Annotated in this window: 48 protein-coding genes, 2 tRNA genes and 2 pseudogenes (1 of these 52 cut by a window edge); 20 read left to right on the top strand and 32 right to left on the bottom strand. The window is 39.6% G+C overall.

The features are described 5' to 3' along the window. Nucleotides 1-158: 158 nt before the first annotated feature. A complete protein-coding gene (locus G574_RS0102330; protein ID WP_029690796.1) occupies nt 159-2684 on the bottom strand; it encodes an SEC10/PgrA surface exclusion domain-containing protein in 2526 nt (841 codons plus the stop codon). Nucleotides 2685-2843: 159 nt separating this feature from the next. Here G574_RS0102330 and G574_RS0102325 point away from each other — a divergent pair, with 159 nt between their 5' ends. Then, complete coding sequence (locus tag G574_RS0102325; protein WP_029690795.1) at nt 2844-3179, top strand: helix-turn-helix domain-containing protein; 336 nt, start codon at nt 2844-2846, stop codon at nt 3177-3179. 42 nt (nt 3180-3221) lie between these two features. After that, the gene (locus tag G574_RS0102320) at nt 3222-3995 is read left to right on the top strand and encodes a site-specific integrase (RefSeq protein ID WP_051130520.1); all 774 of its coding nucleotides are present in this window, start codon (nt 3222-3224) and stop codon (nt 3993-3995) included. Between the two features lie 75 nt (nt 3996-4070). Here G574_RS0102320 and G574_RS0102315 read toward each other — a convergent pair. The 11 genes from G574_RS0102315 to G574_RS0102265 form a co-directional block, all read right to left on the bottom strand. Continuing rightward, nucleotides 4071-4143 (bottom strand) — tRNA-Thr (locus tag G574_RS0102315). Between the two features lie 310 nt (nt 4144-4453). Next, the gene (locus G574_RS0102310) at nt 4454-5335 is read right to left on the bottom strand and encodes a class II fructose-bisphosphate aldolase (protein WP_029690793.1); all 882 of its coding nucleotides are present in this window, start codon (nt 5333-5335) and stop codon (nt 4454-4456) included. Nucleotides 5336-5551: 216 nt separating this feature from the next. Continuing rightward, nucleotides 5552-5637, bottom strand: a tRNA-Leu gene (locus G574_RS0102305). A gap of 57 nt (nt 5638-5694) precedes the next feature. Next, nucleotides 5695-6612 carry an alpha/beta hydrolase gene (locus G574_RS0102300; protein WP_029690792.1) on the bottom strand — a complete coding sequence of 306 codons (918 nt, stop codon included), beginning with the start codon at nt 6610-6612 and terminating at the stop codon, nt 5695-5697. Nucleotides 6613-6668: 56 nt separating this feature from the next. Continuing rightward, nucleotides 6669-7376, bottom strand: coding sequence for an antiholin-like protein LrgB (gene lrgB / locus G574_RS0102295; protein ID WP_029690791.1), 708 nt, complete (start codon nt 7374-7376; stop codon nt 6669-6671). An 18-nt stretch (nt 7377-7394) separates the two neighbouring features. Beyond that, nucleotides 7395-7844 carry an antiholin-like murein hydrolase modulator LrgA gene (lrgA, locus tag G574_RS0102290; RefSeq protein ID WP_029690790.1) on the bottom strand — a complete coding sequence of 150 codons (450 nt, stop codon included), beginning with the start codon at nt 7842-7844 and terminating at the stop codon, nt 7395-7397. Between the two features lie 137 nt (nt 7845-7981). Continuing rightward, a complete protein-coding gene (locus G574_RS0102285) occupies nt 7982-8710 on the bottom strand; it encodes a LytR/AlgR family response regulator transcription factor (protein ID WP_029690789.1) in 729 nt (242 codons plus the stop codon). Further along, nucleotides 8707-10467, bottom strand: coding sequence for a sensor histidine kinase (locus G574_RS0102280; protein WP_029690788.1), 1761 nt, complete (start codon nt 10465-10467; stop codon nt 8707-8709). Before G574_RS0102280 ends, G574_RS0102285 begins: the two co-directional genes overlap by 4 nt. A gap of 158 nt (nt 10468-10625) precedes the next feature. Then, nucleotides 10626-12236, bottom strand: coding sequence for a CTP synthase (locus G574_RS0102275; RefSeq protein ID WP_029690787.1), 1611 nt, complete (start codon nt 12234-12236; stop codon nt 10626-10628). Between the two features lie 214 nt (nt 12237-12450). Beyond that, on the bottom strand, nt 12451-13029 hold the full coding sequence (gene rpoE, locus G574_RS0102270) for a DNA-directed RNA polymerase subunit delta (protein ID WP_029690786.1): 579 nt from the start codon (nt 13027-13029) through the stop codon (nt 12451-12453). Nucleotides 13030-13129: 100 nt separating this feature from the next. Next, complete coding sequence (locus tag G574_RS0102265) at nt 13130-14221, bottom strand: iron-containing alcohol dehydrogenase family protein (RefSeq protein WP_029690785.1); 1092 nt, start codon at nt 14219-14221, stop codon at nt 13130-13132. A gap of 198 nt (nt 14222-14419) precedes the next feature. Between G574_RS0102265 and G574_RS0102260 the strand changes: the two genes are divergently transcribed. Further along, a complete protein-coding gene (locus G574_RS0102260; RefSeq protein WP_029690784.1) occupies nt 14420-15682 on the top strand; it encodes a threonine/serine exporter family protein in 1263 nt (420 codons plus the stop codon). Between the two features lie 324 nt (nt 15683-16006). Beyond that, nucleotides 16007-16267, top strand: a pseudogene (locus tag G574_RS11220) (tyrosine-type recombinase/integrase); the annotation flags it as partial. A 348-nt stretch (nt 16268-16615) separates the two neighbouring features. On the opposite strand, the gene G574_RS11685 reads toward G574_RS11220, so the two are convergent. Further along, nucleotides 16616-17011 (bottom strand): HNH endonuclease, encoded by a 396-nt coding sequence (locus tag G574_RS11685; RefSeq protein WP_245540389.1) that lies wholly within the window; start codon nt 17009-17011, stop codon nt 16616-16618. A gap of 61 nt (nt 17012-17072) precedes the next feature. Between G574_RS11685 and G574_RS0102250 the strand changes: the two genes are divergently transcribed. From G574_RS0102250 to G574_RS0102235, 4 genes and pseudogenes are all read left to right on the top strand, one after another. Beyond that, the gene (locus G574_RS0102250; protein WP_029690782.1) at nt 17073-17753 is read left to right on the top strand and encodes an IS6-like element IS1216 family transposase; all 681 of its coding nucleotides are present in this window, start codon (nt 17073-17075) and stop codon (nt 17751-17753) included. A gap of 55 nt (nt 17754-17808) precedes the next feature. Beyond that, nucleotides 17809-18936, top strand: a pseudogene (locus tag G574_RS0102245) (tyrosine-type recombinase/integrase); the annotation flags it as partial. A 389-nt stretch (nt 18937-19325) separates the two neighbouring features. Further along, nucleotides 19326-19613: a type II toxin-antitoxin system RelB/ParD family antitoxin gene (relB, locus tag G574_RS0102240; RefSeq protein WP_029690780.1), complete on the top strand. Its 288-nt coding sequence runs from the start codon at nt 19326-19328 to the stop codon at nt 19611-19613. Next, a complete protein-coding gene (locus tag G574_RS0102235) occupies nt 19603-19938 on the top strand; it encodes a type II toxin-antitoxin system RelE/ParE family toxin (RefSeq protein WP_029690779.1) in 336 nt (111 codons plus the stop codon). The genes relB and G574_RS0102235 overlap by 11 nt, the downstream gene beginning before the upstream one ends. 298 nt (nt 19939-20236) lie before the next feature. Here G574_RS0102235 and G574_RS0102230 read toward each other — a convergent pair whose 3' ends face one another. The 7 genes from G574_RS0102230 to G574_RS0102200 form a co-directional block, all read right to left on the bottom strand. Beyond that, on the bottom strand, nt 20237-20710 hold the full coding sequence (locus tag G574_RS0102230; RefSeq protein WP_029690778.1) for a hypothetical protein: 474 nt from the start codon (nt 20708-20710) through the stop codon (nt 20237-20239). A 172-nt stretch (nt 20711-20882) separates the two neighbouring features. After that, nucleotides 20883-22139 carry a MobV family relaxase gene (mobV, locus tag G574_RS0102225; protein ID WP_029690777.1) on the bottom strand — a complete coding sequence of 419 codons (1257 nt, stop codon included), beginning with the start codon at nt 22137-22139 and terminating at the stop codon, nt 20883-20885. A gap of 316 nt (nt 22140-22455) precedes the next feature. Then, entirely contained in the window at nt 22456-22890 is a 435-nt protein-coding gene (locus G574_RS0102220) for a hypothetical protein (RefSeq protein WP_029690776.1), read from the bottom strand. 35 nt (nt 22891-22925) lie between these two features. After that, on the bottom strand, nt 22926-23801 hold the full coding sequence (locus G574_RS0102215; RefSeq protein ID WP_029690775.1) for a replication initiation protein: 876 nt from the start codon (nt 23799-23801) through the stop codon (nt 22926-22928). A gap of 310 nt (nt 23802-24111) precedes the next feature. Further along, complete coding sequence (locus G574_RS0102210) at nt 24112-24765, bottom strand: hypothetical protein (RefSeq protein ID WP_029690774.1); 654 nt, start codon at nt 24763-24765, stop codon at nt 24112-24114. Between the two features lie 2 nt (nt 24766-24767). Next, nucleotides 24768-25097 (bottom strand): replication initiator protein A, encoded by a 330-nt coding sequence (locus tag G574_RS0102205; RefSeq protein ID WP_029690773.1) that lies wholly within the window; start codon nt 25095-25097, stop codon nt 24768-24770. A gap of 5 nt (nt 25098-25102) precedes the next feature. After that, entirely contained in the window at nt 25103-25381 is a 279-nt protein-coding gene (locus tag G574_RS0102200) for a hypothetical protein (RefSeq protein WP_029690772.1), read from the bottom strand. A gap of 172 nt (nt 25382-25553) precedes the next feature. Here G574_RS0102200 and G574_RS0102195 point away from each other — a divergent pair, with 172 nt between their 5' ends. Together G574_RS0102195 and G574_RS0102190 are read left to right on the top strand one after the other, a co-directional pair. Beyond that, the gene (locus G574_RS0102195; protein WP_037590578.1) at nt 25554-26117 is read left to right on the top strand and encodes a helix-turn-helix domain-containing protein; all 564 of its coding nucleotides are present in this window, start codon (nt 25554-25556) and stop codon (nt 26115-26117) included. A gap of 69 nt (nt 26118-26186) precedes the next feature. Continuing rightward, nucleotides 26187-27341, top strand: a complete 1155-nt coding sequence (locus tag G574_RS0102190; RefSeq protein WP_029690770.1) for a tyrosine-type recombinase/integrase — start codon at nt 26187-26189, stop codon at nt 27339-27341. Nucleotides 27342-27468: 127 nt separating this feature from the next. Here G574_RS0102190 and rpsI read toward each other — a convergent pair whose 3' ends face one another. The 8 genes from rpsI to G574_RS0102150 form a co-directional block, all read right to left on the bottom strand. Continuing rightward, nucleotides 27469-27861 carry a 30S ribosomal protein S9 gene (gene rpsI / locus G574_RS0102185; protein ID WP_017769585.1) on the bottom strand — a complete coding sequence of 131 codons (393 nt, stop codon included), beginning with the start codon at nt 27859-27861 and terminating at the stop codon, nt 27469-27471. Between the two features lie 26 nt (nt 27862-27887). Continuing rightward, entirely contained in the window at nt 27888-28334 is a 447-nt protein-coding gene (gene rplM / locus G574_RS0102180; RefSeq protein ID WP_017769586.1) for a 50S ribosomal protein L13, read from the bottom strand. 171 nt (nt 28335-28505) lie between these two features. Further along, on the bottom strand, nt 28506-29366 hold the full coding sequence (locus G574_RS0102175) for a DegV family protein (protein WP_029690769.1): 861 nt from the start codon (nt 29364-29366) through the stop codon (nt 28506-28508). Nucleotides 29367-29440: 74 nt separating this feature from the next. Then, a complete protein-coding gene (locus G574_RS0102170; protein WP_029690768.1) occupies nt 29441-29959 on the bottom strand; it encodes an NYN domain-containing protein in 519 nt (172 codons plus the stop codon). Between the two features lie 19 nt (nt 29960-29978). Continuing rightward, complete coding sequence (gene rlmB / locus G574_RS0102165; protein ID WP_029690767.1) at nt 29979-30728, bottom strand: 23S rRNA (guanosine(2251)-2'-O)-methyltransferase RlmB; 750 nt, start codon at nt 30726-30728, stop codon at nt 29979-29981. Nucleotides 30729-30791: 63 nt separating this feature from the next. Next, nucleotides 30792-32153, bottom strand: a complete 1362-nt coding sequence (radA, locus tag G574_RS0102160) for a DNA repair protein RadA (RefSeq protein ID WP_029690766.1) — start codon at nt 32151-32153, stop codon at nt 30792-30794. Between the two features lie 15 nt (nt 32154-32168). Beyond that, entirely contained in the window at nt 32169-32618 is a 450-nt protein-coding gene (locus tag G574_RS0102155) for a dUTP diphosphatase (protein WP_029690765.1), read from the bottom strand. A gap of 165 nt (nt 32619-32783) precedes the next feature. Then, nucleotides 32784-33143 (bottom strand): YbaN family protein, encoded by a 360-nt coding sequence (locus tag G574_RS0102150; protein WP_029690764.1) that lies wholly within the window; start codon nt 33141-33143, stop codon nt 32784-32786. A gap of 180 nt (nt 33144-33323) precedes the next feature. Between G574_RS0102150 and G574_RS0102145 the strand changes: the two genes are divergently transcribed. The 7 genes from G574_RS0102145 (at nt 33324) to G574_RS0102115 (ending at nt 40791) form a co-directional block, all read left to right on the top strand. Continuing rightward, complete coding sequence (locus G574_RS0102145) at nt 33324-33929, top strand: NADPH-dependent FMN reductase (protein ID WP_029690763.1); 606 nt, start codon at nt 33324-33326, stop codon at nt 33927-33929. A 16-nt stretch (nt 33930-33945) separates the two neighbouring features. After that, nucleotides 33946-35193, top strand: a complete 1248-nt coding sequence (locus G574_RS0102140) for an NAD(P)H-dependent oxidoreductase (protein WP_029690762.1) — start codon at nt 33946-33948, stop codon at nt 35191-35193. An 80-nt stretch (nt 35194-35273) separates the two neighbouring features. Next, complete coding sequence (locus G574_RS0102135; protein WP_029690761.1) at nt 35274-36062, top strand: formate/nitrite transporter family protein; 789 nt, start codon at nt 35274-35276, stop codon at nt 36060-36062. A gap of 78 nt (nt 36063-36140) precedes the next feature. After that, nucleotides 36141-37055 carry a ribonuclease HIII gene (gene rnhC / locus G574_RS0102130; protein ID WP_029690760.1) on the top strand — a complete coding sequence of 305 codons (915 nt, stop codon included), beginning with the start codon at nt 36141-36143 and terminating at the stop codon, nt 37053-37055. 13 nt (nt 37056-37068) lie between these two features. Continuing rightward, the gene (lepB, locus tag G574_RS0102125; RefSeq protein WP_029690759.1) at nt 37069-37662 is read left to right on the top strand and encodes a signal peptidase I; all 594 of its coding nucleotides are present in this window, start codon (nt 37069-37071) and stop codon (nt 37660-37662) included. Nucleotides 37663-37744: 82 nt separating this feature from the next. After that, nucleotides 37745-40243, top strand: a complete 2499-nt coding sequence (gene recD2 / locus G574_RS0102120) for an SF1B family DNA helicase RecD2 (protein ID WP_029690758.1) — start codon at nt 37745-37747, stop codon at nt 40241-40243. Next, nucleotides 40240-40791: a cysteine hydrolase family protein gene (locus G574_RS0102115; protein ID WP_029690757.1), complete on the top strand. Its 552-nt coding sequence runs from the start codon at nt 40240-40242 to the stop codon at nt 40789-40791. The genes recD2 and G574_RS0102115 overlap by 4 nt, the downstream gene beginning before the upstream one ends. 97 nt (nt 40792-40888) lie before the next feature. On the opposite strand, the gene dinB is transcribed toward G574_RS0102115, so the two are convergent. Beyond that, nucleotides 40889-41983, bottom strand: a complete 1095-nt coding sequence (dinB, locus tag G574_RS0102110) for a DNA polymerase IV (RefSeq protein WP_029690756.1) — start codon at nt 41981-41983, stop codon at nt 40889-40891. Nucleotides 41984-42223: 240 nt separating this feature from the next. Between dinB and pflB the strand changes: the two genes are divergently transcribed. Beyond that, nucleotides 42224-44536 carry a formate C-acetyltransferase gene (gene pflB, locus G574_RS0102105; RefSeq protein WP_029690755.1) on the top strand — a complete coding sequence of 771 codons (2313 nt, stop codon included), beginning with the start codon at nt 42224-42226 and terminating at the stop codon, nt 44534-44536. Between the two features lie 187 nt (nt 44537-44723). Here the strand turns inward: pflB and G574_RS0102100 are convergent, their stop codons facing one another. Both G574_RS0102100 and G574_RS0102095 read right to left on the bottom strand, forming a co-directional pair. Further along, complete coding sequence (locus tag G574_RS0102100; protein WP_029690754.1) at nt 44724-45659, bottom strand: serine hydrolase domain-containing protein; 936 nt, start codon at nt 45657-45659, stop codon at nt 44724-44726. A gap of 5 nt (nt 45660-45664) precedes the next feature. Further along, nucleotides 45665-46414 (bottom strand): CppA family protein, encoded by a 750-nt coding sequence (locus G574_RS0102095; RefSeq protein ID WP_029690753.1) that lies wholly within the window; start codon nt 46412-46414, stop codon nt 45665-45667. 124 nt (nt 46415-46538) lie between these two features. Between G574_RS0102095 and G574_RS0102090 the strand changes: the two genes are divergently transcribed. Continuing rightward, nucleotides 46539-47432 (top strand): sodium:solute symporter, encoded by an 894-nt coding sequence (locus tag G574_RS0102090; protein WP_029690752.1) that lies wholly within the window; start codon nt 46539-46541, stop codon nt 47430-47432. 89 nt (nt 47433-47521) lie between these two features. On the opposite strand, the gene gla is transcribed toward G574_RS0102090, so the two are convergent. Beyond that, nucleotides 47522-48373, bottom strand: coding sequence for an aquaglyceroporin Gla (gene gla / locus G574_RS0102085; RefSeq protein ID WP_029690751.1), 852 nt, complete (start codon nt 48371-48373; stop codon nt 47522-47524). Between the two features lie 117 nt (nt 48374-48490). On the opposite strand from gla, the gene G574_RS0102080 reads away from it, so the two are divergent. Beyond that, nucleotides 48491-48634, top strand: partial view of a Xaa-Pro dipeptidyl-peptidase gene (locus G574_RS0102080; RefSeq protein ID WP_029690750.1) — the beginning only. It continues 2139 nt past the right edge of the window; the window shows 144 of its 2283 coding nt (coding positions 1-144); the start codon lies at nt 48491-48493; the stop codon falls past the right edge of the window.

Here is a 48634-nt window from a genome sequence, read left to right as displayed (position 1 = left end):
CTGGTTTCACTTGATTTTGTAGATGAGTGATTTTCTATTGTGGTCGCTACTGGTTCAGCACCACTATTTAGAATATAATAGCCAACTATCATTACACTAAGTATAACAATAACACCAGCTAGTACGCTAAGTAGCCAAAGGAACCCTTTTTTCATAAATTAAACCTTTCTTCGCTTACCAACAAAACCAAGTCCTAATAATAAACTAACTCCCATAATTCCAAACAGTGAACTCTCATCTCCTGTTTCTGGTAGACTAGCTTGATAGCTTGTTTTACCTGCCTGATGGCGACTAACAATATTTTGGGTTATTTTCGCTGTAATAGCTTTGTTGTGTACGGATTGGTTCGTTTGAGAAGAAACGTTTTTAATATTAGCGACCTCATCCTCCGCCTTATCTTGTTCAGCCTTCAAGCCTAACAAGCTGAGATACTCAACATTCTTAGCATTGGCGTCAGCTTTCAAGGTTTCAAGAAGCTCCTTAGCCGTCTCAAGTTCTGCACGAAGTGTCTCAGACTTATAAGTGGCTTCAGCAAGCTGACTATTCAACTCAGCCAAGATACTATCCTTATTAGCAAGCTTAGTAGCAAGATCACTAGCCTTAGCACTAGCCGTATCGAAAGTAGCCTGAGCAACTTCCTGCTTATCTTCAGCATCAGATAAAGCAAGCTCAGCAACCTCTACCGCCTTACGAAGAACTTCCAAGGTCTCAGTTTCCTGAGTTAATACCCCCTGAGCCGACTCGTTAGCCTTAATAGCCTCAGAAAGCTCAGCCTTAGCAACTTCCAAAGCCTTAGCCTTATCTACTGCACTAGCCTTAGCAAGAGTAAGGGTTTCCTTAGCAGTCTGAAGTGACGCTTGGTCTATCGCAAGTTGCGTTTCAGCATCTTTTACCGCCTGCTCAAGAGCTGGAATATCCGCTGTACCAGACTGCAAGTTAGACAACGCTTTTTGAGCCTCAGCGAGCTTAGTTTGAGCCGTTTCGTAAGACGTTTGAGTTGAAGCTACCTTAGCTTTAGCGTCTTTATTGGCTTGGACTGCCAAGTTATAGGCACTCAGAGCTTTATCAAGAGCGTCACTAGAACCTAAATCAGTTTTGTCAAAAGAAGATAACCCTTCGGTATTTTTGACTTCGACTGTATTATAGTGGGTTTTTAGCATCCCAACTGGTGAAAGATGATTCCCAACACCAAAGTACTCTTCCTGACCACCATACAAATTTGTTATGTGTAGAGTATGACCCCAATGAGAGTCAGAATCTCGATAAAGCATAACAACCAATTCTTTAAAAATATTATCTTTTAAAAGATACATACTAGGGGTAGAACTACCATAAGAATACCCCCCCGACTCATTAACTTTTGAAACACCAAACTCTTTCGCAACCTGAGCAAGAGCATCTAAATCATGACCTATAGTAGTTATCTTGTCAAGTTTAGCGTTCCTACGTGCCACCTCAACAGAAGTAGACGACACACGCAACAACGGAGTTCCTAGCTGTCTGCGAACGTCATTAATAAGATTCTGAGCAAACAAACTCAACTCTAAAGATTCCTCGTAACTAAGGTTATTCACATCAACAATACGGTCATAATCTTTAGTATCCCCCTCATAACGATACCCTTCTCTACCTGCAAAGATAGTGTCTTCAAGAAAATAAGTCGAATCTGCCCAATCAGAAATCTTCTTCTCTAGCTCAGCAATCTTAGCCTGATTAGCTGTCACATCAACACCACTGAAAACGTTTCCGTAAGCCTTGGTTAGTTGGCGAATAGTATCATTATACCAAGAGGGAACAAAAATACTGCTTCCAGAATTCGTTTGAAGAGTATCGAGTGCAGTCTTAGCAGAATCCTCAACAGCCTGAGTAGCCTGCTGAGCAACAATAGCGTCAGAATAAGCCTTAGCCGTACTGTCGACATTACCCTCGGCACTAGCAACGACAGCTTTCTGGTCTTCAATAGCCTGAGGTCTGTTAGTCTCAGCCAACTTAGCTGCCTCTAAAGCACTCTTAGCATTCTCTACATTAGTAGTATCAGTCTCAACCTTAGCACTTAAATCGCTAACACTCTGCTCTAACTCAGCCGTATCAGCAGTAGTCGAAAGACCCTCAACCTTAGCCTCAGCATCAGCAACCGCACTAGCCGTCTTATCAGCCTCAGCCTGAGCACTAGCAACTACCCCTTCTTGCGTTTCTACTTTATTAGTAGCATCCGCAAGACTAGCTTCAGCACTAGTTACAGCTTCATTAGCAGTTGCCAAGTTTTGTTCAGCAGTATCAGCCTCAGCCTCAGCACTAGCAACTACCTCAGGAGTAACCGCACTAACTTCCTGAATCTGATTATTCAAATCAGTAATACTAGCATCATTAGCAGTTACAGCCTGCTCAGCACTAGCAACAACCCCCTCTTGAGCCGTTACCGCCTGATTAGCCTCAGTAGCCACAACCTTAGCTGTAGCAACCTGCTCAGCCGTCACCGTCTCAACTACAGGCTCAGCAACTACAGGCTCAGATACCCCATCAGTAGAAGGAGCCTCAGCTACCGAAGTAACCTCACTAGCGCCAACCTCATCAGCGCTAACAACACCACTAACTCCCGCTACACCTAAAGCCAATACCGATACAACCGCACCCGTACGCAACTTCTTAATAGTACCATGACCCCTAACTTCACTCTTTAACATAATAATTTTCTCCTTTTGATTGACTATCTTAAAAGACTGTTTCATCGGTATTTTATCACATTTTTCAGTCTTTTGCACACTGTTTTTTTAAAAAATTCAGTCTTTTATAGGTGGTAACACTCATGGAATAACCTTGTATGATAGTAGAGAGGTATTGCCATGACTAACAATAATAGCTTAAAAGAGTTTGTCGCTAAGCAAATCAGACATTTAAGACTGGAAAAAGGACTAACACAAGAATATCTAGCAGAAAAAGCCAATCTTGGATTTAACTATATATATCGCTTAGAGAGCAAACAGTTAAATGTTAAGATAGATACTATAGAGAAGATCATACAGGCATTAGAAGTGGACGCCAATACCTTTTTCAATGTCGAAACTCAAAATCGAGAAAATGAGTTTAATCATCTCATTCAAGATATTGAAAATCTTCCAAAAGAAAAAAGAGAGCCTACAATTAAAGCCCTCAGAGATATATTAAAACAGATAGAGTAAGCCAAGTTAAAATGACTTGGCTTTTTATTTTTCTAAATTTCCTTGGCACATAAAATAGAATTTATACGTCGTTTCAATTCAGAAGTAAGAAAAGTTATTCAATTTGCTCAACGGGATAAGATTGATATAACCGATTTCACTGAAGGTGCAATTATTTCAGGGAAAAAGAAAGGGAAATTAGATTCTGAAAAGCACATTGATAATATTGCAGATGTCAAAAAAATATTAGCTTATTTTGAATCTGAATTTGATTATCAAAAGTCCGTCATTCCTTACTATTTATATTTGTCATTTCAAACTGGTATGCGTTTTGGTGAACTACTTGGTATAACGTGGGACTGTATCGACTGGAAAAACAGTGTTATTCATACCTATAGGCGATATGATTCTACAAGTTATCAGTGGAGACCACCAAAGACAGCAACATCAGTACGAGCCATTCCAGTTAATGACAAAGTAATGCAAGTACTGAAGAGAATCAAGCAAGAGCAAAAACTTGTAGATGAAAAATATCACATTAAGAAATCTGATGATTTTGTTTTTTATGATAAGCTCTATGGTGTTCCAACTAATAATGCGGTCAACAAATATCTAAGGAACAGTTTAGTAAAAAATAACATTCAGCCAACAAATCTATCAGTTACAGGTATTCGACATACTTATGCCAGCTTCTTATTAGCTCATAATGTAGATATTTGGGTTGTCGCTAATGTTATGGGACATAAAGATATAAAACAAGTAACTGAGACGTATGGGCATCTTTTGAAAGAAAAGAAAGAGAAAGGACATGAACTCATCAGGGACTTGTTAAAATAAGTTGCTATTCTTTGAACAAATTTTGAACAAAAACAAAAAAAGCCTTATAAAACAAGGCTTATCGGGCATGAAAGATGCCGATTGCAGGGTTCGAACCTGTGACCTACGCGTTACGAGTGCGTTGCTCTACCAACTGAGCTAAATCGGCTGAACACCCTATATTTTAGCACTTGCTTGATGTTTGTCAAGAGTCATATGAATCCTAGTTATCGGAGTATTACTTAGCTGCTATTAGTTGTATTAGAAAGTTCTGCCTTCTCCATCTTTTTCTTTAAAAAATAAAAATAGAAACAAGCTAGACAACTATCTTTTAAGTATTACCAAAACCTTTTTGCTATGTTCCAACGATTAACTAGAAAGGAATCAATTTCAGAAATAGGTGGCACTTATAACCGAACCTTCCAAAAGAAAACAAAAAACAGGATTTCCTAGGAAACCCTGTTCAAAATGTTATACTATTACGCTTTGTTTGCTGAACCGAAGACATCGATACGTTCTTCAACAGCACCTTGAACAGCTTTCATACCGTCTGCCAAGAATTTACGTGGGTCGAAGAGTTTTTTAGCATCGTAGCCTGCTTCGTCTGCATCATAAGCACGAGCAAATGCACGTGTTGCATTAGAGAAGGCGATTTGGCTTTCAGTGTTAACGTTAACTTTAGCAACACCAAGTTTGATTGCCTCTTGAATTTGCTCATCAGGAATACCTGAACCACCGTGAAGTACGATTGGGAATCCTGGAACAGCTTCAGTCAATTTCTTCAAGTGGTCAAGATCAAGACCAGTCCAGTTTTCTGGGTAAGGACCGTGGATGTTACCGATACCAGCAGCCAAGAAGTCAATACCAGTTTCAACCATAGCTTTAGCATCTTCAACTGGTGCAAGTTCACCAGTACCAACGATACCGTCTTCTTCACCACCGATTGTACCAACTTCAGCTTCTACAGAAACACCTTTTGCATGTGCTAAAGCAACAACTTCTTTAGCTTTTTCAAGGTTTTCTTCGATTGGAAGGTGTGAACCGTCAAACATGATTGAAGTGTAACCAACTTCGATACATTCAAGTGCATCTTCGTAATGACCGTGGTCAAGGTGAATAGCAACTGGTACAGTGATACCCATTGACTCTACAAGGTTAGCAATAAGAGCTTGACATACTTTGTAACCACCCATGTATTTAGCAGCACCCATTGATGTTTGGATAAGAACTGGAGCTTGTTTAGCTTCTGCTGCGCGCAAGATAGCTTGTGTCCACTCAAGGTTGTTTGTGTTAAATCCACCTACAGCATAGCCGTTGTCACGAGCTGCTTGGACGAATTTTTCTGCTGAAACGATTGCCATTATAAAGGCCTCCTCTATATTTTTGGGGAAATTCCCCTTACGCTCCCTATTCTAGCACACTTGTGTCTAAAAAACCAGTTTTCTTCTAAGTTAAGCGTTTTCTTTAGAGAGGATTGAGAAAAAAATCACCTTTTTCAAATTATATAACAAACTACTAGAGTGCCTTGCTTTCTAGAAAATGAATGAAAAAAACCAAGTCAAAGACCTGGTTTGGGATGCGGAAAGGGGGACTTGAACCCCCACGACCTAAAGCGGTCACAGGATCCTTAGTCCTGCGCGTCTGCCAATTCCGCCATTTCCGCTGTTCTTAACAACATGAATTATTATATCAGCTGTTTTAATTGGTGTCAACACTATTTTTAATATTTTTTCAAAAACGCTTCAATTTTTTGACGATATGCTTGGGGATCTTTCGCAAAGGACTGGGCATGTTTTGCTCCCCTCACCACATAAAGTTCCTTAGGTCCTCGGCTAGCATCAAAGTTTTCATAAACCATTGATAAAGGCACAAAATCATCCTGATCACCGTGGATAAATAGAGTCGGTAAATGATTTTTCGCTAACTGATTAACGGCACTAGCCTCACCATAGGAAAATCCAGCTGTGAGTTTCGAAAGTGCTGATACCCCATATAAGATAGGAAATTCTGGTAATTGATACATACTCTTTGCCTGATAAGACACTTCGTCCCACACACTAGTATAACCACAATCTTCGATGATATTGACCACCTGTTCAGGAAGATTTTCACCACTAGCCATCATGACAGTAGCCGCTCCCATAGAGACACCAAAAAGTGTAATTTCTTGATCGGAGTCTTCAGCGACTAAGCTTTCTGTCCATTTTATCACATTTTCCTTATCCTTCCAGCCATAGCCAATGATTTTCCCTTGACTTTGACCGTGAGCAACATTATCAGGCATAAGGACATTATAACCCATATCATGAAACAACTTAGCATAAGGCTTCATGTCCGATTTATCATTGGTAAATCCATGCACTAAAATAGCCGTTTTTGAGGACTTCTGAGAGGCCGGTAAGTACCAGGCAACTTGTTTTAATCCCTGATTGGTGATGTGGCGTGTTTCTTTCGGTAGGTCATCAAAAGCTTGCTTCAAGGAATAAAGAGGACTTTTAGAACTCAACCCCTGGTTATTGATAAACTCTTTTTCAGAACGCACTTGAGCTACATAGAAAAAGTAGGCGCTAGCTCCTAACCAGGCCAAGAAAAGTACTGAGGTCATTAGCACTGCTAATCGTAAAAAAATGCCTTTCATGGCTTTATTGTATCTTAAAAACAGTAAAAAAGAAAGGTTAACCTTTCTTTTCACATTTATAAGAGAATGCTACCCATAATTGGGACAACGACTGTTACGATGACCCCAACTAGAACCAAAGCGATTGAACCCATTGATGCTTCAACATCCCCCATTTCTTGAGCGGCGGATACGCCAAGAGAATGTCCTGCAGTCCCTAGAGCAATCCCTCTAGAAATAGGATCCTTGATTCCGAAATGTTTAACGAGTGGTTTAGCCAAAGCATAGACAATGACAGCGTTTAAAATACAAGCCAAGGAAGTGAGCTCGCCTGACCCTCCCATCGCAATGGATGTTGGCATAGCGATTGCTGTTGTAGCCGCTTGTGGAAGCATAGATGCCGTTACCATATCACCTAAGCCAAACACACTAGACACAATATAAATACCATAGACGGCTAAAATACTACCTAAAGTGATGCCACCTAGAATTTGACGCCAATAGGTTTTAAGAACCTCGCGTTTCTTATAAAGTGGAATAGCGAAACAGATGGTTGCAGGCTCTAAGAAAAAGCTGATGATTTGACCGCCTTTATTATAATCGTCAAAGGAAATACCTGTTAATAAAAGAAAGGCAATCCCTAAAATCATTGATACAAATAAAGGTGCAAATAGGAAGAATCCTTTTGATTTCTTAAAGAGCACTTGACCAATATAGAATGCTCCGATTGAGAGCAGTACACCAAATACGGGAGAATCTTTTAAGAGTTGAAGTAAAGCATCCATGAGAACGACCTCTCTTCCTTATTTATAGTCTTGTTGACTAGTCATATAACTTTTTTCAGAGCTGTATTTCTTACTAGCAACATATTGTTTTACAGAAGCCCATACTTTTTGAGGGTGGAAAGCGATAAGAAGTTGGGTCATCCATCCTGTCGCTGCCAATAGGAATAAGGTTGAAATAAAGATCAATAGAATATCAAGAACAAAGTGGGCACGTAAGATGCCTAAAGAATTAATAACAGAAATACCAGCTGGGACAAAGAATAATCCGATATTATCAACCAAAGCATCTCCTACCTTTTCAACTTGTTCTAACTTGATAAGGTTGAAGCTTAAGGCTAAAAACAAGAGAACCAATCCAATGACCGAAGACGGCATGGTGAAAGGAAAGATACTTTCAATCCCTTTTGATACCAATACAATAATGGCAATGACAATACTTTGATAGATGATTGGATAATCTTTTTTCATTAGCTTTTCTCCTTTTTATAAATTGTTTTGGCTTTTGATGCTTTCATTATAGCTAAAAAAGAGCCCTATAGACTCTTTTTGGTGTAAAACGCTTTCTTTTTGGTATGAAATGCATTTTTTTCTTCTTGAAATGCTTTTTATAAACCTAATTGTGCTTTAAAGTCTTTTAAGTAGGAACGACTAACAGGAACTTTACCTCCATTTGACATGGTCACTTGGTAAGTTTGGTTGAACCAAGGTTGAATTTCTTTAATTTCCTTCTGATTAATCAAGTAACTACGATGTACTTTCATAAAGCGACTAGAGGTCAACACTTTTTCAAGAGAAGATAAGCTGGTATGTGTCGTATGCATGCCCTGCTTGGTATAAACTGTCGTCTCTTTCCCTTGAACCTCACAATAAATAATATCATCAAAAGAAATCAAATAAATCCGCTCATCTGTTTCTAAGGTCAAGCGACTGCTTTCTCTCACATCATCATGACTTGCTGGAACAGAAGAATTTGCTTGTAAAGCCTGCTTGGCTTTGGTAACAGCTTTTTGGATACGCTCCTGCTCAAAAGGCTTTAAAATGTAGTCTAGAGCATTGACTTCAAAAGCCTCAACAGCATGATTGTCATAGGCTGTCGCAAAAATGATCAGGGGCGCATTTGGCACTTTTTGCAAGCGTTTGGCAAGATCTAAACCACTTTCATCCGTCAGATGAATATCCAAAAAGAGCAAATCTGGCTGATCCGTTAAGATCAATTGGAAAGCATCTTCAATGGACTCTCCTTCTATAATATCGGAGACCTCATGTGTTTGTTTCAAGAGGTAACTCAACTCCATACGTGCTAAAGGTTCGTCATCAATAACGGCCACTTTCATTTTTGATCCTCCTTAAGGGATTGATTGGGGATGATGACACTGAATGAACTGCCTTTGGGACTAGATACAATGTTTAGTTGTGCCTCTGCCCCATAAAGGTTAATTAAGCGTCTATTGAGATTTTCAAGGGCAGAGCCAGTGCCCTTTTCAGATGGAACCACCTCTTTACCCAACTTTTCTATCAAATGTTCTGAAATACCTTGACCATTGTCTTTTACTTCCAAAGCTAACTGACCCTGATCGGTTAGATTCAAATTGACGTGTACGCGATTATGACTCTTGCGCCCTGGAAAGGCATGTTTAAGCGCATTTTCAACCAGCACTTGAATAATAAACGGCGGAACACTCGACTGGTACAAGTCTTGTGGAACATCTAGTAAGACGTGAAAACGATCTGGAAAACGAGCCTGCTCAATAGCAAGATAAGCTTGTAAGTGTTCCAACTCCTCTTCAACGGTAATCACATTATGTCGTGTACTTTTAATATTAAATCGGAAAAATTGTCCCAACTGTAGCAGTAGGTGACGTGCTTTCTCACTATCAATACGCATCAAGGCCGATATCGTATTGATCGCATTAAATAGGAAATGAGGATTTACTTGTGCTTGTAGCGATTTGATTTCAGCATCCTTTAAAAGTCCCTGTTCTAGCTCCATCTGACCTAGTTCCAACTGAGACGAAAAAATATTGCCCAGACCGGCAGCCAGTTGCTCTTCAACGTAAGTTAATTTTTCGGCATTGGTAAAATAGAGCTTAAAAGTTCCAACAACCTGCCCTTTAACAAATAATGGAACAACAATAGCCCCTTCCAAGGGACAATCTGGATAAGGGCAACCTATCTGTTCTTTATGGTGAACAACGTGAATCTCTCCCGTTTCAACAACTTCTTTCGACAAATCCGTCGCTATTTTCTTTTTAGGAATGTGATGATCACTAGCAGCACCCACGTGAGCCAAGATCGAATGCTTATTAGTCACACTAACTGCTGAAACGCGCATAAATCGTTTGATCTCTTCAGCGACATTTCGTGCGGACTCCGAAGTCAGACCTTGTCTAAAATAAGGTAGGGTTCGATTGGCCAATTCCAAAACATCGTGTGTTTGGATGGCCTTCATACTCTCTTCTTGGCGTAAAGTTCCAATAATGATCGACAAAAAGATGCCTGTTCCCAAAGCATTGACAAGCACCATAGGCAAAGCAATGGTTCTAATCAAACTCAATGCCTGTTGCTTATCCGGCAAGAAAAGCAAAATACAGGACATCTGTACCACTTCCATCAAGGCACCGCATAGACTACCTTGCCAAACGGCAGGGTAGGTGTTTTTTCGCAAACTTACTCTACCGAAAAACCCCGATAAAAGACCGATTAAAATCGATGAGATAAAGTAAGTATAAGGAACAGTTCCACCTTGCATCCAACGAACAGCACCAGAAATCAAACCAACCACAAAGCCAACCAAAGGACCACCAATCAGACCGGACATCCCAATGGTCAATGTTCTCGTATTAGCAATCGAGGAGTGAGGGGTCAGCGAAACCGCATTGCCACCTTCTATGGTCATTGGAGATGATACCAAGACACCTGTGAAATTGGAAATAATAGCAAATAAACTAAAAGTAACGATCAAGATCCACCGTACTTTTAAGGATTTCCGGTGGGACATCATTTTTTTATAAAAAGGGCTAATCATTAATAGATTAGCCAACAGTATAATAAGCCCCACACGTTCCAACAAAGGAAGTATCAACGAAACCATAACTAACCTCTTTTCAAGATAGTACTCACCTCAATCAAGAGAAAGAAGCTTTCTGTTTACAAGCCACAAACTAGCCTAGGCTTTTTGTTTCCACTCCTTCTAATGAAAGCGGTTTTCTTTAAGTCTTATTATAGCACTAATGTTTTGTCACATTCAACTCACTTTTGAGCGTGATTTTCAACAGCCGCTGTCACAAAGGCAGTGTAAAGTTCTTCTGCATGATTTGGACGACTCTGTAATTCTGGGTGATATTGGGCTGCCACAAAAAATTTGTTTTCTGGGATTTCAACGATTTCCATGAGACGGTTGTCTGGTGAAACACCTGAGAAAACAAAGCCAGCTTTTTCAAAGTCTTCACGGAATTTGGTATTGAATTCGTAGCGGTGACGATGGCGACGTTGTACCACTTCTTGATTATTATAAGCTGCTGCTGCTTTTGAACCTGGTTTCAACTTACATGGGTAAAGACCGAGACGAAGCGTTCCCCCCATATCCTCAATATCAATTTGATCCCGCATAATGTCAATGATCGGATAAGGTGTTTTAGGATCAAGTTCAGCCGAGTTGGCACCTTCTAGATGAAGAACATGGCGAGCAAACTCCACACAGGTTAACTGCATGCCGAGGCAGACACCTAACATAGGAACATCATTTTCACGCGCATAGCGGATAGCTTGGATTTTACCTTCTGTTCCACGTTGTCCGAACCCACCAGGAACAATGATACCATCCGCATCACCAAGTAAGTCTGCAACATTTTCAGCTGTCACATCATTAGCATTCACCCAGTTGAGATCAATAGCTGAGTCATTGACATAGCCTGAATGTTTGAGTGCCTCAACAACTGACAAGTAGGCATCTGGTAATTCAACGTATTTCCCAACCAAAGCAATCTTAGTTGTTTTCTTGAGGTTAAGCACCTTATCAACCATAGTTGACCATTCCGTCATATCTGCTTGCGGTGCATCTATTTTCAAATGGTCACAGACGATTTGATCCATCCCTTGTGCTTGCATGTTAAGCGGTACTTGATAAATGTGTTCAACATCCATTGATTCGATCACCGCTTCAGGTGCAACATCACAGAATTGCGCCAATTTATTTTTGACACCTTGCTCAACGGGATGCTCTGTACGAATGACTAACATATTAGGCTGAATACCCAGACCGCGAAGTTCCTTAACGGAATGCTGCGTTGGTTTAGTCTTCATCTCGCCAGCTGCTTTAAGATAAGGAAGAAGCGTTGTGTGAATGTACATAACATTGTCCGACCCCACATCAGCCTTCATCTGACGGAGCGCCTCAAGGAAAGGAAGGCTTTCGATATCACCTACAGTACCACCGACTTCAGTGATAATCACATCTGAATCTGTCGTCGTTGCAGCACGCTTGATTTTCTCTTTCAAGGCATCCGTAATATGCGGAATGACCTGAACAGTCGCCCCCAAATACTCCCCTTTACGTTCTTTGCGGAGAACTTCACTATAGATTTTACCTGTGGTCACGTTTGAGTATTTGTTGAGATTAATATCAATGAAACGCTCATAATGACCAAGATCTAGATCCGTCTCAGCCCCGTCATCTGTCACATATACTTCTCCATGCTGATAAGGACTCATGGTCCCAGGATCGATATTGATATACGGGTCAAACTTTTGAATCGTTACTTTAAGACCACGATTTTTAAGCAGGCGGCCAAGGCTAGCTGCTACAATACCTTTACCAATAGACGATACCACACCACCTGTTACAAAAATATATTTTGTCATCGAAAACTCCTCTATTTTTAAACATCATCACCAGCGACCATGTCGCCAGCTTCTTGAATATCGGGAAAGTCTTACTCTTTTAAAAGGATCATTAAAAAACAAAAATAGCCCCCTAGTCAAAAACTAGGGAGCTTTTTTATCATTCGACCTCTAAAGAGGTGCCCATGAAGTAATATAAACCAAATTCGACATTTTGTCAACTGGATATGGTTACTTACTCTTCTACCTCATCATCATCCGCAAAATCATCATCTTCTTCATTGAGTTCAACGTCTTCATCCACGTCATCATCAGCGATAATTTCATTCAACTCAGAATCGTATGATTCCACCTCAGATTTTTCATCGTCTGGGTTTTCTTCATCGTACTCAATGTCTGATGCTTCATCTGTGTAATCTTCATCTTCTGGATCATCATCATTGTAATCAATGGCATCCTCATCACCGTCCATGAAGGCATTAACGCGTTTTTTCTTGCGTTTTGGTGCATCTTCTCCCTCTTCTTCGAAGGTTAAGATTTCCTCATCAATCTCATCGATAGCATACCATGAGCGAAGGCCCCAACGGTTATCACCAAGGGGGATAAAACTACCATCAATATTTAAATCTGAGTAAAAATAGGGAAGTGACTCACGAATTTCGGCATCAGTCTTTCCAAGATAGACTTGGATTTCATTGACCATGTCGCTGAAATACATCTCATTGTCACGACCACGTTCTTCTAAAATTGCACGAGCAACTTCAATCATTGAAAGTTCGCTCTTTTCCTGACCAGCAAATACGTCTAATTCCAAGGTCTATTCTCCTTATGTTATCATTCCTTTCTATTTTACGCTAAAAACGCACTTTCGTCAAAACTTTTATTGTTATTTTCAGATCCTTTTTAAAATTTCATTACGCCAGAGACTGACCAAGTTGATCTGCCCTCAGTATTGCTGCTGTAAACTGTTCTGGATCAAATGGTGTATGCTTGTATTCATTAGTTGTCAAGGCTAGCTTCAGCACCACTGTCAAGTCTGACTCTGTCAAGCCAATATCGGATAGCGTCACTGGTAAACCTAGTGATTTATTAAAATTTGCTACCTTCGTTAGTTCCTCTACCTCATCAAAGTAGGCATGAAGCACCATAACACCAAATGCAACAACGGCGCCATGTAAGTGTTCACCTTCACGCTGGACAGCTGTCGTACCATTATAGAAAGCATGGGCGTGGCAAGAATTAAAGTAAAAATCAGGCTGATTAACGAGATTGGAAGCATATCCCGTTGACACAACAATCGCTAGCGCAATCTCCTCCACTGCTTTTGAGGGTAAATTATTTTCAACATCTTTAACCCCTTGCTGGCCGTAACGGTAAAAAGCATCTTTGGAAGATAGGGCAATTGCTCTACCGAGCACACCTGTATGCGATAACTGTTCACCACCTTGCTCATATTCATAGGCAGCTCGCTCTACCTCAGGCGCTTTGGAAATACCATCACCGACACCTGCCCAAAAATACTTAGCTGGAGCCTCAGCAATGATGCGAGTATTGATAAAAATATGAACTGGAACTTCTGGATAACCGTATTTTAAAAGACTATGATCGTCCTTATAAATAACCGAAATGGCTGTTCCTGCCGAACAATTTGAACAAATCGTCGGGAAAGTCATGATCTCTTTTTGAAGCTCATGAGCTACCATTTTGGCAGTATCTAGGGCCCGTCCACCCCCAAAACCAAAGATGATATCGGCACGTGCGATATCTGGGTTAGCTACTAACTTATCAATATTGGATTGGGTTGAATCGCTTCCGTAAACAAATTGACCCGTTACTTCGTAGTGGTTAGCCTCTAAAATCGTTTGAACTTCTTCAGCTGCACTAGCTAACGCTTTCTCACCACCAATAAGCGCTACACTCCTAACATGATAGGGTTTCAGAACTTCTGGAATTTCCTGAAAACAATCCACTCCGTAACTGTAATTGGACATTTTATTGGTTGTCATAGCGCTCTCCTTAAGAAATATTTTTTGAATTATCTAAAAATTCAAAATGTTACTGTCTATCATATCATTTTAAATGATAATTGCAAGGTCTTTTAAATCTTTTTAGATGAATTTTCCCCCAACCATTGTCAAATCAGAAGTGTGCTTTTATAATGGAAGATACGATAGATTAACAGAAAAGGTGGAGCTAAGGAATAAATGAAACGCCGTCCAGTCGCAAATCTTAAAAACGAGATAGATGCTGTCCTTCTAGCTGGTCGAATCCTTATGGAATCAGGAGCAGAGGTCTTTCGTATCGAAACCACCATGAACCATATTGCAGATTCTCTAGCTATTGAACAATTTGAAGTTTACGTTGTTAATCAAGGTATTATCGCCTCTGGAACAAACCAACTCGGTTACCAAGAATCCAAGGTCATGAATGTCAATGAAACAACCATAGATCTCGGAAAGCTAGAAGCTGTAAACGCCCTCTCGCGAAGCCTTTCTAAAAAAAATAAAGTCACCCCATCTTATGTTTTTCATAAACTGAAAGAGATTAATGAGCGCACCTTCTACCCCGTATGGGTAATCCTCGCTGCTTATTTCTTCGGTGCGGGTGGATTTTCATTAGCTTTAGGTAGTTCCCCCATCGATTCCTTTACCGCAGCAATGGCTGGGATCTTAGCCGGTTGGTTCATCCAAATTGCGACAACACGAATCCATACTCCCTTTCTAACAACTATTTTAGCCAGCGCTATTGTAAGTTTATCCGTAAATCTATTCTATTTTATAGGCTTAGGAGAAACAAGGAGCATCATTATCCTTGGCGCCTTAATGATCATGGTACCTGGTGGCTTTTTTGTTAATGCTATTCGCGAAATCTCTCACAACAATTTTGCCATTGGCTTCACTTTACTCATGTCTGCCCTAATGACTTGTATCTCCATTTCTGCTGGTGTTGCTGGTATGACTGAAATTTTGCCCTTTGCTGATCAGATGACAGGAACTTTCGCTGCTGAAAGCGTTAATGTTATTGGATTTTTTATCCGCACATTTTCGGCAGGTATTGGAACCATCGCTTTCTCTATCACTTATAATGTCCCTAAACGCTACCTTTTGGATATCGGTATCATCGGAGCCATCTCTTGGCTCCTTTATATGATACTAAAAGAAAATTTCCGTATGGATATTACAGCCGTTTTTATCCCTGGACTCTTTGCTACTCTAGTTTCAAAAATACTTGCTGCTAGACGCAAAACACCAATGACAATATTCTTATCGACCAGTATGTTCCCCTTGATCCCTGGACTAAGTTTCTACCGCGGCATTTATTTTCTGCTCACAGGATCAAATGATCTAGCCATGACTCACTTAAGAACATCTTTTATAACGGCGTTTGCCATCACCATCGCTATTAGTATTATCCAACAATTTCCGTTATCCCTATTTAAAAAAAGAAAAAAACAAGCCAGCTCCTAGCCACTATACCCCAAAGCGGGATAGAAAGAGAAACACATTTATGAGACTAGCTTCTTGCATTGAACAGGAAACTAGTCTTTTAATTTCTGTTGAACTAGAACCTCATTATAAATGTTCTGTGTATTTTGATAATCTCTATTTCGGGACATAGAGCAGATGATGCCTTTTTCCTTACAAGTTTGAGAGTCCGATTGGGAGGTATAAAACCATCCTTGGTCGCTATGAAGTATAATCTATCAGTTTGGGGCATTACTCAATGCTAACTACTCAGCAATATTATCTGGAATTAATGCCAGAAAAAAGCATCAGAAAAATACCAATGCTGTAAATAGTCCACTTCATACAGATTATTTAAATAATAAGATGAAATCAGTTAATAGAAGACATCCTGAGCTAAAACACGCTACTCCACACAAGTTAAGACATACTGGGGCAACTCTAGCTAAACAAGCTGGAACATCCTTGGAGGATATTTCTCGAGCTTTAACGCATAGCGATACTTTAATTACTAAAACATATGTTAATACATCAAACATCGTTCCTATGACTGTTGGAGAAATCGCTTATCGAAACCTCAAAAAGTGATGGTATGAATTTGGTGTGAAAAGTGGTGTGAATTTTGCTAAAAAATCATCAAAAAACACCCCATGGTGTGAACCATGAAGTGTTGTAAATACTGTAATGTAGCTGGTTCTTAACGTTTTGAGAACTGGCTAGCTTTACGTGCTTTCTTAAGACCTGGTTTTAAAAACTTTTGTTTGAATTAATTTCAAAAGCTACTAAAATCAACGTTTTCATGGGTTTTCAGAACTCAAAACTTCATCTAATTTCAACTAATTTCATCTGAATGGTGTGAATTTTACCCCAAAAATCACTGAATTGAGCTAATTTATACCGAAAAAGTTCACAACATTTAAATTATTCGGAAATGAATCAAAAATTAGATTTTAATCCGTTATGATGCCTACATAGCATTTGTAAGTTACCTCGCTCAGTTTTTCCACCTTTACTCCATGGCATAATATGGTCTCCAGCCATTTCTTTATAAGTCCAAATATGGGTCATGTGATCATACTGTTTGTCGGTAATACATATAGGGCAATTAGAGCTATTAGATTTTTTAGTTTCATTTGTCTGTTCTTTATATTTAGACTTCTTATCTGTTTCTGTAAATGCTCGAATTGATAGCAATTTTATCAATTCGGTTTTTTCTTTACTAAGTAAATATTCATAAATGCCTGATTTCTTTGAAACATCACTATCCTCATATAATTCAGATAGCCTTTGTTCTATATCAGAGGGATTGTAGGAATTATGGTTCTGTTGCAAAGTTTTAAATCTACTATCAAATAAGGTAGAATAATAGAAAAAGATAGCAGGAGGAATGACGATGAATCATTTTAAAGGAAAGCAATTTCAGCAGGATGTGATTATTGTAGCCGTGGGCTGCTATCTTCGTTATAACCTTAGCTATCGTGAAGTTCAAGAAATCTTATATGATCGTGGCATTAACGTTTCTCATACGACGATTTATCGTTGGGTGCAAGAATATGGCAAACTACTCTATCAAATTTGGAAAAAGAAAAATAAAAAATCCTTTTATTCATGGAAAATGGATGAAACTTATATCAAAATCAAAGGGACCTGGCATTATTTGTATCGAGCCATCGATGCAGATGGTTTAACCTTGGATATTTGGTTACGTAAAAAACGGGACACACAAGCAGCCTATGCTTTTCTTAAGCGGTTAGTGAAGCAGTTTGATGAACCGAAGGTTGTAGTCACAGATAAAGCCCCCTCTATTACAAGTGCCTTTAAGAAACTAAAAGAATACGGCTTTTATCAAGGGACAGAACATCGTACCATTAAATACCTGAATAATTTGATTGAACAAGACCATCGTCCAGTAAAGAGACGCAATAAATTCTATCGAAGTTTACGCACTGCCTCTACCACGATTAAAGGCATGGAAGCCATCCGAGGATTATATAAGAAACCCCGAAAAGAAGGCACTCTCTTCGGGTTTTCGGTCTGTACTGAAATCAAGGTATTATTGGGAATCCCAGCTTAAATCATAGATACCGTAAGGGATTTTATTCTTTATTTAAAACTTTGCAACAGAACCCGAGAAACGCTTTAAGACGAGACGTGAAGCTAAAGAAGCTGAATTGAAATTATCTGTTGATATTGAAAAAACTAAGCTTAATAAACACTATCAAAAGCCAATCCGCAAAGAAGATATTCTTTTCGCTGACTTCTATAAAGATGTCTGGTTAGAGCCATATAAAGCTGGACAAACCACAACAACAAATAAACCTCCAACTCTTGCTACAGTTTTCCAGACCGAGAATCTGTTTCGACTTCATATCCTACCACTTCTTGGCAAATATTCAATTAGCTACCTCAATGATAATAAGCAGCTAGTCCTCTCACTATTAACTGGGAAAGCAAATAGCTACGCGAATTTCAAAGCACTCCGTGGTTATATCAACTCTGTTTTTGACTGGGCGGAAGAACTAGAATATATCCCCGTCAATCGACTCCACAAAACAATTAGCCGTATTAAAGCCACAAAGAAACAGATGCTTAAAGAGAGTAAACGAGAAGAAGATTTAGCCCTCGATGAAGAAGAGCTTCAACTCTGGTTAAAAGCCTTTGATGATGATTTAAATCAAGGGCTGATTGAGTTTAAAGACTATGTCCTTTTCTATACCACATTCTTCTTATCAGATAGAAAATCTGAATCTTATGCTTTACAGTGGAAACATATTGACTTCAACCAAAATGAGATTCTAATAGAAAATGCTCTGGATAGATTTGGAAACGTCAAGTCAACAAAAGGAGGCAAGAAAACACTTTTTAACGCTCCCTTAGAACTTATAAGACTTCTTAAGGAATGGAAAGCCATCCAGCGGGAAGAACTAAAACTCTTTGGAATTAAACAGACCAATAATCAATTTGTTTTTACATATAATGACCGAAGCAACAATATTAACAAAGTAGTTCATATCGACTATCTAAACTATCGGATGAATTCCATTAAAAGACGACACTCTGAACTTGCTCCTGCTACGCCTCATAAATTACGACATACAGGAGCAACTCTAGCTAAAAAAGCTGGTCGGTCTATTGACGAAATTTCAGAAGCACTCACACATAGTGACCAGTCAATCACAAAGACATATATCAATACCAAAAACACTGTTAAACAATCAGTTGGTGAAACAGCCTTCCGCATCATCAAAAAGAGCTAAGGGAAATTTCAGGGAAACTTTTAATTTTAGAGCAAAAAAAGACACCCAAGATAAAAATCTTGAATGCCTTGAAACGTTGATATAATCGTACTGATTAACGTTTACTAAATTGTGAAGCTTTACGAGCTTTCTTAAGACCTGGTTTTTGGTTCATTGGATTATTTAAATGCAAATCCCTTTAATATCAACGTTTCTAAAACAAAAAATCACTAAAATTCTTATTTATACATAAATAATTAAACCCAAACGGTATCAAAAAGGTATCAAATTTCTAAGGTTTCGGTGCTTATAAAATAACGAAAATCTGTCTCAGCTATTGAGTCTTTTTTTATTGACTTTTTTTATGTATATGGGATAATTAAATAAATTACATAAAGGAGTTACATAATATGGTTACAGCAGAAAAAAACAGAGCTGTCACATTCCAAGCTAACAAAGAATTGGTAAGCGAAGCAATGACGGTATTAAACAAAAAAAATTTGACCTTATCATCTGCCTTGAGGTTATTTCTACAAAATGTCGTTGTCACAAATGAGGTTGACTTATTGACAGAAGAGGAGCTAGAAAAAGAAAAACTTTTCAAGCAATTTCAAGCTGAAATCAATAAAAATATTGAGGACGTTCGTCAAGGTAAGTTTTATACCTCCGAAGAAGTGAGGACTGAACTTGGACTATAAGAAATATCAGATTATCTATGCTCCTGATGTTTTAGAGAAGTTAAAAGAAATTCGTGATTATATTTCTCAAAACTATTCCTCAATATCAGGTCAGCATAAAATGGAGCAAATCATTAGTGATATAGAAAAACTCGAGGTTTTCCCAGAAGTTGGTTTTGATGCCGATGAAAAATATGGTTCAAAAATCAGCAAGTATCACAGTACTAGAGGTTATACCTTAAGTAAGGATTATATTGTCTTATACCACATTGAGGAGGAAGAAGGCAGAGTTGTTATTGATTACTTACTTCCTACTCGAAGCGACTACATGAAATTATTCAAATAGCACGTTAAAAGCCTTAGCAGTCTTGCTAGGGCTTTTTGATATTACAAATTGACTAGGAGCAAAATTAGTTCGGGCTGTTTAGATAATCTCAAGGCAGAGCCGACCCTGTATTGATAAACAATACCTTTGAGCAAACTGTTACCAATCACTCCACTTTCTCCTAGAGTAAAAGCTGAGAACCCTTCGGGGATTTAACTGAGGAAACTCAGGGGCAGCACCTCTACCTAATTCTCACAAAGAGAATTCTTTGAATGAATTGTCACCAACTCAAACTCAGTCTCAACTTGTTTCTAAAGTATCACTTTTTATTATCTTTTGCAAGTCTTTTATAGACATTCATACGTTCAATAGGTAACATCGTATCCATTGTCTTTATTAGCCTGTGATAAATGGCATAACGAGTATTAGCATTGGAGATATCAGCAATAAACTCTTGATACCCTTTAATATAATCTTCTTCATTAGTGGGTAAAATGCCTATCATCATCTTTGACTTATCTTTTGGATCAATATCATATCCAAATCTGATATTATAATTAGCCAGTTCATTCTTAATACGATAAAGCTGTAAGCTATTATCCTGAAAATTATTAAATTCTGGTACTTCAAATAAGGACTTATCAATTTGTAGATTGTCAGATGCTTCAGTATGGGAATAAACCCAACAAAGCAGAAATAAAAGGTTCTTACCTGTGTACACTGGTTCTATACCTCCTATATCTTTTTTTGATAAATCGTGATGAAAATAATAAGTCACTTCTTTTTTTGTCACGGTGGTTCTCCTTGCATTTTAAAATTTATTCCATGTTCTCTTGACAACAAGTAACCTAGGCTTTTTTAGCCTGTGGCGATCGGTCGTCAGCTTTTCAGCCTGCCGACTCGACTCCATCTAGTCTAAAATTACCTAGCTTGTTATCAAGAGACTTTCACGGCATAAAAGGTAACTAACTGTTATTATCAACCATCTTCTTAACTTGTCTGATTGCTGTCTTAGCTAATCCTACAGGGTTTATGGTGCTAATCAGTGAGACTGTTTCTTTGTAGATTGCTGTAGGCATAAATTCTTTAGCTTTTTCCTTCCAAATATCGGTCTGTTTCCTCAAAAACTTAATCTGTTCCTCCATTTTTTTAACTTTATCATGTAACAGTTTGTTTTCTTGAGTTAACTTGAGATTTTCCGAACCAGTTTCACGATATTGTAATAACTGCCTTGAAAGATCATTATTTTCAGACTTAACAACAGATAAGTCTCGTCTCAAATTGATATTTTCTGACATAGACTGTCTTGTCGTATGGTAGAGTTTATCAAATGTTTCTTTATCCAATTTCAATTTCCCATCAATCGTACGTTTTACTAGATTATCTTTTTTTAGTTCGTGAAGCTGAAATTTTTCAAAAGTCTGTTTCTGATTTCTAAATTCAGCTAATTCTTGAATTTCTTTTTCGTATTGCTCAAGCGTTCCTACAGTCTCCCATTCTTTATCCTCAAGTTCTGAAAGAGTTTGTTTTTTCGTCTCAATATGGCTTTGTAGCTCGTCTAATTGTTTATTAGCAACTTCGATATTACTATTTTTATCAGCAATTATCTTTTCTGTTTTTTCAAGTAGGCGTTGTTTTTCTTTAAATTCAGCAGTTTCCAAATGTTTTTTCTTACTGCCTACCTCACCACGTTGTAAGTCATAACCACGAGTTTTAAGATATTCAGGAAGTTCATCTTGAATAGCTCTTAATTTTCCCTTATCCCCAAAAAGTGCTTTTGAGCTTAACTTGCCATCTTTCATGGGTACAATGCCTAAGTGCATATGTGGAGTTCTTTCGTCAAGATGGACACTAGCATAAGCAATATTTGATTCTCCATATTTTTCAGCAAAATAGTCTTTAGCAGTCTCGAAGAATTCTCGCGTTTGATTATCGTCTAGCGACTCAAAAAACGTTTTATCTGAAGTAATAATCCATTCGTTACAGAGTACAGCATCTTTACGGATACCACGATTAGATAAGCGATTTTCATTAATATGCTCCTTTATTTGTTTGTGATAATTTTGTGAGTGGTCACGATTTGTTAGTTCATAATTAAGGTGAGATTTCTCAGGATCAATATCTTTATTTGAATGATTTTTAAAAACACGTTCATTGTGATTATAAATGCCACTCAATTGACCTGATTTCAATTTTATCATTCTAGCAGCTAGGTAGCTCATAATGTCGTTTTCCTTTCTCGGCTCAAAGGGTCGCCGAGATGGTGGCGAGATTGCCACCATAAATCAGTAACCCAAAGATTAGATTTCTTTCTTAGAAGATACGGCACTACTTCCATGTAAAGTGTAACTCACTAGCCTTTACATGGTAAAGGTGAGTTCTCCGAAGGGTCTTGCAGACAGCTTTTCGCTCCGAGTACAGGAGCGACTTCGAACCACCTTCCTAATTACAGGAGGAGTTTCGACTATACTCGCCAAGGCGAGTCGGCACTTAATCAGTGCCATAGGTCGGACGCTTCGCATTGTCCGACAACTGCCATCAGAAGATGGCAAACCCTACTGTCACTGATAAGGCGATTAAACTGACAGCAAAGGCAATTATCCATAATCGTTTCTGTCGTTCCAAACTCCTAATGTAATCTAGTAAATCGTATCTTTCTTGAATAAGGTTATTACGATTTTCAAGTGATGAAGTTAACTTATCAGCTAACTTATCTATCCTAATTTGCATATCTTGTTGTTCCTGTTTGCTCGTTTCCTTGAGTTTATTTAATTCATGCTCCAATTTTATGACATCATTTTCAAAAGGATAATCTTCCAGTATCTTAATGCCTATCAAATCAAGGTTTTCAACCTTTTGGTTGTCTCTGTATAAATGACCTTTCAACCTATCTCTATATTTTTGAGAACGTATGCGTTTATAGATGGATTGACTACTTACTCCCTGACTCTTAGCATAATCTTTTATCTTCATTTTCAACCTCGTCATCACTTGATACTACTGGATTTTCAACCATAAGGTTGAAAGCTATTTTTGTCTATCCGACCACCATAATAAGCAAGCTGTTTTTCTAGTTTTGGTCTTTCATGTTTTAACAAATCTTTCAGCAAACCTAAATAATCAGTATCTGATGTTTGATAACTTTCTAAAATCTTTTTGTATTTTGTTCTTGTATTCTTGCTAATCCTGTTCCACACCGATTTGTCACGTGTTAGAGCTAACAAATATAATTGAGCTTCAACAGGTAAACCTTCAAATTCGTATGGTTTAAAAATAACGGTGTTGAGAACTTCAAATATATCATTAACCGAGCGACTACGTAACTGAAATTCTAAGCGCCACCAGTGGTTAAATTGACTAGCAAACTCTTTATCTTTATCAGTACCATTTTGTAGTTGCTCCTTTTTCTTGTTATATAGCCTAACTTGTTTTTCAGAACGTGGAGCACCTAGATATTTTGTTTCTAACATTCCAGTACTAGAACGGAATTCCTTAGTTGCGGTTGGTCTCCCCTTTTTTTCGAGAACAAACTCACTACAATCAACCCCAAATAAATCAAAAGCTAAATCAGCACGTGATATTGAAATGTCTTCAAGAAATGGTATAATAGTATCTATAATTTCACTATCAACCAAACGGAGTTTATTGGGATTAAACTCCAAGCGAAATGGACGAGCCTTACGGTCTTGTCCTTTTTGTTTGTCATAATTCATATGGAGTACAACGTGGGATCCATCCCCAGTGGTAGCTCTAAACATATCAGTCATAGCAGTTTGAACAGTAATAGCTAAATGCGTTTCTATGAGTTGTTTCATAGCTAAATATTTTTTAGATTTGATATAGGCTGTCATAGTGATATTGTCTAAGCTGACTTTTAATTTCAAGCAAACCTCCTTTCTTGTCGGCGGTCGCCTATCGGCGCCGATTTTTTTGTCTGCGCAAAGGCCTACGTAAAATGACATTCTCGGGGGAGCAACCCCGAGCCGACCCCTTCGGAGTCGAACCATTTTCATTTTGCTCCAGCCAAACTTGCCAAAAAACGGGTGTAGCGAAATCCCACGAAATGGGAACATAGCGGGCTGTTAGCGGGCTGTTAGAGGCGCCCGAATATAAAAATTTCGTAGCACCTAAAAACATAGCCTCAAATTTCTTTTTTTAAAATATTTTCAACACTGTTTTCATATAGATTTTAAACTATCTTGGTAGCAAATATTTCTGTATTTTTTCTTGAAAGAGTTCATCAACATCAATTTCAAAAATATCAGCAATAGCTTCAATCCAATTTTCAGGAGGAAGAAGATAGGAATTACGATATTCCTTTAACCTGGTGCAGAATCTATTGAAATCTATAGTTGTTGTTTCTACGGTATGCGTGAGATTAAAGATGTTCTGATACAAAGCCAGATACCTTATATTAGTTTTAGAACGATAAAAGGCAACGTTATCCCAGAAAATACGACCTAGAGAAATTTCATTAGCTTTCCTAAGAAGTGCTCGTCTCTCATGTTCCTTCTGCTCTCGTGGCAGAAACCGACCTAAATCATCTACCAAAACATTACTCAAAACATCTGTATCTGTTTCTAGCAACGGGAACTCTAAATATTTCTTCTTGTCTGATAAAATCATAGCTATAAAGCTTTTTATAGTTGTTTGATTATCCAGTTTATAGCGCCAACTTGTGCGTTTGAGAAAGCTGAAACAGTCCTTTGTCTTTGTAAAAAACCGAAACAAATCAGTTTGCGTTAAATCATCAATGACATAACTCTGAAATGAGATATTATGACTAAATAACCATTGCTCAATACTATGACGTCTGACAGCATTATTATCAAAATATAGCTTTAGCATGTTTAAATCTCCTTGACATAAATTCTTGTTGGCAAGCACCCTGTAACTTGCGACACCATAATTTCTGTCTCCAATAAACCATATTCTTCAAGAATATCTCTAATACCTACAAAAGTAGGTTTGCTCATTTGTAACTTAGTTCCTAATTCTCGATTTGAAAAAGCCAAAAACACATCTCCATTTTCATCAAATTGACCTTTTTCTGCTGCCTTACGCTGCTCATCACGTAAGATTGCATAGGTTAGCTTTGCTTTAAAAGGTAATCCCAAATAATCAGGACTCGTATAGAAAACCTTAGGTACTAGATAATAATCATTTTCATAATCAATCATTCTGTTTACCTCTCAAATTGTTGTAGCCATTGAGCGACCTTGCGTTTATCGTACAAGGTTACACCATCAATCACCATGTGAGGCATGCCTTCCTTCTGCCATTTGATCACAGTGGTCGTGGAAACATCTAACCATTGACACAAGCCAGACATACGAACCATTGGTTTATAAAGCTCCTTATCTTCAAAGGCTTTTTCTATTGCCTTTTGAACCATAGTATCGTAACGGGCTAATAGCTCTTTTTCTTTTCGTTTTGGTAGCTGTAAAATAAATTCTTCTGTCATATAGAAATTCTCCTTTTTGTTATTTTATAAGCGCCGAAACAAAATAATTCCTTTTGAATTATTTGAGTTGATTATAAATTCTTTTTGAATTTAAGTCAAGTGTTTTTATTCTTTTTGAATTATTTGTGTTAAAATATATTTAGTTTTAACCAAAAACTCAAGAGGGGAAATTATGAACATAATTGAAGAATTAGTTAAAAAGAGTGGAAAGAAGCTAACTCAGATTAGTAAAGATACTGGGATAGCCTATCCTACTCTTTCGGGTTATAATCAGGGAATTAGGACACCTAAAAAAAAGAATGCCAAAATCTTGGCTGACTATTTCAACGTCTCTGTACCTTACTTACTAGGGCTTGATGATAAGCCAACTCTTAGAAACCCAGGCAATGAATCATTCTGGGAACATTTCAAAATGAAGCTAACTAAAGGAACTCTGGTCAGTGAAAACATTGATGAATGGACACCTTTTAAAGACGAGCTTGCTGTCATACTCAAGGAAATAAATCAATCTGATGAACTTGCTAACTATATTGATTTTATAGCAAGTAAAAATAACTTTAATCCTGTATTGGTCAAAGCTGTTAAGCAATTTATAGCAGATAAAGAAGATGAGTTACTACCTTACCTCATCAATACGTCAGGAAGCAAAGACTCCCCTTATCACTACGTCTGGAAAGCATGGGAGAACTCAGACGAATACAAAGAACAACAAGAAGCCAGAAAGCGTAAGAAATAGAATCAACAATTAGTCATTTTCGTTATTTTATAAGTGCCGAAACCTTAGAAAAATAAAGGAGAAATGACAATGTCCATTCACAAATACCCAAGCAAAAAAGCCAAAAATGGCTATTTGTATTTTGTCAAAATCTATATGACTAGAGACGGTCAACGTTCAGACCATATCAAACGTGGCTTTCGTACTCGAAAGGAAGCCAAAGACTACGAAGCTAGGCTCATCTATCTTAAGGCTTCAGGAAAGCTAGAAGAATTTATCAAGCCTTCTCAGAAGTCTTATCAAGAGGTGTTCGAGAAATGGTATCAAGCCTATCAAGATACGGTAGAGCCAACTACTGCTTCACGTACCCTTGATATGTTTAGACTTCACATTCTGCCAGTCATGGGAGAGTTGTCTATAAGCAAAATCTCCCCTTTAGACTGCCAGAACTTCATCACAGAAAAAGCAAAGACTTTTAAGAATATCAAGCAAATCAAGTCTTATACTGGGAAAGTCTTTGACTTTGCGATTAAAATGAAATTGCTTAAGCATAATCCTATGGCAGAAATTATCATGCCAAAGCGAAAGAAACAACGAATAGAAAACTATTGGACTGTTCAGGAACTCCAGGACTTCCTAGCCATTGTCCTTCAGGAAGAGCCATATAAGCACTATACGCTCTTTAGACTGCTTGCCTATAGTGGATTAAGAAAAGGGGAGCTATACGCCCTTAAATGGGCTGATATGGACTTTCAGAGCCAGGCTTTGAGTATAAGCAAGAGTTTAGGACGATTAGACGGTCATGCAGTCGAAAAAGGCACTAAAAACGATTTTTCGGTTCGCAAGATAAAACTAGACCAGGAGACGGTTTCCATTCTGCAAGAATGGAAATCCATCAGCCAAAAAGAAAAGGCACAACTAGCAATTGCACCTCTTTCTATCGAGCAAGATTTTATCTTCACTTATTGTACACGGTCAGGTTCTATTGAGCCACTACATGCAGACTATATCAACAACGTCCTATCACGGCTTATCAGAAAACACGGGTTAAGGAAAATCAGTCCTCATGGTTTTAGACATACTCATGCTACCTTGATGATTGAAATTGGAGTTGACCCAGTCAACACAGCCAAAAGGCTAGGTCATGCCAGTAGTCAAATGACTTTAGACACCTACAGTCATTCAACAGTTAACGGAGAAGATAGGTCCATCAAACAATTTGCGGACTATCTCAAGGCAAAATAACAATCAAAAAAGATGTAGAAGTTTTTCTAACACGGTATCAAAAAAGGTATCAAAAGCAAAAAACGACAAAAAAAGCACCTTGCAAGAGACTTGCAAAATGCTTGTAATCGTTGATGTAAAGCAATTCTTAACGTTTTGAGAACTGACTTGCTTTACGAGCTTTCTTAAGACCTGGTTTTTTACGTTCAACCATACGTGCGTCACGTGTAAGAAGGCCAGCGCGTTTCAATGAATCGCGGAAATCTGGGTCTACTTGAAGAAGCGCACGTGCAATACCGTGACGGATCGCACCTGATTGACCACCGTATCCACCACCATTAACGTTAACGAAAACGTCGTATGAACCTTCAGTTGAAGTCACTGCGAATGGTTGGTTGATAACAAGACGTAGGTCTGCATGTGGGATGTACTCTTCTACATCCTTTTGATTAACTGTGATTTTACCAGTACCTGGTACCAAACGAACGCGTGCAACCGCGTTTTTACGACGACCAGTACCTGCATATTGTGCTTGTGCCATGTTTATGTTGCTCCTTTCCTCTTAGATTAGATAAGTCCTGAGATATCAAGTACTTCTGGTTGTTGAGCAGCGTGTGTGTGCTCAGATCCTGTGAAGACTTTCAATTTCATACCTTGTGCGCGTCCAAGAGTATTGTGTGGAAGCATACCTTTAACTGATTTTTCGATTAAACGCACAGCGTTTTTAGAACGAAGTTCACCAGCAGAGATTTGTTTCAGACCACCTGGATACATTGAGTGAGTGTAGTAGATTTTATCAGTTGCTTTTTTACCAGTTAATTTAACTTTTTCAGCATTGATAACAATCACAAAGTCACCTGTATCAGTGTGTGGTGTGAAAGTTGGTTTGTTTTTTCCGCGAAGTACGCTAGCAACTACTGCAGAAAGTCGTCCAAGTGGCACATCTGTTGCGTCAACAACGTACCATTTGCGTTCAACTTGGCCTGGTTTAGCCATGAAAGTTGTTTTGTTCATGATTTCTCCTATTAACGAATTCGTTTTTGTTTACAAATGTGGTGGGTGTTCCGTCCCACGCAAAGGTATTTGGAAGGTTCCGGGGCCTTTCAAATGGGGTAAACAATACCGTCTAATATCATATCAAAAAACACTCGCTAAAGTCAAGTGTTTTTTCTTTTTATTTCCAAATCATCTCGGTGTTTTTCCAATTGAGAAAACAGCTAAAGTACCAGGTCCAACATGTGCTGAAATAACTGGACCTAAAGGTAATTGGAGCACACGCTTAACACCATCTTTTTCCAACAGTTTCTCCTCAATCTCTTGAGCTGCCACCGAGTCATTCGCATGAGCAACCACAACCGTCCCAAAATTTAAATCTTGAACTGATTTCTCAATCATTTCCCTGATGCCTTTTTTGCGACCTCTGACTTTGCTTAGGGGTGCTAATTTCCCTTGACTATCAATCCACAACAGAGGCTTGATACTAACCAGACTACCAACGATCGCAGAACTTTTAGAAAGGCGGCCTCCCCGCATCAAATGGTAAAGATCATCTACTAGAAAATGGCTGTATAGATAGGGGCAAAGGGACTTCATTTCGCTAGCAACCTGGTCTAGTGATAAACCTTGATCACGCTTTTCAGCAGCCAACATGACTAAAAAGCCTTCACCACCTGCCGCGGCTAAGGTGTCGACAATCTCGATACGAGCTTGAGGATAATCTTCTAAAATCATCTCACGCGCTATCACTGCAGACTGATAGGTTCCTGACAATACAGATGAAAAAGCCATGTATAAAATATCATTGCCAGCTTCAACTTCTTTCTGAAAATAAGCTTCAAAAGCACCAACATTAATTTGACTTGTCGTTGGTTTTCCACCATCTTTCATAGCTGTCAGTAAAGCTTCTGATGTTAACCGATCAGCTCCAACTGTTTCATAGGTCTTCTCATTAAGTGTAATCGTTAAACCCAGAATAGTCACATCATGGTCTTTAGCCCAATTTTCATTAAGATCTGCAGTTGAATCTGTCAGCAATTTAAAAGTCATGTCAGCCTCCATTAATTTGAACATCAAACAATTATTGGCTATTGTATCAAAAAAACTCGCACTTGGCGAGCTCATCAATCAATTGAATGCATCAATTCTTTTAATTTTTGAATTTGATCATCAGAAATATGCGGTAATCTCGGTTTCTTCATGCTAATACTTTGCGACATCTTATCCAAATCGGATTTTACCGTATTAACCCGCTCCTCTAACTCACGCGCCGGCACCCGAAGTGCCCCTTGTGAAAAGACCGTCCACTGCTCATTCAGGTCACTAGTTGCCACCTCAACAAGGTGTAAAGGATCATTAAGTTCAGCTGCTAAGCGCTCGATGTAGCTATCTGCCGTCTCATCTTCTTCCGTGAAAATAACTTCAACCCGATACTGGTCGTAACGCTGACGGCTACCCGGCACAAACTGCGCATCAAAGACACAAATAATATCCAGATGTTCAAAGTTAGCGTAATTATTAAGTTTGCGCAATAGCACATTACGAGCATCGTCTAACTGATTTTTCTTAAAGAGCTGTCGTGTCTCCTGCCAAAAGGCAATCATGTTATAGCCATCAACGAGGAGAATACGTTTTTTTACCATCCCTTTCTCCTTTTCTCGCTTAAATCTTGTTACGGAAAACCTCGTACATGAGCACTGCTGCCGCCACACTGGCATTCAGACTTTGTACATGCCCATCCATGGGGATGGTGATCATTTCGTCCACTTGTTTTTTAATGTTTTGGGAAATCCCTTTACCTTCATTTCCGATAATCAAGGCAAGCTTGCCGCTAGTATTCCATTTGTGGGATGGGGTACCATTCATATCTGTTCCAAAAATCCAGAAACCAACTTCCTTGAGCTTATCCAGGGTTTGGCTAAGGTTGGTCACACGGGCAATCGGGACATGTTGAACCGCACCAGTAGAGGTTTTGGCAACGACTGGCGTCACACCGACAGCACGGTGTTTGGGAATAATAATCCCTGCTACCTTGGTCGCATCCGCTGTTCGCAAGATAGAGCCAAAGTTATGAGGATCCATCAAGCCATCCAAAATCAAAATCAAAGGATTCTCTTCACCTTCTGCTTTTTTGAGAATATCATCCAACGCAGCATAAGCAAAGGCTGATACACGAAGGACAAATCCTTGGTGCACCGCACCATCTGTCATCTCAGACAAACTTTTCTTTGGTGTCCAAGAAATAGAAACCTTTTTTTCTGCTGCAAGCGCCTTGATTTTATCGACATTTTTCCCTTTAAGGTCATCTTGGATATAAAGTTTATTACCAGTGTTGGCTTCGAGGCTTTCAGTGACCGCATGGACACCGTAAACCATATCATTTTGTTCTTGTTCTCTGTATTTTTCTTTCATAAAACTATTATAGCATGGAATAGATAAAAAACAGGCCAAAGGACCTGTCTCTAAATGATAATCTTAAGCAAATACTTTCTTCAAGACTTCCCCTACCGTTGAGACACCGATAACTTGGATATTATTCGGAATATCAATGCCTTGAAGGGAGTTTTTGGGGGCGTAAATTTTAGTAAAGCCCAACTTAGCAGCTTCGTTGATACGTTGTTCGATACGAGTTACCCGACGAATTTCCCCTGTTAAGCCAATTTCGCCGATAAAGGATTCTTGTGGATTGGTCGGTTTTTCCTTGTAACTTGAGGCAATGGCTACTGCAACAGCAAGGTCGATAGCTGGCTCATCCAGTTTTACGCCACCTGCTGACTTGAGGTAAGCATCTTGGTTCTGTAGTAACAAACCGCAACGTTTTTCAAGGACCGCCATAATCAAGCTGACCCGATTAAAGTCTAACCCCGTGGTCGTGCGTTTAGCATTGCCAAAAACAGTTGGCGTTACAAGGGCCTGCACCTCTGCCAGAATAGGACGCGTCCCTTCCATGGTAACGACAATCGCCGATCCTGTCGCTCCGTCTAGACGCTCTTCTAGAAAGACCTGACTAGGGTTTAAGACTTCAACTAGACCGCCTGACTGCATCTCAAAAATCCCAATTTCATTGGTGGAGCCAAAGCGATTTTTAACGGCACGAAGGATACGGAAGGTATGATGACGCTCCCCTTCAAAATATAGCACTGTATCCACCATATGCTCCAGCATCCGAGGTCCAGCCAAGGTACCCTCCTTGGTCACATGACCAACGATAAAGGTAGCAATATTGTTGGTTTTGGCTAGATTCATAAGCTCTGCGGTCACTTCACGGACTTGAGATACCGAACCTTGCACACTTGAAACCTCAGGACTCATGATGGTTTGGATAGAGTCGATAATCAGAAAATCTGGCTTAATTTTTTCAATCTCAGCCCGGATATTCTGCATGTTGGTCTCAGCATAAAGGTAAAATTCATTATCAATATCACCTAGTCGCTCACTGCGGAGTTTTATCTGCTCTGCTGATTCTTCCCCAGAAACATAGAGCACTGTTCCACGATTGGCAAGTTGTGTTGATACTTGGAGGAGTAGCGTTGACTTCCCAATACCGGGATCACCACCGATTAAGACCAGACTTCCAGGGACAACACCGCCACCAAGCACTCGGTTAAATTCGTCCATATCTGTTTTAGTACGGGTATAGTTGATAGAATCAACATCTTTTAGTTTGGTTGGGCGTGTCTTTTCACCCGTCAAACTGACACGGGCATTTTTAACCTCTTGCACATCGACTTCTTCGACAAAAGAAGACCAGGCAGAGCAATTGGGACAGCGTCCTAGGTATTTGGGGGAGTTATAGCCGCACTCTTGGCAGACAAAACTCGATTTCTTCTTAGCGATAATAAGCCTCCTTGCCTATTTTCCAGTACTTCCAAAGCCACCTGTACGCACACCATCTGCTTCGTCACCATCTGCCACCAAAAAGGGGACAAAAACACCTTGAACAATGCGGTCGCCTTTTTCTAAATGCACTACTTGATCTGAAATGTTTTGCATTTGTGCAAAAATATGCCCTTCGTTATTAGGATTGTTATAGTAGTCCCCATCAATGACACCGACAGAGTTAATTAAAACCAATCCCTTTTTACGAGGGTTGGAAGATCGGTCGTAGAGATAAAGCACTTCGCCGTCTTGCATATAGGCTTTGACACCTGTTGGTACCAGCTTAATCTCACCCGGAGCGATTGTCAACTCTTGGGCCACTTTTAAATCATAACCTGCTGCATGAGTTGTTTCCCGTTTGGGAAGGAGGTCTTCTTGCCCCTCAAAAGCTGTAATCAATTCAAATCCACGTACTTTAGTCATTTTCTCTTCCTTATCCTTAAAAAATTCATTCTTCATTATAAAATATTCGAAAAATAAAAGCAAAAAAAGCCCAGTTAGTAAACTAACCGAGCTGCAAATGGATAACTGGATTTAATCTTCTACTTTGATGTCTTCTGGAATGGCGAATGTTTTTCTCTTCTTCCATTATTTATCCGGAATGACTTTAAAAAGATAGTAGGTGATAAAAAAGGTTAAGCCTAATAACATGATTTTGACCACCATTAAGGGAGCAAAATAGATGGAAATCCCCATCAGAAGATAGATTTGCCAAATAATTTTTTTCTTGCGTTCTTTCGCAATAGTCTTGGTTTCGGCATAATCAGCTACGTAAAATTGATACAATTTGCTTTGACGAAGTCGCTGTTCCATCTTGTGTGAACTTTTGGCAAAACAGACCCCTGATAAAAGCAACAAAGGAGTCGTCGGTACAATCGGAAGGACAATACCGACCACACCAATCACTAAACTTAGAATACCTGCTAATATATAAATGCTTTTTCTCATAATTGTCATTCTAACAAAACTTTCTCCAGGATGCCACAGATATTTTGTGCGTAAGCACACAAGCATAATGTTTGACATTTACAAAACCTTACGAAATAGATTGACAGTTGCTTATTAAAACGCTATCATTAGATTATGAACTGTTATTCTATCTCAGATAATCACAATAAGGAGATAACTATGAAATTAATCGGACTGGTGGGAACAAACTCTGCCAAATCTACCAATCGCAAACTATTGCAATACCTCCAAAAACATTTTGCCGACAAAGCTGATATCGAGTTAATCGAGATCAAAGATTTGCCAACGTTTAACAAGCCTTCTGATAAAAAAGTGCCCGATAGCGTTCTTGACATCGCTCAAAAAATCGAGGATGCTGATGGGGTTATCATCGGAACACCAGAGTACGACCACTCAATCCCAGCTGTCTTAATGAATGCTTTGGCTTGGTTATCATATGGAATCTTTCCGCTTCTTAACAAACCTGTTATGATCACTGGTGCCTCTTATGGAACCCTTGGTTCATCACGCGCACAATTGCAACTGCGTCAAATTCTTAATGCTCCTGAGTTGAAAGCTAACGTTCTCCCAGATGAATTCCTTCTTTCACATTCATTACAAGCTTTTGACAATGAAGGTAATCTCTTTGATTTAGATACTATCCAAAAATTGGATGCTATCTTCGATGATTTCCGTCTATTTGTAAAAATCACTGGAAAACTATCAAGCGCCAAATCATTGTTGCAAAAAGAAGCAGAAAATTTTGACTGGGAAAGCCTAAGCTAAGCGGGAGGAAATCACTATGAAATTTGTAGGAATAGTCGGATCGAATGCAGACCAATCATACAACCGTATGCTTTTGCAATTCATCCAACGTCACTTTAAAGTAAAATTTGAACTTGAAGTTCTTGAGATCAAAGATGTGCCCATGTTCAATCAAGACGAAGACCAGTCTGAAAACTTTGCACTCCGTTACCTTTATAATAAAATCACACGTGCTGATGGTGTTATTATCGCAACACCCGAACACAACCACACCATCACTCCTGCCCTTAAGAGCACCTTGGAGTGGCTATCTTTTGGTGATTTGCATCCCTTTGAGAACAAACCTATTATGATCGTCGGGGCCTCATACTATGATCAAGGAACCTCTCGGGCACAAGTACATCTCCGCAAAATCTTAGAAGCTCCCGGCGTGAATGCCTATGCCCTTCCCGGTAACGAATTCTTACTAGGAAAAGCAAAGGAAGCCTTTGATGACAATGGTGACCTTATCAACCAAGGAACTATCGATTTCCTAGGGTCTTGTTTGGATAATTTCATCAAATATGTAGGAGTTGTTAAACAATTGCAAAAACCAAAACCCATTGAACCCGAGGATCTTTACGTTACGAAACCCATTAAAACAACTGTCCAAGGGATTGACCCTGATGATCCTGACTGGTTAGACAAGGCTGCTAAGCAAGTCAATGCTGTCGAAGGCGATACTTATGTGAAATTGGATAACGGCCTTTTGACAGTTAATCAATTAAACATGTTCCTCAATGCCATGCCTTTTGAATTAACTTATGCAGATGACAACAACCAGTTCCTTTACTACAACAACCAACACCAAGAAGCTTCAACCATGCTTGGTAAACGGGTTCGTGAACAAGTTGGTAACCGTTTAGCAACTGTCCACGGCACACTACCTCCTGCACGGATGAAGAATGTTGAGTGGGTGGTTGGAAGCCTACGCAACGGAAACGAAGAATACGTTCGTACAATCGTCCCTGGAACACCACCAGAAATTATTAATACCCACAATTATCAAGCCATGTACTATCCAGATGGTTCCTATGCTGGTATTAATGAAATCATCTTTAACTTTAAGCCTTGGTTAGATTGGTATCTTGAAGCAACTGGACAACACCTAGCTGGAGGAAAAGCTCCTGCTGGTCATCCAGCCCCTGCTACTGACGCTACTTCAGGAGCTTCCGATGCAGGAAGCCATGATGCTACTCCTGCCGCTGTTGAAGCTGACGCCGTTTCAGGTGCTTCAGAACATTAAGTCATTTAAGAACGGGAGGTTTTCCCTCCTGTTTTTTCGCTTTAAAAGTATGTTCACTTTATCACAAAGGGAGATTTTATATGTCATTATTTCAAGAAAAAGTTTTAGCAGCTTGCGCCAAAAAGCAAGCACTTTTCGATGAAAGTTTGGGACGCTATGCCCTACGATCACTGTTTGCAGGAGCCTTTTTAACCATGTCAACAGCTGTCGGTATCATTGGAGCGGACGTTATTTCAAGTCAGTTCCCAGCTCTAGCTCGTTTTGTTTTTACCTTTATCTTTGCTATTGGTCTAGTCTATGTTTTAATTTTTAATGGCGAACTAGCTACTTCCAATATGATGTATCTAACAACTGGATCTTACTATAAGGCTATTTCCTGGAAAAAGACGACGATCATTTTACTCTATTGCACCTTTTTCAATCTGATTGGCGCTATCTTTATGGCTTGGCTTTTTAATCAATCCTTCTCCTATAGCCTGCTAACGGATAAATCTTTCGTTATCAACGCTGTCCAAATTAAACTAGCCAAAACCGATTGGATGAACTTTATCGAAGGTATTACTGCTAATATGTTTGTTAATATCGCTATCCTAGGCTATATGCTATTAAAAGAAGAATCTGCCAAGTTTTTTATAGCCATATCAGCTATCTTTATGTTTGTCTTTTTGATAAACGAACACCTAATCGCAAATTTCGCCTCTTTTATGTTAGCTGGCTTTAGTTCAGTTAAACACATCGAAGGATTTACCCTCCTAAATATTTTGCGTCAATGGACTGTCGTCTTTTTTGGTAATTGGATAGGCGGAGGACTGTTCATCGGCATTGCTTATGGTTGGTTAAATAAAAGCCAAACAAATCATGTAGACTAAAGTCATTTCTCTTAAGAAGATTGAAAAATCTTCTTTTCTTTTGCCCTTTTTTATAGGGGATATGGTAAAATGATTGCTATGAATACTTTGGTTTTCCAATTATCCAAAACACTTATCCAAGATCTCACTCAACGCTTAAGCCCCTACCAAACCAGCAATAACAATCCTTATGTCACTTTTTCTGCAAAATATATGGATGCTACTTTTCTTGCCTATACTTCAGGCAAACTAGTGATACAAGGTAAAGGTGCCAATTCTCTAGCAAAATATCTTGAATTAAATACAGATTCTTCTAAAGACAGCTCATCTAGCACCTCCCTCAAATCCGGACAAGACTTCCCTATGATTGGAACTGATGAGGTAGGAAACGGCTCTTATTTTGGTGGTATCGCTGTCGTTGCAAGCTTCGTAACACCTGATGATCATGCTTTTTTAAAATCACTAGGTGTGGATGACTCCAAACGCATGACAGACCAAAAAATTCAAGCCATCGCTCCTCTTCTAGAAAAAAAAATCCCTCATCAAGCCTTACTATTGACGCCACAAAAGTACAATCAGGTTGTTGGAAAAGGCTTAAAACACAACGCCGTTTCGGTTAAGGTAGCCTTACACAATCAGGCGATTTATCTACTTCTTCAAAAAGGAGTCCAAGCAGATAAAATCGTTATCGATGCCTTTACATCGCCTAACAATTATCAAAAATACGTTACCAAAGAAGCCAACCAAGTCACACAAGCAGTTACTCTCGAGGAGAAAGCTGAAGGCAAATACCTAGCTGTAGCAGTATCCTCTATCATTGCCAGGGCTATGTTCTTAGAAAACCTCAAACATCTGGGTGAAGACGTCGGCTTCCAACTACCGAGTGGTGCATCAAACAAATCCGATAAAGTAGCAAGTCAACTCTTGGCAGCTTATGGCATGAAGGGGTTGGCACATACTGCTAAACTACACTTTGCTAACACTCAAAAAGCACAAGCCTTACTAAACAAATAAAGGAATCCTAGACATGAAACGTTTTATTAAAGAATGGGGATTGTTCCTCCTCTTCATTACCATTTTTCTCCTTAGCCGGTGGTTGATCTGGTTCCCTGTGACTGTGGATGGGCATTCCATGGATCCAACCTTATCAGACAAGGAGCGTCTCATCGTTATCAAAACCGCTAAAATCGAACGCTTTGACATCGTCGTCGCTGACGAAGAAGAAAACGGCGAGCAAAAACAAATTGTCAAACGTGTTATTGGCATGCCGGGAGACACTATTTCTTACGACAAGGATACCCTGAGGGTTAACGGCCGTGAAGTGAACGAATCTTACTTAGATGACTACCTCAAACGTTATCAAGATGACAAGCTCCAAGCCACTTATGATTTCAACCCTTACTTCCAATCCTTAGCAAAGGCTAGCAAAGCTTTCACCCAAGACAGCTCTGGCCAAGCCACGTTTGAAGTAACCGTTCCTGAAGGACACTATTATCTCCTGGGTGATGATCGTATTGTTTCCAAGGACAGTCGCGCCGTAGGAACCTTTACTAAAGACAACTTGGTTGGCGAAGTGAAGTTCCGTTATTGGCCATTAACCAAGACCGGCACAGTGGACTAAATGAGGCGCAAGATCTGCATAAAATAATGTATTACCAAGGAGCTGAAAATTTGCCAGCTCCTTTTCGTTCAAGGGAAAAGTTATGACAACTTATTTTTCTGGTATTGTTGACCGTGTTATTTTTGAAAATGCCCATAATTTCTTTAAAATTCTCCTACTTGAAATCGATGATACTGATAGTGACTTCGATGATTTTGAAATCATCATCACTGGAACCATCGGTGAGCTCGTTGAAGGGGAAAGTTATACCTTTTGGGGAGAACTCATCCAGCACCCTAAATATGGACAGCAGCTCAAAGCGGAACGTTATGAAAGAGCTAAACCAACAGCTTCCGGATTGATTAAATATTTTTCAAGTGATCACTTCAAAGGCATTGGCCGAAAAACAGCCGAAAAAATCGTTAGCCTCTATGGCGAGGACCCTATCGATGCTATCCTTGAAAGCCCAGATAAACTAGCAACTATCACAGTTCTTTCTAAAAGCAATCGTGAAAACTTTATTGCCAAATTAAAAGCCAATTATGGTACTGAGCAAGTCTTGGCAAAACTAGCCCAGTACGGCCTACCATCAAAGATCACCTTACAGGTTTTTAACCATTATCAAGATCAGAGTTTGGCAACTATCGAAGCCAATCCCTATCAACTAGTCGAAGATATCCAAGGTGTCGGGTTTAAAATCGCCGATCAGGTGGCAGAGCACATCGGAATCACCGCTGATGCCCCTGAGCGTTATCAAGCCGGCCTAATCCACACTCTAGCCGAATCAGCTATGCAAACAGGTAATACCTATTTGGAAGCGCGTGACTTGTTAGCTAGAACACTTGATCTCCTGGAATCTAGCCGACAGGTGGCATTGGAACCAAGCCTTGTTGCTGCAGAGCTCACTCAACTGGCTAATGAAAGCCGGATCCAAACTATTGATACCAAAGTTTTTGACAATATCCTTTACTATGCTGAGGAAGGTATCCAAAAAAACTTACATCGGCTTTCTACCAATAACGAATCCCTTGATTTTTCACAGAAACAGTTGACAGAAGTGATCGACCACGTCGAAAAACAACTCGGTCTAACCTATGATCAGGTGCAAAAAGAGGCTGTTCAAAAAGCACTCACCAATCGTCTCTTTATCCTAACAGGCGGTCCAGGAACTGGTAAGACGACCGTTATTAACGGTATTATCGAAGCCTATGCTCAGTTACACGATGTGAACATTCAGCAAAATCAACCACCCATCATCTTAGCAGCGCCAACAGGTCGCGCAGCCCGTCGCATGAATGAACTGACTGGCCTTCCCAGCGCCACCATCCATCGGCACCTTGGCTTGACAGGCGACGGCGATGACTACCAAGCACTCGATGACTATTTGGATGCTGATCTTATCATCGTTGATGAATTTTCAATGGTTGATACTTGGCTAGCCAATCAACTCTTTAGTGCCATTTCCTCACGGAGTCAGCTAATTATCGTCGGAGACAGTGATCAACTCCCATCCGTGGGACCAGGACAAGTCCTAGCCGATCTCTTAAAGGTTCCGGATATGCCCCATGTTCGTCTAGAAAAAATTTTCCGACAGTCAGACGACTCTACTATCGTCACTTTAGCAAGCCAGATACGACAAGGACAGCTTCCAACAGACTTCACAGACAAAAAAGCTGACCGCTCTTTTTTTGAAGCCCAAGCTTTCCACATTCCACAAATGGTGCAAAAAATTGTTAGCTCAGCTCTTAGAAGTGGCATTGATCCTAGTGAAATTCAGATCCTCGCCCCTATGTATAAAGGCGAAGCCGGCATCGATAACCTTAACACTCTTTTGCAAAATCTTCTCAATCCCTTGGAAGATCGACTAGAATTTCCCCACAACAACCACTCATTTCGCCAAGGGGATAAGGTTATCCACTTAATCAACGATTCTGAACATAATGTGTTCAACGGGGATATTGGTTATATCACAGACTTATTGCCTGCCAAATACACAGACAGTAAGCAGGATGAAATCACTATTCAATTTGACGGTAATGAAGTTATCTATCCGCGCAATGAATGGGCAAAAATTACACTGGCCTATGCCATGTCTATCCACAAATCACAAGGTAGCGAATTTCAGGTTGTGATTTTACCATTGACTAGACAAAGCGGACGCATGTTGCAACGCAACCTCCTCTATACAGCGATCACGCGCTCAAAAAGTAAGTTGATCTTATTAGGTGAAGCAGCCGCTTTCGATAAGGCTACGCAAACACAAGGTGCACAGCGCCAAACTTGGCTTATTCCACGTTTTACAGAAGCATCCGATTCTTCTGTGCACAAGTTATCCACAAACCCTTCCCCAAACACCTCCAATTCTGAGGATAAAACAAGCATAAATCATCCAACAAAGAATGGGAAAACCATTGACAATACTGAGATATCAACCACTTCTGGAACTTATGAACAAGCTGTTGATAAGTCTGTTCATAACCCTCTTGATAACCCGAACCACTATCGCTTAACAGCAGCTAACCTCTTAACCATAGATCCGATGATCGGTCTTGAAGAAGCTGACTTTGCCCTCTTTTTTAAGAAACAGGAGACCAACAAATGACACAAGAAGCCCTACTCATCATTGATGTCCAAGAAGCCTTTGACCATGTCAATTGGGGACAACGCAACAACCTCCAAGCAGAAGACAATATGTTAAAGCTCATATCTGACTTCCGGAGCAATAGTCGGCCTATCATCCACATTCAGCATGTCTCTGACAATCCTGATTCTCTTTTCTACAGCAGTCGCTTCCAAGCCTTTAAAAAAGGATTTGAGCCACTAAAGAGTGAGCCACTCTTCCAAAAAACCGTTAACAGCGCCTTCATTGGAACCACGTTAGAAGACTATCTCCATCAAAACGCCATTAGCCACCTAACAATTGTTGGGTTAACCCTACCGCACTGTGTCTCTACGACCACGCGTATGGCTGCTAATTTGGGATTCGAAGTGACTCTGATTTCTGATGCAACAGCTTCATTTCCTTTAAAAGGCCCTGACGGCAAGATCATTGAGGCCAGAGACTGCCATTACTATAACCTGGCAGCTCTGAACGACGAATTTGCCACCATCAAAAATACCGCTGACTACCTTAATCATACCAAGCACTAAGCTAACCAACTAATCACAAAAACGACCATACAGCACAAACGCACACCATGAATGAAGACAAGATTCTAGGCGCGGCTCACTGTATGGCCGTTTTTAATTAAACTAATGGTTCTTCGATCACTGCCTTATCCAATAATCCCGTCACCGTGACGCCAAGTAAACGAATCCCCGAAGGTGGGCTATCTAACTCATCATAAATACGGTGAGCCTCTTGCTCAATAAGCTCAAAAGACTGACTGGCCTCTAGAAGCGTATGCCGTTTCGTTAAGGTGGTGAAATCAGAATACCTGACTTTGATAACAACAATTTTCCCTAATTTTTCATTTTTTATCAGGGTATCAGCAACCCGTCTAGCATTTTTCGAAAGCTCTGCCTTGATGTCCTCTTCGTTGTAAAGTAACTTTCCGTAAGTTCGCTCACTCCCAATGGATTTACGAATACGATTAGGTTTAACAGGAGAATCCGAGATGCCGCGTGCCTTGCGATATAAATCATAACCAAAGCGACCAAAATGGTCAATCAGGGTCATTTCAGACAAGGCAAGCAAGTCTTTACCTGTTTTGACACCTAGTGCCTGTAACTTTTCCACAGATTTTTTACCAACACCATGAAATTTGTCAACAGGCAATTCTTCTAAAAAGCTTTGAGCATCCTCTGGTAAAATCAATGTTAAACCAGCCGGTTTCTGAAAGTCTGAAGCTAATTTAGCCAAAAATTTATTGTAAGAAACCCCAGCCGAACAGGTTAAATGCAATTCTTTCCAAATGTCATGTTGGATCAGCTTGGCAACCTTGACCGCCGACTTTATCCCTAATTTATTGTCGGTAACATCCAAATAAGCTTCATCAATAGACATAGGCTCAACTAAGTCAGTATAACGCTTAAAAATTTCTCTGACCTGCATGCCAATCTCACGGTATTTGGCATAATTGCCAGATATAAAAACGGCCTGTGGACAACGTTCATAGGCTTCTTTTGAACTCATGGCCGAATGAATACCAAACTGTCTAGCTTCATAGGAGCAGGTCGACACCACTCCTCGACCTCCTGTTTCCCTGGGATCTTTGGCGATGACAACGGGTTTACCTTTCAAGTCAGGATTGTCACGCACTTCCACCGCAGCAAAAAAAGCATCCATATCAATATGGATAATCTTTCGACTGGTATCATTGATAAGTGGAAAAATCAGCATGAAATATCCTTTCTAAGATTACCTTCAATCATTTCTACCTCTAAATTATACCTTTTTCTGATAATTTCTGCTAAATTTACAAATTTATAATACAGTTAAAGGTGTTCTTCACAATCTGTACTAGAAAAGAAAAATCACCTTGTCAAGAAATATGCTTGTGAAATCGCTTTCTGGTTGTTATAATATTATGTGTAAAATGTAACAGATAAATTTGTTACTAGAATCGAAGGAGAATTTCTTATGGCAACTGTAAAAACAAATACAGACGTTTTTGAAAAAGCTTGGGAAGGCTTTAAAGGAACTGACTGGAAAGAAAAAGCAAGTGTCGCTCGTTTCGTGCAAGCTAACTACACACCTTATGACGGTGACGAAAGCTTCCTAGCTGGTCCTACTGAACGTTCACTCCACATCAAAAAAGTCATCGAAGATACCAAAGCAAAATACGAAGCAACACGCTTCCCAATGGATACGCGTCCAACTTCAATTGCTGACATTCCTGCTGGATTTATCGACAAAGAAAATGAAGTCATCTTTGGTATTCAAAATGATGAACTCTTCAAACTCAACTTCATGCCAAAAGGTGGTATCCGCATGGCGGAAACAACTCTTAAAGAAAATGGTTATGAGCCTGATCCAGCAGTACATGAAATCTTCACTAAACATGTGACAACTGTAAACGATGGTATCTTCCGCGCTTACACATCAAACATCCGCCGAGCTCGTCACGCCCACACTGTTACTGGTCTTCCAGATGCATACTCACGTGGACGTATCATCGGGGTTTATGCCCGTCTTGCCGTTTACGGTGCTGACTTCTTGATGCAAGAAAAAGTTAACGACTGGAATGCTATTACAGAAATTGACGAAGAATCAATTCGCCTTCGCGAAGAAATCAACCTTCAATACCAAGCACTTGGTGAAGTAGTTAAACTTGGTGACCTTTACGGTGTCGACGTTCGTCGTCCTGCCGAAAACGTTAAAGAAGCTATCCAATGGGTAAACATCGCCTTCATGGCAGTATGTCGCGTAATTAACGGTGCTGCAACCTCACTAGGACGTGTACCAATCGTTCTTGATATCTTTGCAGAACGCGACCTCGCTCGTGGAACATTCACCGAATCAGAAATCCAAGAATTCGTTGACGATTTCGTGCTTAAACTTCGCACTGTAAAATTCGGTCGTACTAAAGCTTATGATGCTCTTTACTCAGGTGACCCAACCTTCATCACAACATCAATGGCTGGTATGGGTAACGATGGTCGTCACCGTGTTACTAAGATGGACTACCGCTTCTTGAATACTCTTGATAACATTGGTAACTCACCAGAACCAAACTTGACAGTTCTTTGGACAGATAAATTACCATATGCTTTCCGTCGCTACTGTATGGCAATGAGCCACAAACACTCTTCTATCCAATACGAAGGTGTAACAACAATGGCTAAAGATGGCTACGGTGAAATGTCATGTATCTCATGTTGTGTATCACCGCTTGATCCAGAAAATGAAGAACAACGCCACAACATCCAATACTTCGGTGCTCGCGTTAATGTTCTTAAAGCGCTTCTTACAGGTCTTAACGGCGGATACGATGATGTTCACAAAGACTACAAAGTATTTGAAATCGACCCAGTTACAGATGACGTCCTTGACTTTGACACTGTTAAAGCTAACTTTGAAAAATCACTTGATTGGTTAACAGATACTTACGTAGACGCTCTTAATATCATTCACTACATGACTGATAAATACAACTACGAAGCTGTTCAAATGGCCTTCTTGCCAAGTCACCAACGTGCTAACATGGGATTCGGTATCTGTGGATTTGCCAACACAGTTGATACATTATCAGCTATCAAATACGCTACTGTTAAACCAATCCGTGACGAAGATGGCTACATCTACGACTACGAAACTATCGGTGAATTCCCACGCTGGGGTGAAGACGACCCTCGTTCAAACGAATTGGCAGAATGGTTGATCGAAGCATACACAACTCGTCTACGTAGCCACAAACTCTACAAAGACGCAGAAGCAACTGTATCACTTCTTACCATCACTTCAAACGTTGCCTACTCTAAACAAACAGGTAACTCACCAGTTCACCGCGGTGTATTCCTAAACGAGGATGGTACTGTAAATACTTCTAAAGTAGAATTCTTCTCACCAGGTGCTAACCCATCAAACAAAGCTAATGGTGGTTGGTTGCAAAACCTTAACTCACTAGCAAGCCTTGACTTCTCATACGCTGCTGATGGTATCTCATTGACAACACAAGTATCACCACGCGCGCTAGGTAAAACATTTGACGAGCAAGTCACAAACTTGGTCACTGTTCTTGATGGTTACTTTGAAAACGGTGGTCAACACGTTAACTTGAACGTTATGGACCTTAACGATGTTTACGATAAAATCATGGCTGGTGAGGATGTTATCGTTCGTATCTCTGGATACTGCGTCAACACCAAATATCTCACACCAGAACAAAAAACAGAATTGACACAACGTGTCTTCCACGAAGTGCTTTCAATGGATGATGCCATCCAAGCTTAATCCTACAAAACCTTGCCCTCCGGGTAAGGTTTTTTGTTAGGGCTTCAAGCCAGTTTTTATCGGTAAGAAAACCACCAGCTCAGCTGATGGTTGACGGGTTTTTGAGCATTCTGTTATTGAACTTATAGTCAATCAAAAAGCCAGTTCATCTGAAACTGACTTCTAACTAGGTATCTTCTTAAAATCCCTAATCTCCTTGATTTAATGTGTTAATTATAACAGTCATTAACTCTTGGCGTTTTGCAATCCATTCTGGACGGTCATCCTTTTCATAAGTTCGATTGGTTAGAAAGATAACTGCTTGTTGCTTTTGACGGTTGGCCATAATGAAGGGCCCAGTATAACCCGTATGATCAATCCAATCACCATCTAAATTCCAACCCAAAGTTCGTGTTTTAGTGAGAGATGGGCTTAAATTCTCCCACAAATTTTGAGCAAAATCATCTTTTAAATAATGCTCTAGAAATTTCTTCAAGTCCTCAAGTGTTGAAAAGAGCCCGGCAGACCCCGCATGTTCTTTTAATACCTTTGCTTTAGGATCATGGACAAGACCATCGGCCACACCTTTGCTAGTAGGCACAGCTCCTAATCTTGGACCAAAACTGGTCTGGTCCATCTGCCAAGGGGCGAAGATAGACTGTTCAAATAATTGGTCTAGTGATAAACCACTAAACTCTTCTAACATAAAACCTAACAGGAGAAAGTTAATATCAGTATAAAGAAAGTCTTTCTTATCAGTGACGCGAATGTGATTGATGGCTGTCTTCAATTCATCAGCAGTCAACCGATCTCGATTGGGAATAAAAGGGTCGATACCTGACGTATGTGTCAAGAGTTGGCGAAGGGTCGCCTCTTCATTTGAAAAATCTGAGTAATAATAGGATAAGGGATTATCAATGTCTAACTCACCTTGAGCCAATAAAAAAGCAACCACGGTTGCAACCCCAACAACTTTAGAAACACTGGCCAAATCATAAACTAAATCAGATGTAACAGGCCTTTTTCCGTCAATAGTTCCAATATAATGTTCTTGCCATTGACCGCGATTATAGATCGCTAAACTAGCGCCATGGTAATGATTTTCTGAAATCTGTTGTGTTATTTTTCTTAGGATAGCATCCATAGGCCTTATTTAGTGAACCAAATTTCAATATTACTTGGATCAGAAACCACAACCACACTGGCCTTCTTATCCATATATGGTGCCAATCCCTTAGCATTAAAATTGTCATATAAAGCGACGAGATCAAAGTCTTCTGAAACCTGACACTCTAAAATTTCAATATCCCAGGTAACCTGAGGCTCAATAGCGAGATCAGGCCCTTGACTTTTCTTAAATTGCAGATGTAAAGGCACTTGTCCATCAAAAAGCGTTTGGTAAAAAGCTTGACTGGCATCTGGATCAGTAACATTTAACATAATGCCCTCAACAACAAAATCTGACAGTCCTTTAAAAGACTCATCTGCAACAAGGTCTACAGACGTTACTTCCTCTAACTCTTCTACAGAAGATTCTCCATAGATTAAAATAGCATCCCCTTGAGGAGATACAGCTTCGAAAGCATATCCTTTTGGACCTTTAAATATACGCTTAGTTTCAATACCACGAGCTAACAATTGCGCAATGTCGTCTACAGCAGCCTTTATGACCACTTGATTCAGTTTTTTTGTGCCTTCAACCGCACGTGTGCGGTAGGTTGGCGATTCCTCAATGGTAAAGCGAATATCACCAGACTGATAACCCGATAGAAAAGCGAGTGCATTTTCTTCGCTGACTAACTTCATTCCAAGTGTCTTTTGAAAAAAAGCGAGATTTAAATCTCTTTCTTCCACACGTATAACTGGAGATTTGAATGTTATATTTTTAAATAATGACATGATTTCCTCCTCATTCTTACCTATTGTATGCAAAAATTCTCTGTTTGACAAGAAATTATCGGCAAGTGTTTCATTTTCATCCACCTGATTTACATTTTCAGGATTTTCAAGTAAAGTGATAGCTATGCAAGATTATCTCTTATTACATTTCATTCAAGGTTTGCTTATTATGGCGATTATCGTCATCTCAACCTTCTTAATTCATCACATCAAAAAACATCACATCAATCCCTTCAAACGCTTTTGGACAGGCTTTGGCATCGGTTTAACAACAGATTTGCTCGATACGCTAGGTATTGGTTCATTTGCCACAACAACCACCTTACTAAAAGCTACCAAACTTATCAAAGATAACAGCATACTCCCTGGAACAATGAATGCTGCCCATGTTATCCCCGTACTGGTCCAATCCCTATGCTTTATCTTAGTGGTCAAAGTTGAACCGCTCACCTTGATTAGCATGGCAACTGCCTCCTTCATCGGAGCTTTGGTGGGCCCACGTTTGACCAAAAATTGGCACACACCAACAATCCAAAAGATTTTAGGGACACTACTTATTATTGCAGCATTAATTAGCGCTGATCGTATGTGGACAAATCCTGGAGCTGATATCCTAGAAAGTGCACACGGACTTAGTGGCCTTTGGTTGCTTTTGGAAATTCTTTTTAACGTTATTATCGGTATATTAATGACTATGGAATTAGGCAATTACGCTCCCGAGCTCATCTTCTTCTCACTGATGGGCTTGAGCCCTGCGGTCGCAATGCCAGTTATGGTGCTAGATGCAGCAATGATCATGCTAGGATCGACCATTCAATTTATGAAGAATGACCGTATCAATTGGGATGGTCATGCTGGCATGGTAGTCGGAGGGGTTACTGGCGTTCTCATGGCAGTCGCCTTCCTATCATCATTAAATCTCAACAGTCTGAAAACACTAGTCATTATTATCGTGCTGTTCACTGGTATCATGCTCATTCGCTCTTCGATAAAATCTAGCCTCTATAAAGACTACTAAACAGAAAAATCCCTAGCTTACATGACCAGGGATTTTTAAGGCTATAAAAAAGATTGGCGAGTGAGTTCTCTCCAATCTTTTAGTCATTTTTAAGAATAAAGCAACTTGTAAAGTGCTACTGCAGCAATGGCTGCAAGGATTGGTGCGACAGATGGTACCCAAGCATACCACCATCTTGAGCTACCTTTATGTTGTCCTAAAACGGATTTTGGCAAGAAGTGGTGAAGCAAACGTGGACCGAAGTCACGCGCAGGGTTAAGACCTGGGCCAGTTGGACCTCCAAGACTAGCCACAAGAGCCATTACAAGGAAACCAAGCGCCAAGTGAGCAACTGCTTGACCAGCATTAAGGTGAGCACCAAGTTGAACTTTGGCTGTAATATCAGAGGCATCTAAACCTTGAGTGGCAGCAAATTGAGCAACTTCAGCACCAAAATAGTTTTTCGTCATTGAGATAGCTGCAAAGAAAAGAACAAATGAGCCAAAGAACTCATTGATAAAGCCATTGATTTGTGCTCCTTTACGTGTGTCAATAACCTCAGTATCTAGTGAAGAAATTGTTGCAAAAGAACCCAAAATAGGACCTGAAGCCTCAGTAGCTTGGTAATAAGGGCGATAAGCTGCCACAACCACTGCTTGACCAGCAATGGCACCAAGAAGTTGTGCGATAATATAAGGAGCTACTTGAGCCCATGGGAAGTAGCCTGAAACAGCCAAACCAAGTGTGAAAGCTGGGTTAATGTGGTTACCAGAAACATTACCAAACATAAGAGCTGGGATCATAACCCCCATCCCGTAACCAACAGCAATGGTCAACCAACCACTAGCATGTCCTTTAGTTCCTTTTAATTCAACGTTGGCAACAGCACCATTACCGAGAATGATAAGGATAGCTGTTCCAAGAAATTCTGTAAGATATTTTACAGTCCATGTAACATCCATGTTTTTTATAATCCTTTCAAATTAGTGAATTTTTTAGACAACCACCATTCTATCAAGTATAATGAATAAAGTAAAGATAATCCCAAAAATAAAAACGTTTACTTTATGAGGTTTTTTATGAAATATAATCAATTTAGTTATATCCCACCACAACCCAATATTGCCTTAACAGAGCTTCAGTCACTAGGCTTTGAAGTCGGAAACCATGCCAATTTCAGAACTAATCTTGAAAACTTTGTACGTAAAATCCTATCCCTTCGT

The organism is Streptococcus hyovaginalis DSM 12219 (assembly GCF_000420785.1).
Lineage (GTDB): Bacteria > Bacillota > Bacilli > Lactobacillales > Streptococcaceae > Streptococcus > Streptococcus hyovaginalis.
Note: the sequence above shows the minus strand (reverse complement) of the source record. Positions and strands in the feature narration are given on the sequence as shown.

What these genes read in the sequence shown, in the direction of transcription:
- G574_RS0102285 (WP_029690789.1), bottom strand. Translation starts at nt 8,710, where the DNA reads ATGAAAGTGGCCGTTATTGATGACGAACCTTTAGCACGTATGGAGTTG.
- G574_RS0102220 (WP_029690776.1), bottom strand. Translation starts at nt 22,890, where the DNA reads ATGAAGATAAAAGATTATGCTAAGAGTCAGGGAGTAAGTAGTCAATCC.
- G574_RS0102275 (WP_029690787.1), bottom strand. Translation starts at nt 12,236, where the DNA reads ATGACAAAATATATTTTTGTAACAGGTGGTGTGGTATCGTCTATTGGT.
- G574_RS0102190 (WP_029690770.1), top strand. Translation starts at nt 26,187, where the DNA reads ATGTCCATTCACAAATACCCAAGCAAAAAAGCCAAAAATGGCTATTTG.
- rlmB (WP_029690767.1), bottom strand. Translation starts at nt 30,728, where the DNA reads ATGAAAGAAAAATACAGAGAACAAGAACAAAATGATATGGTTTACGGT.
- G574_RS0102145 (WP_029690763.1), top strand. Translation starts at nt 33,324, where the DNA reads ATGAAATTAATCGGACTGGTGGGAACAAACTCTGCCAAATCTACCAAT.
- rplM (WP_017769586.1), bottom strand. Translation starts at nt 28,334, where the DNA reads ATGAACAAAACAACTTTCATGGCTAAACCAGGCCAAGTTGAACGCAAA.
- G574_RS0102280 (WP_029690788.1), bottom strand. Translation starts at nt 10,467, where the DNA reads ATGGTTTCGTTGATACTTCCTTTGTTGGAACGTGTGGGGCTTATTATA.
- lrgA (WP_029690790.1), bottom strand. Translation starts at nt 7,844, where the DNA reads ATGAAAAAAGATTATCCAATCATCTATCAAAGTATTGTCATTGCCATT.
- G574_RS0102150 (WP_029690764.1), bottom strand. Translation starts at nt 33,143, where the DNA reads ATGAGAAAAAGCATTTATATATTAGCAGGTATTCTAAGTTTAGTGATT.
- relB (WP_029690780.1), top strand. Translation starts at nt 19,326, where the DNA reads ATGGTTACAGCAGAAAAAAACAGAGCTGTCACATTCCAAGCTAACAAA.
- G574_RS0102250 (WP_029690782.1), top strand. Translation starts at nt 17,073, where the DNA reads ATGAATCATTTTAAAGGAAAGCAATTTCAGCAGGATGTGATTATTGTA.
- G574_RS0102260 (WP_029690784.1), top strand. Translation starts at nt 14,420, where the DNA reads ATGAAACGCCGTCCAGTCGCAAATCTTAAAAACGAGATAGATGCTGTC.
- rpsI (WP_017769585.1), bottom strand. Translation starts at nt 27,861, where the DNA reads ATGGCACAAGCACAATATGCAGGTACTGGTCGTCGTAAAAACGCGGTT.
- mobV (WP_029690777.1), bottom strand. Translation starts at nt 22,139, where the DNA reads ATGAGCTACCTAGCTGCTAGAATGATAAAATTGAAATCAGGTCAATTG.
- G574_RS0102115 (WP_029690757.1), top strand. Translation starts at nt 40,240, where the DNA reads ATGACACAAGAAGCCCTACTCATCATTGATGTCCAAGAAGCCTTTGAC.
- G574_RS0102310 (WP_029690793.1), bottom strand. Translation starts at nt 5,335, where the DNA reads ATGGCAATCGTTTCAGCAGAAAAATTCGTCCAAGCAGCTCGTGACAAC.
- lepB (WP_029690759.1), top strand. Translation starts at nt 37,069, where the DNA reads ATGAAACGTTTTATTAAAGAATGGGGATTGTTCCTCCTCTTCATTACC.
- G574_RS0102325 (WP_029690795.1), top strand. Translation starts at nt 2,844, where the DNA reads ATGACTAACAATAATAGCTTAAAAGAGTTTGTCGCTAAGCAAATCAGA.
- G574_RS0102200 (WP_029690772.1), bottom strand. Translation starts at nt 25,381, where the DNA reads ATGACAGAAGAATTTATTTTACAGCTACCAAAACGAAAAGAAAAAGAG.
- G574_RS0102300 (WP_029690792.1), bottom strand. Translation starts at nt 6,612, where the DNA reads ATGAAAGGCATTTTTTTACGATTAGCAGTGCTAATGACCTCAGTACTT.
- G574_RS0102090 (WP_029690752.1), top strand. Translation starts at nt 46,539, where the DNA reads ATGCAAGATTATCTCTTATTACATTTCATTCAAGGTTTGCTTATTATG.
- G574_RS0102155 (WP_029690765.1), bottom strand. Translation starts at nt 32,618, where the DNA reads ATGACTAAAGTACGTGGATTTGAATTGATTACAGCTTTTGAGGGGCAA.
- G574_RS0102100 (WP_029690754.1), bottom strand. Translation starts at nt 45,659, where the DNA reads ATGGATGCTATCCTAAGAAAAATAACACAACAGATTTCAGAAAATCAT.
- pflB (WP_029690755.1), top strand. Translation starts at nt 42,224, where the DNA reads ATGGCAACTGTAAAAACAAATACAGACGTTTTTGAAAAAGCTTGGGAA.
- recD2 (WP_029690758.1), top strand. Translation starts at nt 37,745, where the DNA reads ATGACAACTTATTTTTCTGGTATTGTTGACCGTGTTATTTTTGAAAAT.
- gla (WP_029690751.1), bottom strand. Translation starts at nt 48,373, where the DNA reads ATGGATGTTACATGGACTGTAAAATATCTTACAGAATTTCTTGGAACA.
- G574_RS0102175 (WP_029690769.1), bottom strand. Translation starts at nt 29,366, where the DNA reads ATGACTTTTAAATTGCTGACAGATTCAACTGCAGATCTTAATGAAAAT.
- G574_RS0102170 (WP_029690768.1), bottom strand. Translation starts at nt 29,959, where the DNA reads ATGGTAAAAAAACGTATTCTCCTCGTTGATGGCTATAACATGATTGCC.
- G574_RS0102135 (WP_029690761.1), top strand. Translation starts at nt 35,274, where the DNA reads ATGTCATTATTTCAAGAAAAAGTTTTAGCAGCTTGCGCCAAAAAGCAA.
- G574_RS0102265 (WP_029690785.1), bottom strand. Translation starts at nt 14,221, where the DNA reads ATGACAACCAATAAAATGTCCAATTACAGTTACGGAGTGGATTGTTTT.
- rnhC (WP_029690760.1), top strand. Translation starts at nt 36,141, where the DNA reads ATGAATACTTTGGTTTTCCAATTATCCAAAACACTTATCCAAGATCTC.
- lrgB (WP_029690791.1), bottom strand. Translation starts at nt 7,376, where the DNA reads ATGGATGCTTTACTTCAACTCTTAAAAGATTCTCCCGTATTTGGTGTA.
- G574_RS0102095 (WP_029690753.1), bottom strand. Translation starts at nt 46,414, where the DNA reads ATGTCATTATTTAAAAATATAACATTCAAATCTCCAGTTATACGTGTG.
- G574_RS0102140 (WP_029690762.1), top strand. Translation starts at nt 33,946, where the DNA reads ATGAAATTTGTAGGAATAGTCGGATCGAATGCAGACCAATCATACAAC.
- G574_RS0102330 (WP_029690796.1), bottom strand. Translation starts at nt 2,684, where the DNA reads ATGTTAAAGAGTGAAGTTAGGGGTCATGGTACTATTAAGAAGTTGCGT.
- G574_RS0102205 (WP_029690773.1), bottom strand. Translation starts at nt 25,097, where the DNA reads ATGATTGATTATGAAAATGATTATTATCTAGTACCTAAGGTTTTCTAT.
- dinB (WP_029690756.1), bottom strand. Translation starts at nt 41,983, where the DNA reads ATGCTGATTTTTCCACTTATCAATGATACCAGTCGAAAGATTATCCAT.
- G574_RS0102210 (WP_029690774.1), bottom strand. Translation starts at nt 24,765, where the DNA reads ATGCTAAAGCTATATTTTGATAATAATGCTGTCAGACGTCATAGTATT.
- G574_RS0102195 (WP_037590578.1), top strand. Translation starts at nt 25,554, where the DNA reads ATGAACATAATTGAAGAATTAGTTAAAAAGAGTGGAAAGAAGCTAACT.